Source organism: Desulfovibrio sp. SGI.230 (genome assembly GCF_050313065.1).
Classification (GTDB): Bacteria; Desulfobacterota; Desulfovibrionia; order Desulfovibrionales; family Desulfovibrionaceae; genus Desulfovibrio.
This window is the reverse complement of record NZ_JBNPKS010000009.1, coordinates 57,672-100,886: the sequence shown is the minus strand read 5'-3', so window position 1 is coordinate 100,886 and position 43,215 is coordinate 57,672. Positions and strand designations below refer to the sequence as shown.

General features: G+C 65.5%; 21 protein-coding genes and 1 riboswitch (1 of these 22 cut by a window edge). Of the genes, 5 read left to right on the top strand and 16 right to left on the bottom strand.

The genetic code is table 11. The features are described 5' to 3' along the window. Window positions 1-312 precede the first annotated feature (312 nt). The 4 genes from larA to nrdG all read left to right on the top strand — a co-directional run bounded on the left by larA (window position 313) and on the right by nrdG (window position 5,296). Complete coding sequence (larA, locus tag ACQRAG_RS08580; RefSeq protein WP_239463798.1) at window positions 313-1,614, top strand: nickel-dependent lactate racemase; 1,302 nt, start codon at window positions 313-315, stop codon at window positions 1,612-1,614. 355 nt (window positions 1,615-1,969) lie between these two features. After that, window positions 1,970-2,146: riboswitch (cobalamin riboswitch) on the top strand. Between the two features lie 197 nt (window positions 2,147-2,343). Beyond that, window positions 2,344-4,599, top strand: a complete 2,256-nt coding sequence (locus ACQRAG_RS08575; RefSeq protein WP_304028376.1) for an anaerobic ribonucleoside triphosphate reductase — start codon at window positions 2,344-2,346, stop codon at window positions 4,597-4,599. Window positions 4,600-4,638: 39 nt separating this feature from the next. Further along, window positions 4,639-4,806, top strand: coding sequence for an anaerobic ribonucleoside-triphosphate reductase (gene nrdD, locus ACQRAG_RS08570; protein WP_006003899.1), 168 nt, complete (start codon window positions 4,639-4,641; stop codon window positions 4,804-4,806). Continuing rightward, window positions 4,799-5,296, top strand: coding sequence for an anaerobic ribonucleoside-triphosphate reductase activating protein (gene nrdG / locus ACQRAG_RS08565; RefSeq protein ID WP_168934632.1), 498 nt, complete (start codon window positions 4,799-4,801; stop codon window positions 5,294-5,296). Before nrdD ends, nrdG begins: the two co-directional genes overlap by 8 nt. An 834-nt stretch (window positions 5,297-6,130) precedes the next feature. On the opposite strand, the gene nifS is transcribed toward nrdG, so the two are convergent. The 6 genes from nifS to ACQRAG_RS08535 form a co-directional block, all read right to left on the bottom strand. Continuing rightward, window positions 6,131-7,285 carry a cysteine desulfurase NifS gene (nifS, locus tag ACQRAG_RS08560; RefSeq protein ID WP_168934631.1) on the bottom strand — a complete coding sequence of 385 codons (1,155 nt, stop codon included), beginning with the start codon at window positions 7,283-7,285 and terminating at the stop codon, window positions 6,131-6,133. Window positions 7,286-7,287: 2 nt separating this feature from the next. Continuing rightward, window positions 7,288-8,130, bottom strand: coding sequence for a Fe-S cluster assembly protein NifU (nifU, locus tag ACQRAG_RS08555; RefSeq protein ID WP_040368928.1), 843 nt, complete (start codon window positions 8,128-8,130; stop codon window positions 7,288-7,290). Continuing rightward, on the bottom strand, window positions 8,114-8,563 hold the full coding sequence (locus ACQRAG_RS08550; RefSeq protein ID WP_006003905.1) for an RrF2 family transcriptional regulator: 450 nt from the start codon (window positions 8,561-8,563) through the stop codon (window positions 8,114-8,116). The genes nifU and ACQRAG_RS08550 overlap by 17 nt, the downstream gene beginning before the upstream one ends. Before the next feature lie 11 nt (window positions 8,564-8,574). Further along, window positions 8,575-9,501, bottom strand: a complete 927-nt coding sequence (gene metA / locus ACQRAG_RS08545) for a homoserine O-acetyltransferase MetA (RefSeq protein ID WP_204625620.1) — start codon at window positions 9,499-9,501, stop codon at window positions 8,575-8,577. Window positions 9,502-9,592: 91 nt separating this feature from the next. Beyond that, window positions 9,593-10,315: an ATP-binding protein gene (locus ACQRAG_RS08540; RefSeq protein ID WP_204674018.1), complete on the bottom strand. Its 723-nt coding sequence runs from the start codon at window positions 10,313-10,315 to the stop codon at window positions 9,593-9,595. Between the two features lie 6 nt (window positions 10,316-10,321). Then, complete coding sequence (locus ACQRAG_RS08535) at window positions 10,322-10,984, bottom strand: HAD family hydrolase (RefSeq protein WP_168934627.1); 663 nt, start codon at window positions 10,982-10,984, stop codon at window positions 10,322-10,324. A 197-nt stretch (window positions 10,985-11,181) separates the two neighbouring features. On the opposite strand from ACQRAG_RS08535, the gene ACQRAG_RS08530 reads away from it, so the two are divergent. Further along, window positions 11,182-12,078, top strand: a complete 897-nt coding sequence (locus ACQRAG_RS08530) for an ornithine carbamoyltransferase (RefSeq protein WP_168934626.1) — start codon at window positions 11,182-11,184, stop codon at window positions 12,076-12,078. A gap of 114 nt (window positions 12,079-12,192) precedes the next feature. Here ACQRAG_RS08530 and ACQRAG_RS08525 read toward each other — a convergent pair whose 3' ends face one another. The 10 genes from ACQRAG_RS08525 to ACQRAG_RS08480 all read right to left on the bottom strand — a co-directional run. Further along, complete coding sequence (locus ACQRAG_RS08525) at window positions 12,193-12,927, bottom strand: 4'-phosphopantetheinyl transferase family protein (protein WP_006003911.1); 735 nt, start codon at window positions 12,925-12,927, stop codon at window positions 12,193-12,195. After that, a complete protein-coding gene (locus ACQRAG_RS08520) occupies window positions 12,927-13,754 on the bottom strand; it encodes a class I SAM-dependent methyltransferase (protein WP_297137610.1) in 828 nt (275 codons plus the stop codon). Before ACQRAG_RS08520 ends, ACQRAG_RS08525 begins: the two co-directional genes overlap by 1 nt. 32 nt (window positions 13,755-13,786) lie before the next feature. Then, complete coding sequence (locus ACQRAG_RS08515) at window positions 13,787-15,121, bottom strand: DUF1302 family protein (RefSeq protein ID WP_204674015.1); 1,335 nt, start codon at window positions 15,119-15,121, stop codon at window positions 13,787-13,789. A 91-nt stretch (window positions 15,122-15,212) separates the two neighbouring features. After that, window positions 15,213-16,022: an outer membrane lipoprotein-sorting protein gene (locus ACQRAG_RS08510; RefSeq protein WP_204625581.1), complete on the bottom strand. Its 810-nt coding sequence runs from the start codon at window positions 16,020-16,022 to the stop codon at window positions 15,213-15,215. A 30-nt stretch (window positions 16,023-16,052) separates the two neighbouring features. Next, on the bottom strand, window positions 16,053-18,395 hold the full coding sequence (locus ACQRAG_RS08505) for an efflux RND transporter permease subunit (protein ID WP_427803619.1): 2,343 nt from the start codon (window positions 18,393-18,395) through the stop codon (window positions 16,053-16,055). Further along, window positions 18,392-19,162: a thioesterase II family protein gene (locus ACQRAG_RS08500; RefSeq protein WP_427803618.1), complete on the bottom strand. Its 771-nt coding sequence runs from the start codon at window positions 19,160-19,162 to the stop codon at window positions 18,392-18,394. Before ACQRAG_RS08500 ends, ACQRAG_RS08505 begins: the two co-directional genes overlap by 4 nt. A gap of 58 nt (window positions 19,163-19,220) precedes the next feature. Next, window positions 19,221-28,955 carry an amino acid adenylation domain-containing protein gene (locus ACQRAG_RS08495; protein ID WP_427803616.1) on the bottom strand — a complete coding sequence of 3,245 codons (9,735 nt, stop codon included), beginning with the start codon at window positions 28,953-28,955 and terminating at the stop codon, window positions 19,221-19,223. A gap of 19 nt (window positions 28,956-28,974) precedes the next feature. Next, the gene (locus ACQRAG_RS08490; RefSeq protein ID WP_427803615.1) at window positions 28,975-32,094 is read right to left on the bottom strand and encodes a type I polyketide synthase; all 3,120 of its coding nucleotides are present in this window, start codon (window positions 32,092-32,094) and stop codon (window positions 28,975-28,977) included. 45 nt (window positions 32,095-32,139) lie between these two features. Next, window positions 32,140-40,824, bottom strand: coding sequence for an amino acid adenylation domain-containing protein (locus tag ACQRAG_RS08485; protein ID WP_427803614.1), 8,685 nt, complete (start codon window positions 40,822-40,824; stop codon window positions 32,140-32,142). A gap of 33 nt (window positions 40,825-40,857) precedes the next feature. Beyond that, window positions 40,858-43,215, bottom strand: partial view of an amino acid adenylation domain-containing protein gene (locus ACQRAG_RS08480; RefSeq protein ID WP_427803613.1) — the end only. Its footprint extends 6,540 nt past the window's final position; 2,358 of the gene's 8,898 nt are visible here — the last part of the coding sequence; its start codon lies off the right edge, out of view — the gene reads right to left on this strand; the stop codon is at window positions 40,858-40,860.

Here is a 43,215-nt window from a genome sequence, read left to right as displayed (position 1 = left end):
AAAAAAACTTTTGCTCAGGTCTGTCTGCCGGTCCCCGCCGCTGTCTGGAGAGGGGCAGGCGTGGATGTTGCGGGCTGTTTGGTTCGATCCCGTTTACCAAGGGCGGGAGAGGAGGGGGAGCAATGGGCCGGGGCGCAGTCCGGCAGGCGGCACGGAATCAAAGCAAAGTGCTTGGTATGTGATATTTTATAAAATAAAATCGGATGGTTCCCCGGATTTTGGGCTTGCGGCCCGCGGGCGAGGGGCCTATAGTCGCGGACCTCTGCGGAGCTGTTCCGCTGTTTTCTGGCCTTAGAGGGAATGAGGTGCGTCATGTCAGAACATACGCTGCACTATGGTGATATTTCCTGGACCATGCCGGTGGCCGACAAGAACCTGGCGGCCGTGCTGGAGTCCAATCCTGTGTCCTTGCCGGTCATGGAACCGGATCAGGCCGTGCGTGAGGCCCTGCGCCATCCCATCGGCTCGCCCTGCCTGAAGGACATCGTCAACCCCGGCGAGAAGATCTGCCTGCTGGTGCCCGATGTGACCCGCTTGTGGCAGTCGCCCGCGGTCTACGTCCACGTGATGGTGGAAGAGCTCAACGCCTGCGGCATCCCCGACAGCGACATCCTCATCGTCACGGCCACGGGCACGCACCGTGCCCACATGGGCGACGAGCAGGCCCGTCTGCTGGGCGAGGACATCTGTCGCCGTATCCGCGTCATCGACCACGACTGCCGCGATACGGCCCATCTGGTGCACGTGGGCGATACCAGCCGCGGCACGCCGGTGTGGTTCAACAGCTACGCCATGGCCTGTGACAAGATCATCATCACCTGCGGCGTGGTCTACCACTTCCTGGCGGGCTTCGGTGGCGGCGGCAAGATGCTGCTGCCCGGCATCGCCGGTTACGAGACCATCCAGCGCCATCACAAGCAGGCCCTGAACCCCGGTTTCGGCAACGGCACCAACGCCGACGTGCGCAGCGCCAACATGGCGGACACCAACATTTTCCATGCCGACATCTTCGAGGCCGCGGCCATGGCCCGGCCCTGCTTCGGCCTCAATGTGGTGGTCAATGACGATTACCGCATCATCAAGGCCTTTGCCGGTGACTGGGTCCAGTCCCATGCGGCGGCCTGTCGTCTGGTGGACAGCATGGAAGGCGTGACCATCCCCGAGCGTACGCCCCTGGTGGTGGCCAGCGCGGGCGGCTACCCCAAGGACATCAACCTTTACCAGACCATCAAGCTGCTGAGCAACGCCCTGAGCGCCGTGCAGCCGGGCGGGACCATGATCCTGCTTTCCCGCTGCTCCGAAGGCTTCGGCAACCCCGATGTGGAGACGCAGATCTGCGCCTACAGCGACATGCAGGCCCGTGAAAAGGCCCTGCGCGATACTTTTTCCATCGGCAGCTATGTGGGCTTCCTCTTTGCCGAGGCGGCCGAGAAACACAACCTCATCCTGGTGACGGACATGGATGCCGCCCTGTTCGGCAAGACGAAGATGCATGTCTGCCATAGCCTGGACGAGGCCCTGGACAAGGCCCGCCATTTCCTGGGACAGGAGCTGGACGTGCGCACCATCATCATGCCGCACGGCGCCTCGACCCTGCCCAAGCTGGCGGTCTAGCGACCACAGGCTGGCGTGGGCACCTTCGGGTACCCGCGCCGGTTGAAACCGGGGCCCCGCCGGATGCGCGGTCCGTACGCGGGCTGTGTTATCCGGCAGGGGCGTCTGGCAGGGGACCCGCTTCCCGGAGGAGAGCCCTTTTTTTATGCGGAAAAGGGGGCTCCGGCAGGGCGGCAAGTTGTGAAAAACGACGCAGGCGGAGTGGTCTGCGGATTCAAAAATCCCGCCAGCCCAGAATTGGCGCGGACTTTGGCAAATTGCCTGTCTTGGCGCAGACTTGTGATTTTTTACAATTATTTCAAAGTGTTGTAAAATACTTACAAAAACTCTGTGTTGACAGTTGGGGCACCTTTTGCCATCTTGAGCGGGCAGAAGCGCTGCTACGAGCTTCATCGGGAATCCCGTGAGATCCGGGAGCGGACCCGCCGCCGTAAGTCGCAGAACCTGCTCCCCCCGTGTGCCACTGGCAACCGCCGGGAAGGCCGGGAGCAGGGTGACGAGCCGGAAGACCTGCTTCTGCCGCTTGTCCATGGGGACAGCCTCACGGCAACGGGTTTTTGCCGCTGGGAAGGGACGTCATGACACTCTGTCGACGGGCGTCCGTATCTTTTTTCCACCTTTTTTTCGCGATTTTTCAGGGCCTGAGACCTCCCCTACAGGGAGGGTCTTTTGTGTTGACCCTAAAACGGGTCAGGAAAACAAATATCTTTGGATCTGGAGCAGGAAAACATGCTTGCGAGCATCATCAAGCGGGACGGGACCGAGGTCGCCTTTGATTCCGTCAAGATTCTCAATGCCATTACCAAGGCCAACAAGGCGTCCGGCGAGGACATGTCCCCCACGGATCTCCTGTTCGTCACCGAAAAGGTCTGCCGCAAGCTCGAAGCCCAGAACCTCCGCCATGTGGAAGAGATCCAGGACGTGGTGGAAGAGACCCTGATCCAGTACGATTACGCCAAGACCGCCAAGGCCTACATCCTGTACCGCGCCGAGCACACCAAGCGCCGCAACGCGGAATCGTACCTGATGGAGATCTACAAGACCCTGACCTACGCGCCCGCCATCGAAGAAGACATCAAGCGCGAGAACGCCAACATCGACGGCGATACGGCCATGGGCACCATGCTCAAGTACGGTTCCGAAGGGGCCAAGTATTTCACCGACAACTATGTCCTGCCCAAGGACGCCTCGGCCGCGCACATCAACGGTGACATCCATATCCATGACAAGGATTTCTACATGCTCACCGAGACCTGTTGCCAGATCGACCTGATCCCGCTGTTCCGCAACGGGTTCTCCACCGGTCACGGCCATCTGCGCGAGCCCAATTCCATCGAGAGCTATTCCGCCCTGGCCTGTATCGCCATCCAGGCCAACCAGAACGAGATGCACGGCGGCCAGAGCGTGCCGCACTTCGATTACGCCATGGCCGGCGGCGTGGCCAAGACCTTCCGCAAGGAATACCGCCATGCCTTCACCGCCTTCGTGCGCATCAGGACCGGCATGGATGCCGCCCAGGCCGAGGAATTCAGCCAGCAGATCCTGCTGCCCGTGATGCCCGCCATCCGCATGGCCGATGTGGACGAACTGGGCAAGCGCATGGAAGGCCTGGTGGCCGAGAACGAGCGCGATCTGGTGCGTGCCGCCCATGCCTACGCCGCCGAGGAAGCCCTGCGCATCACCGACCGCCGCACCTACCAGGCCATGGAAGCCTTCGTGCACAACCTGAATACCATGAATTCCCGCGCCGGTGCGCAGGTGCCCTTCAGCTCCGTCAACTACGGCACCGACACCTCCGCCGAGGGCCGCATGGTGGTGCGCAACCTGCTGCTGGCCACCCAGGCCGGTCTGGGCAGCGGCGAGACCTCCATCTTCCCGGTGCAGATCTTCAAGGTCAAGGAAGGCGTCAACTACAACGAAGGCGACCCCAACTACGACCTGTTCAAGATGGCCATCAAGACCTCGGCCATGCGTCTGTTCCCCAATTTCAGCTTCCTGGATGCGCCGTTCAACCTGCAGTACTACAAGCCCGGTGACTACAACAGCGAAGTGGCCTACATGGGTTGCCGCACCCGCGTGCTGGGCAACGTGTACGACCCCGACCGCCAGGTGACCTGCGGCCGCGGCAACCTCAGCTTCACGTCCATCAACCTGCCCCGTCTGGGCATCGAGGCCAAGGGCGATCTGGACCGCTTCTTCCAGCTGCTGGACGATCAGATCGACCTGGTGTTCCGTCAGTTGCTGCACCGCTTCGACATCCAGTGCTCCAAGAAGGTGCGCAACTATCCCTTCCTGATGGGCAACGGCATCTGGCTGGATTCCGAAAAGCTGGACTGGGACGAGAGCGTGGCCGAAGTGCTCAAGCACGGCACCCTGACCGTGGGCTTCATCGGTCTGGCCGAGACCCTGGTGGCCCTGACCGGCAAGCATCACGGCGAGAGCGAAGAGTCCCAGAAGCTGGGCCTGCGCATCGTGGAACACATGCGCAAGCGCTGCGATGACGAAGCCGTCAAGACGCATCTCAACTTTACCCTGATCGCTACGCCTGCCGAAGGTCTGAGCGGCCGCTTCGTGGCCCTGGACCGCAAGAAGTACGGCGTCATCAAGGGAGTTACGGACCGGGAGTACTACACCAACTCCTTCCACGTGCCCGTGTATTTCCCCATCAAGGCCTTCCGCAAGATCGAGCTGGAAGCGCCCTACCACAGCTTCACCAATGCCGGTCATATCACCTATGTGGAGCTGGACGGCGATACCTGCAAGAACCTGGAAGCCTTTGAGACCATCATCCGTTTCATGCACGACAAGGGTGTGGGCTACGGATCCATCAACCATCCGCTGGACCGCGACCCTGTGTGCGGCTATGTGGGCGTCATCAACGGCCAGTGCCCCCGCTGCGGGCGCAAGGAGGGCGAGGCCGTGAGTCAGGAAACGCTCAAGATGCTGCGCCGCAAGTATCCGCACATGCCCAACTGCTGCCGTTAGTTTCCGTCACTTTTTACCCCAAGAGGAGGAGCCTGGACCATGCTGATGAAATCTGAACTGACCGAGACCAAAGCCGAAGTGAAAATGGTGGGCGAAGGCGTGGCTTTTGAACGCGTGCGCCGCATCACCGGCTATCTGGTGGGGACGCTTGACCGTTTCAACAACGCCAAGCGTGCCGAAGAACGCGACCGCGTCAAGCATGCCTAGGCTCCGCATCAGCGGTATTGTGGAAGAGTCCATCGTAGACGGTCCCGGACTGCGCTACGTGGTCTTCACCCAGGGCTGTCCCCATCATTGCCCGGGCTGCCACAATCCGCAGACCCATGACTTCGACGGCGGAGAGTTCCGGGATACGGACGACATCCTGCGTCAGTTCATGGAAAACCCCCTGTTGTCGGGCATCACGTTCTCCGGCGGGGAGCCTTTCGTCCAGGCCGAGCCCCTGTGCCACCTGGCCGATGCCGTGCACGCCGCCGGCAAGAACGTCTACGCCTACAGCGGTTACACCTGCGAGGAACTCTACAGCCTTGCCCAAAAGATCCCGGCCGTGGGCCGGTTGCTGGACAAGGTGGACGTGCTGGTGGACGGTCCCTATGTGGAAGCCCTGCGCGATCTGGAGCTGGATTTCCGCGGCAGCTCCAACCAGCGTGTCCTGGACAGGGCCGCCATCGAAGCCCTGCGCCCCGTGGAGGCGTGATTTTTACCGGGGTTTCAGCTGGGGGAAGGAAGGGGCGTTTTTTGTAAAAACTGCCCCTTCCTTCCCCCAGGCCCCCATCCAACCCCGAAAAAACTTTTTTCAGGTCTGCATGCCGGTCCCCGTCGTTGTGTGGTGGTAGCTGGCGTCGCAGCCCGTATGTCAAAAGCCTGCCTTGCGCAGGCTTTTTTGTTTTGGGCGTTCACACCGGGGATACTAGGAATGCAGGAGCGCAAGGACAGCTCGCGCCATGATGCAAGCCCGGATCAGGCATCCGCAGGAGAAGAGGAGGTGTCCCTGTGATGCGCTCTCCGGAGGCTTGGGGCGAACAGCTCCGACATCCGAAAACGTTATGGCGCCGTTCGTCGTCATATGCATGAAGGCCGGATGACGATCTGCCGTCAAAATGGGGATGTGAATTTTGTCGGAGTGCTGGCTGCGGGAAAGAAAAGGGCGTTTTTGTAAGAGCTGGCCTTCTTTCTCCCAGTCCCCCGTCCAATCCCGAAAACATTTTTCTCGGAGCTGTGTACCGGTCCCCCTCGTTGTGCGACGGTGACCGACTTCACAGCCCGTACGTCAAACGCCTGCCTTGCGCAGGCGTTTGTTTTTTGGCGCAGGCTGGGCTTGCAGGGGACTTGCCGAAAGAAAAAAGCCCGGATGCGACATCACAGACAGCGTGGGGCAGCATGCGCCTTCCACAAGAAAGCCCTCCGGGCCTGCAGGCCAGGAGGGCTTTCTTGTGGAAGTATGAGCGGTTTTTGAAGGAGGGAGGGGTGCAGGGGAGGGAGGGAACTTTTTTCCGCAAGGAAAAGTTCCCTCCCTCCCCGCATATCCTCGTTAGTTCTTGAAGGGCGAGATGGCGCGCAGGGTCTTGATGACCTGGGGCATGTTCTCGACCACGAAGTCGATCTCTTCTTCCGTGGTGTAACGGGAGAGGGAGAGACGGACGGAGCCGTGGGCGTAGGTGAAGGGCACGCCCATGGCGCGCAGCACATGGGAGGGTTCCAGGCTGCCGGAGGTACAGGCGGAACCGGAGCTGGCACAGATGCCCAGCTGGTCCAGCATCAGCAGGATGGCTTCGCCTTCCACGTTCTTGAACGCGATGTTGGTGGTGTTGGGCAGGCGGTTCTCGGGATCGCCGTTGACCATGCAGTCAGGGATGGCGGCCAGCAGGCCCTGTTCCAGCTTGTCGCGCAGGCGGGCCACCTGGGTACGTTCTTCCTGCATGTGCTGCCCGGCCAGCTGGGCGGCCATGCCCAGACCGACGATGTAGGGCACGTTCTCGGTACCGGCACGGCGACCGCGTTCCTGGTGCCCGCCGCGCAGGAAGGGACGGAAGCGCACGCCCTTGCGCACATAGAGCACGCCGATGCCCTTGGGCGCGTGCAGTTTGTGGCCGGACAGGGAGAGCATGGAGATGGGCTGCTTGCCAAGGTCGATGGCTTCCTTGCCCACGGCCTGCACGGCGTCGGTATGGAAGAGCACGCCCTTTTCGGCGGCCATCTCCGCCATGCGGCTGATGGGGAAGACGTTGCCCACTTCGTTGTTGGCGTACATGATGGAGACCAGCGCCGTGTCGTCGGACAGGGCGGCGGCGTATTCGTCCAGATCCAGACGGCCCTTGTTGTCCACGCCGAGCAGGGTCACGCGGTAGCCCTGGCGTTCCCAGTACTGGGCCACGTTGAGGATGGCGGGATGCTCCACGCGGGTGGTGATGAGGTGGCGCTTTTCGGGCTGGGTCTGCAGGGCGGACCAGATGGCGGCGTTGTCGCTTTCGGAACCACAGGACGTGAAGATGATCTCGTCGGGATGGGCGCCCAGCAGGGCGGCCATGCGTTCGCGGGCTTCTTCCACGGCGCGGCCCACCTGGCCGCCGAAGGTGTGCATGCTGGACGGGTTGCCGTACAGATCCGTGAGGTAGGGCAGCATGGCTTCCCGGACTTCGGGAGCCACGGCAGTGGTCGCGTTGTTATCGAGATAGATGGTCTTCATGGCTAGGCTTCCTCGACGACGATATCGGCTTCCACATGTTCACGCAGGACACGTTCCACCAGGTTGCGGATGGTCACTTCGCTGGAGCGGCACTGGGCGCAGCGGCCGCGCAGGGACACGACCACGCGCTTGCCGTCCACGTCCACCAGCTCGATGTCGCCGCCGTCGGCGGCCAGCTGGGGACGGATCTCTTCTTCGATGGTCTTCATGACCAGCTGCATGCGCTGCACGTTGGTCATGCGGGGCTTGCTGACCGGGCGCAGTTCGGTAAGGGGCTTCTGCTTGAGCTCGGCGGCCAGGATCTCGGCGATCTGGTCCTGGCAGTCACCGCAGGCGCCGCCGGCCTTGGTGTAGTTGGTGATCTCTTCCACGGTCTTGAGGCCGTTCTCGCGGATGGCGCGGATGATCTGGGCATCGGTGATGCCGAAGCACTTGCAGACCAGGCGGCCTTCCTCATGGGCGTGGGGCACGGGCGTCTCGCCCTTCCACTGGCGGATGGCGGCTTCCAGAGCTTCCTGGCCCATGACGGAGCAGTGCATCTTTTCCTTGGGCAGGCCGCCCAGGGCTTCGGCGATCTCCTTGTTGGTGAGCTTGAGGGCGTCTTCGGCCTTCATGCCCTTGACCATGTCGGTCAGCACGGAGCTGGAAGCGATGGCGCTGGCACAGCCGAAGGTCTCGAAGCTGGCCTTTTCGATGATGCCTTCATCGTTGATCTTCAGATAGAGCTTGAGGGCGTCGCCACAGGCCAGGCTGCCCACTTCGCCGATGGCGTTGGCATCTTCCATGGGGCCGGCGTTATGCGGACGGAGAAAATGTTCATGGACGGCGTTAGTGTAGTTCCACATGATGTTCTCCCGGATCCTGGCAACAGGATCTTTCTGATTCGATGATGTTTTGCAGGGTCTGGTGGCGCAGGAAGTCGCGGACGTGTTCGTCCAGCTGATGCCAGAAGGCCCTGGTGGAGCAAAGCCCCTCGCGCTGGCAGACTTTGCCGCGTCCGAGGCAGGAAACGGGGGATATCTCGCCTTCCAGATGCAGGAAGACATCCTCCATATTGATTTCTGACGGTGGTTTGGACAGGGCATAGCCCCCGCCGGAACCGCGTACGGCACGCAGGATGCCCAGCGGCTTGAGGGCGCGCACGATCTGTTCCAGATAGCCGGGGGAGATGGATTCCTCCTGGGCTACCTGCCCCAGCTGGAGCAGGGAGTTGTCGGGCTGGGCCGCCAGGCGCAGCAGGAAACGGAGACCGTAGCGGGTTCTGGTGGAAAACTTCATAGCAGCCTCGCTCAGGAGTTTTGACCCTGCATGACGAAGTCGTAGGGGGTTTCCTGATAAACGTAGTAGTTGAGCCAGTTGTTGTAGAACAGGTGGGCATGGGCCCGCCAGTTCATGCGCGGCAGCTGGCTGGGATCGTCATTGGGATAATAGTGGCTGGGCACATGGGGGTTCATGCCGCGGGCCAGGTCCCGGCGGTATTCCGCGTCCAGGGTCCCGCGGTCGTATTCCAGATGACCGGTCATGAAGACCTGGGAGTGATCCAGGCTCTCCACCAGGGTCAGGCCCGCCTCGTCGGATTCGGCCAGGATGCGCAGGTTGGGCGTCCGGCGCACGTCTTCGGCGCGGACTTCGGTGTGGCGCGAATGCGGCGCCGGGAAGTCGTCGTCGAAGCCGCGGAACAGGCGGCAGTCTGGGTGCAGGACCTGGTGGCGGAAGATGCCCGAACGCTTTTCAGGCAGTTCGTACTTGGGCACACCGTAAAAGTGGTACAGGGCGGCCTGGGCGGCCCAGCAGATGTAGAGCGTGGAGAAGACATGCCCGTTGGCGTAGGTCATGATGTCCAGCAGTTCCTGCCAGTAGTCCACCTGCTCGAAGGGCAGATGCTCCACGGGAGCCCCGGTGACGATCATGCCGTCGAAGCTGCGGTGGCGGATCTCGCTGAAGGTCTTGTAGAAACGCTCCAGATGCTGCAGGGGCGTATTCTTGGACTGATGCTCCGCCGTGCGCAGCAGGGTGATGTTGACCTGCAGGGGCGAGTTGCCCAGCAGGCGCAGCAGCTGTGTCTCGGTGGCGATCTTGGTGGGCATGAGGTTGACGATCACGATGTCCAGCGGACGGATGTCCTGGCGGACGGCGCGTTCGTCGGTCATGACAAAGATGTTTTCACTTTCCAGAGCGCTGCGTGCAGGCAGGTCGGCGGGAATCTGGATGGGCATGGCTTCCTCGTTGGTCAAGATGTGTTCCGGAATAAAACATAGTTATCTGCTATGTTTTTGTCAAGGCTATTCCGGGGATTTTTGTAAGGATTTACCGGGGCAGGCGGACGGTGTGGCAATGCAGGGCGGCGTGGCTGCCGGCGGCTTCCTGCGCCTGGCGGGCCAGATGCTCCAGCGCGGCGCAGCAGGGGACGCTCATGCGCAGCAGGGTGACGCTGGCAGGGCGCATGGCGAACAGGCGGGCCAGACGTTCGGCATAGTCACCGTTGTTGTCCAGCTTGGGGCAGGCGATGACGGGGATGCGGCCCTGCAGCCAGTCCGTATGCAGACCGGGCAGGACGAAGCCGGAGCACTGGGCGGCCAGCAGGACGTGGGCCCCGCTCAGGAAGGGAGCCTGGGGCGGCAGCAGACGCAGCTGGATGGGCCAGCTGGGGGTACGGGCACGCAGGCTGTCGGGGATGTCGTTGTCGGCAGCGGAAAGGAGAGGCGTCAGGGCGGGAGCGGCAGCGATGTTGCCGGGGGCGGCGAACGTGCGGGGCCGGCTGCCGGGGCAGCCTTGCGGACGGGCCTGGCCATCGCGGGCGGCCTTGGCCGCCAGGGCCGCCGCTTCGTCAAAGGCTTCGGCCTCGCGCATGACGATGCGCAGGGCTCCACGGGGACAGTTCAGGCAGGCGCCCAGGCCGTCGCAGTAACTGTCGCGGATCAGGCGGGCCTTGCCGTTTACGACGGCAAGGGCACCTTCGGCGCAGTCCAGCACGCACTGGCCGCAGCCGTCACATTTTTCTTCGTCGATCTCGATGATGGGACGTTCCATAACACCTCAGGCTTTCAAAAGGATATCTACAAGTTCTTCGGCATCGGCGGCCACCATGTCCGCTCCGGCGGCCTGTACCTCGGCCGCGCCGCGGAAGCCCCAGGCCACGCCTACGGCCGTCATGCCCGCATTGCGTGCCGTCATCATGTCCACGTCGCTGTCGCCCACATAGGCGCAGTCCTGCGGGGCCACGCCCATGGAGGCAGCCATCTGCAGAAGGACCGTGGGGTCGGGCTTGAGGGGGGCGTCATGACGGCCGCCGCGCACCGCGTCGAAACGGATGCCGGGAAAATGCAGCGGGACCAGGGCACAGGTAAGGTCTTCCGGCTTGTTGGAGAGCACGGCCAGCCGGAGCCCGGCATCCTGCAGGCGGCCAAGGGCCGCGACAAGACCGGGATAGGGCGTGGTGCGGATGCTGAGGTGGGCGGCATAGTAGCGGCGCCCTTCTTCGGTCAGGGCATCCAGACGTTCCTGCGGTCCCTGGGCCACCACGGATTCGGGCAGGGCCCGGCGCATGAGGATGGGGAAGCCGTTGCCGACCATCCGCCGGTAGGCGCTGACAGGATGGACAGGGTAGCCGTGGGCGGCAAGGACGGCATTGCAGGCGCCGCCGATGTCGGCAAGAGTGTCCAGCAGGGTTCCGTCCAGATCAAAAAAACAGGCTTTCATGTGACCTCCGAAAGATGGGCCGGGCAGGGTGGCCGTCAAGGCAGGACGCAGTATAGCCGCAAAATCATCCGGCGGCAAATGTCATGCCGTTTTCACAAGTCGTGGATAGCCTGCAAATTCTGGACATGGATACGGGCTGTTTGCTATTCTGGAGTCCGGTGGCGGATCTCGCTGCCGTCTGATTTGGGAGGTTATGTATGCCCCGACACGTTTTGACTCTCAACGATCTTGGTGAAGAAGGCTCCTGGCTGCTGGTCCAACAGGCACGCGGGATCCCTGATGCGAAGAGCCGTACCGACTTCATGACGGAACGCACGGCTGTGCTGCTGTTCGCGCAGGATTCGTTCGCCGAGCGGCTGTGCGTTTCGGCGGCTGTGCGGCAGATGGGCGGGTCCCTCGTCTTCCAGGGCGCCACGGGCGGCTGGAAGTCCGAGGTGGAGCGTTACCAGCGCCAGATGCTGGCCGTCATCGACTATTTTGTGGACTGCATGTACGTCTACGGCATCCCCGGTCTGGCCACCTCGGTGGACAGGGACCTGGTGCAGTTCCCCATCATCAATGCCGGCAGCCCTGATGCCCATCCGGCTCATGTGCTGGCCGACGTGGCCTGCATGCTGCGCTATACCCGGGACGATCTCAAGAAGGCCCGCGTAGGCTGGCTTGGTTGCACCAACGGCACCCTGTTCTCCCTCATCGAGGCCCTGCGCTATTTCCCCTTCAGCCTGCAGGTGGCCCTGCCGCCGCTGGAGGACCGTCCCACGCTGGAGACCTATGCCCGTCATTGCGGCGTGAAGGTGGACTTTGTGGATACGCCCCAGCAGGCCGTGGAAGGCTGCAACTTCGTCTATGCCGGTTGCCGTTCGGGACTGGATGACGAGCTGGCGCAGCAGTGGAAGGTGGATGATGCCCTGCTGTCCCATGCCGACCAGAAGGCCCGCGTCCTGCTGGGCACCAGCCCCATGCAGGCCATCGAGGTCGCCAGCGACATCCTTGCCAGCCCGGCATCGCTGCTGCTGTTGCAGTCGGAAAACCGCCTGCGCGTGCACAAGCGCCTGCTGCACTGGGTCTTTTTGGAAAACGAACGGGTCATCTAGCCCCCGATCATCCTTCAGATGTTCACGATGGCTGTCCGGTCTTGCCGGGCAGCCATCTTTCATTTTTTGGGGTCCTTTCCCCTTCCTGGGCGGGCAGCTCGTTCCCTGGGGCTTTCAGCGAAAGGGGATCTCCAGACGATGCCGGATGATGGGGCGGGGGGCTTCGTTCTCCGGGATGGCCAGAGCCACGGCATAACCATCCCGGCCGATGGCGCAGGGGGCCCACCAGTGTTCGCCTTCGTCCGGAAGGGCTTCCTGGATGCTGGCATGGTGCCCTCCGCTCTCAGCGGAGACGAGCACCCTGTCCAGACCGGTGCCCAGCCCCTTGCCGCATGCTTTCATCACCGCTTCCTTTCTGACCCACATGCGATAGAAGCCGCGGGCATAATCGTCCGGGGGCAGCGCATCGAGGGCCAGGCGTTCCCGGGGATGGAAAAAGTCCGCGATACCGTGTGCATCCACAGCGCTCCCCGTCCACTGGATGTCACAGCCGATGGGGCAGCCCTCACAGACGGCCAGCAGGGCTTCCGTACCGCTGTGGGAGATGCTGAAGGGAAGGTCGCGCCAGCAGGGTTTTCCCCACGGACCGTAGGAGAAAACGATGTCGCAAGCCCGGACATCCGGCCTGTGGGCGGCAAGGATGGTCTTTGCGCAGGCCCGGCAGAGAAGGAAGCGGCTGCCGTCGCGGGGCCTGCAGAAACGGGCCCCGCGTTCCAGCTCCTCGGGGGAAAGAAGGGGGCGCGCCCAGGAAATGCCGTTCTCCGCATGGGCCAGGCTGAACCGCCAGAGATGGATGGCGGCCGAGCGGTACACACGTTTGCGGCCGGAACAGAGGACACCAGTGGTCATCAGAGGAACTCCCGGAAGCGGATGGTGACATATTTGAGCATGCCGAAGAGCTGCACGATGGCGATGTTCACACGCGTAGACAGCGTCAGGCCGCTCAACGGCAGGCCGTGGAAGAAAGGAGTTTCGCTCACGGCGGCGAAACGGGGGGACAGGGAGGCCAGGGCCGGGACCTTGTCGATGCAGAACGTCATGGGCGCATTCCTGTTGCCGGAGCGGGCCACATAGCGGTTGCTGATGCGCATGCCGAGGGAGGACACCGCATCGAAAAAAAGCGTCCCCCCGGGAAAACGCCCGCTGAGGAAGGGCAACAGCGCCCCCATCAGGTCCGTGGGCTGATAGTGGAACACTCCGGCTGCCAGAAGGAGGACGCCCCGTTGCCCCGGGGCCTCCACGGCATCCGGCCAGAGGGGATCGAAAATGTCCCGTGCCAGGAGCCTGTGCCCTTTGGCAGGCGGCAGGAGCGCCTGCCGGGCCCGGATGACTTCCGGCAGGTCCACATCATACCAGACAGCCTCGGCAGGGGGCTTGCGGTAGACGGCGGTGCTGAGGCCGCAGCCCAGGTTGATGATGGTTCCTTCGGGGTGGCGGGCAAGGAAGTCCCGGACGGTGCGATCGATGTTCATCTCGCGGGCCAGGCAGCAGACCTGGCCGTATTCCTTGAAGGATCTCCTGATCTCCGAGAAATCGAAGTCCAGTTGTTTCAGAACGTCCACGGCGACGGGGTCGTAGGCGGCCCGCGGGTTGGCCCGGCAGGGAGTGGCGCAGCACCACAAGGGGATGAGGAGCGTTCTGGCGATATCGTCCGTGAGGCACGCTTCTATTTTCATGGCAGCTCCGTGGATCGGCATCCGTTTGGGGCTCAGAACGAGTACCGGACGCCGAGATAGAGATGGTCGTTCCTGTCATACTGGCCAAGGTCGTTGCGGCGGTCGCCGCCAAAAAGCATGTAGCCGGCCAGGAAGTGCAGGTCGTCGCTGTATTCGTATTCGGAAAAGATCTCCACGCAGTAATCCCCGTTGCTGGCGAAAAGCTCCCCGCGTATGCCGGCCGTCAGGCTCTCGTCCAGGAATTTGTCGGAGACGGACCAGCTGATGCCGTAGCGGTCCCTGTCCTTGCCGGGCACGGCATCGCCGTCGTGGCTGAAGAAGAAGGCCTGGAGGTTGACGTTCAGGTTTGTCAGAAAATTCCTGTCCCATCCGAGGATGGCCTCGTAGTCCGTGCGGCGCTCCACCGTGATCTCGTCGGACTGGAAGGGATAGCCCGCCTTGATGGTGAATTCGCCCCGGAAGGTGGAGTCCCACAGGGATACGGCGGTATTGATGCCGAACGCCGTATAGGGCTCGTAGATCTCCTTCACCAGGGCCTGCATGCGCTGCCTGTCCAGACTGGCCGTGTAGAGAGGCTTGTGCTCGTAGCCCCGGTAAAAAAGGAAAGCCACGTCATAGCCCGGGCGGAAAAATTTGAGCCGCGCTGCCGCTTCCGGCTCGAAAGGGCCGTCCTCACGCTGGCGGCGGACGAAACCCGCACGGGCGTACTGGCGCAGGGTTCGCAGCGAGCTGTCTTCCCAGGGCGAGCCGTATTCGGGCAAGCGGCTGAAACGGGGGAAGGGGATGAGCACAAGGTCGAGCAGGCCCGCGCCGTCGAGGTTGGCCCGCAGGTCGACGGCCCCCACCGAAAGCCTCTGGCTGCTGCGGGCTGTGGCGATGGGGTTGCGGAAGTCCACGGGATTGATGATGTCGAAGGTGCTCAGGCTGTCGGCTTCTCCCCAGCGTATCTGCTGCATGCCGATGATGAGGTCCAGATACCGGGAGTCCAGGGTCACATAGGCCTCGCCCAGTTCGGGCGTCACGATGTGTTCCTCGGAGTCCCGGCGCCCGGGCACGGAAAGGTCGGCATCCACATGCCCGCTGACGTAGCCCCGTATCCAGGAGTCCTGGTTGATATTGGCTTCGAGCCGGAAGCGCTGGGCCGCGGACAGGGGGGTCGCCTTGTAGGGCGACTGACGGTAGGTCGTTTGCAGACTGCCGGACAGTTTCAGCCAGTCCGGCATGAGGGGCCTGTCCCCGTCCGCTCGGGAAAGGGAGGGGAAGAGCAGCAGGGCGGCAGCCAGCAGCATGGCCGCGGTACGGAAGCGGACAGAGCGGCACAGGCGCATGCCTTCGGCTGCGGGGCGGGGAAAACTGGCAAAGGGCATGGTGGGCGATCCGACGGGAAAGGTTGTGGAGAAGGTCTGCCGGGGCGGGGAACCGGGAAGGGCCGTGGAGGCCCCTCCCGGAAGGACGGAACTAGCGCTGCAGGGCGCTGTGCTCGAAATAGGCGTCGCTCAGGCCGACGTCATAGCGCAGGTTGGACCAGTCGATGACGGTGAAGGAGCCTTCCCTGGGGCGTTCGACGCGCATCTGCGTCACGGTCCAGATCCCGTCGATTTTTTCCTGGCGGGAGAAGAAGAGTTTTTTCACCAGACGGTCTTTCTTGTCATAGTAGTCCGCCCGCAAACGCAGCAGGGTATCCTTGCGCACCCACTGCACCTGGCGGGAATACTGGGTCTCTTTCCCCTTTTTGGGGGTGCGCTCCAGGACATAGCAGTCGATGCCGTCCACGTTCTCCTCGCCTTGCAGCAGGTAGTCGTACTCGTCCACGTCATCGAGGTTCTGGATGTCTTCATTGGAGAGGTCACTGCGCATGAATGAGGCGAACTTGCTGGAACCGCTGATGCGGCGGACAAGGCTCTCGGCCGGCAGGTAGACCCACATGTCGTCATCCTGCTCCAGGCCGCGGTAACTCCAGACGAGATATTTGGTGCCGTTGACGTCGGCGGGCCTGTCGAACACGATCAGGCTGTATTCGTCTTTGCCGTCCTTGCCGAAATGCTTGGAATAGGTCTTGAAAGAGCGCGTCAGCACCTTGCCGCCGCGGTTGATGCTCATGACGGCTTCGCTGTAGGAGTCCTGGCTCGTGTCGACCTGGTCCATCCGGACGGCCAGATCGTAGCCCGCCTTGACGGGGTCTGTGATCGCGGGAGCGGCCTGGGCGCTGCCGGCAAGGAGCAGCGTGCAGAAGAAAAGGGCAAAGAGTCTGTGCGATGCGATGGTCATGGAGTTCTCCTTTCGGGATGATGGTGATGCTCAGGCACGGACCTGCGGCTCGTGTTCCTTGCCCAGGGGCTTGAGGAAGGAGAGCAGGGCCGGGGAAAGGGTGAGGTCGGCGAGGCAGCCCCAGAAAAAGGCCGCCGCCCCAAGGATGCCGAATTGCCCCGTGGTCCTGACGGCAGAAAGCGTGAAGACCAGGAATCCCAGCATGAGGGATATGGTCGTGAAGGTGACGGGCTGTCCTACCGTGCGCACGGTCGCCAGCAGGCTTTCACGATAGGTCCCCTTGCGGGCGAACATGCGCTGGAAGGTGACGTAGAAGTGGGTGGTGTCGTCCACGCATACGCCGATGATGACCGAGGAGAAGATCATCAGGACAAGGCTCAGGTCGATACCGGCAAGCCCCATGAGGCCCATGGGCATGAGGATGGGCACGATGTTGGGCAGCATGCTGATGCAGCCCAGCACCACGGAGCGCAGGCACAGGATCATCATGAGGCCGATGGTGATGACGGCGCTGGCAAGGCTGGCGGCCTGGCCGGAGCCCACATAATCGGCCACGGCGGTCAGCCAGGCCATCTGGCCCGTGTATTCCACGCGCAGCCGTCCGCCCAGCCGGTCGCGGACGAAGGCATCCATCTCCTGCATGAAGGCCCGTACTTCCTGGGTGCCCATATTCCGTGTCTGGATATGGATGCGCGCCACATCGCTGAGCAGGCTCAGCTCCCTGTCCAGGTTCTTCCCGCCCGACGTTTCGTAGAAGAACAGGTACTGGCCGGCCAGTTCCTGGGAATCCGGCAGGCGGTGGAAGGCCCCGTCATCCCCGTGCAGGACTTCATTGATGCGTTTGATGATGTCCACGATGCTGTGGGTCTTGACGGTGCCGGGCAGGCTTTCGGCGTGGCGCTGCAGGAGCTCCATGTCCTGCAGGAAACGGAGCTCGCGGGCGCCGTTGGCCTTGCCGCTGTCCACCATGATCTCCAGGGACATGGAGCCGCCCATGAAGGTATCGAAAAAGTCGGAGTCCCGGCGCAGTTTTTCCGAGGTGCTGATGTCCTTGACCGTGTTCGTTTCCACCACGACCCGCTGGTACAGGCAGGCCCCGGCCAGGGACGTCACGAGGAAAAAGACGATCACGAGACGCGCATGATCGATGGACCAGCGGGCCAGTCCTTGCAGGGCCGCATCGAGGCGGCAAAGCAGACGGTCATGGACGCCCCGCCGGATGGTCGCCTCCTGTTCCGGGCGGATCATGTAGGCGATGGGCGTCAGCGTGATGGCCAGGACGAAGGCGATGGCCACGCCGATGGCGGAGTAGATGCCGGCCATGCGTATGGGGATGATGTCCGTGGTGAGGAAGGAGAGGAAGCCCATCATGGTCGTCAGCGACGTGAACAGGCAGGGGATGAAGACCTCCCGCATGGTCTCGACCATGGCTTCATGATGGACGGTCCCCCGACTGCGGAGCAGGTGGTACCCGGCGATGATGTGCACCGTGTCCCCGATGCAGACGGAAAAGAGCATGGTGGGCAGCATGATGTCCATCATGGAAACGGTCCAGCCCGCCAGGCTGATGATGCCCATGGTCAGGATGATGCTGATGCAGATCACGGCCACGGGAGCGATGACGGCCCGGATGCCGTTGCCCATGCGGAACAGCAGCAGGGCCTGGAGCATCAGGCAGACCAGGGTCAGCTTGACGGTCTCCTTGCGGGTGATCTTGTCGCTTTCGTAGTCCTGGACGGGCGGCCCGGCCAGATGGGTTTCCAGAGAGGCGAATTCCGGCCGTTGCAGGACGCGGTACACTGCCGGGGCGATGTCTTTGCGCGGGTCGTCGGCCCCGTCGGGATAGCGTTCGCATTCGAGCACTATGGTGGCGATGGTGGCGTCGGGCGAGATCAGGACGTTCACGAAGTCGTCCAGGGCCAGAGCTTCTCTTTTGAATGCCCTGATGGCCTCGGGATCATCAGGGATCTCTTCGAGGCCGGGACCCACAATGACCTCGTCCCCGTGAGCGCGGATGTATTCCGCCGACCCCAGCCACTTGACCTCCCTGATGTGGGGCACGTCCTTTTCCAGGGCCAGCGCCAGGGAATCCAGGAGTCGCAGCGTGTCACGGTCGAAGATGTCCCCGCCGTTCCTGACGGCCACATAGACGAAGTCTTCATTGCCGAAGAGCTCCCGGAAGCGTTCGATGGCCACGACGGCGGGATCGTCGTCCGTGAAGAAGGATTCATCGGAGTTGTCGAAGCGGAGGTCACGCATCAGGAAAAGGGACCCGAACGTGAGCACGGCCACCAGCAGAAGGACGCCGTAGCGCCAGGTCTCCAGAAAGCCGACGAATGTGCGGGCGCGGGTCAGGGCGCGGGACTCCTTCATCGGGTCTGCTCCAGCATGCGGCCGAGTTCCTCACGCAGGAGCATCAGGAAGGTGTCCTCGTCCTTTTTGAGGAAAAAGTGGTCGCCCGGCAGGATGTGCGCGGCGAACGCCCCGCGGGTCTGTTCCCGCCAGGCCTCGAGGTCCTGCCGGCAGACTTCGTCATCGGCATCCCCGGAAAAGACGCACAGGGGCACATCCAGGCAGGCATCGCAGACATAGCTTTCGTCCATGGCGAAATCCGCCCGCAGCAGCGGCCGGAACATGCGCATGAGATCCGGCTCGCGCAGGATCTCTTCCGGGGTCCCTGCCAGCTGTCGCAGTTCCGCGTCGAAAGCCTCGTCGGGAAGGTCGCTGAGCAGTTTGCGGGGCGGCATGTGGACGGGGCGGCTCCCCGAGACCAGCAGCAGAGCGGGCGGACGGCCCTGGAGGACAAGGCGGCGCGCCACCTCGAAGGCGATCTTGGCCCCCATGCTGTGGCCGAAAAGGATGCAGGCACCGTCGAACCAGCCGCGGCCTTCCTCGGCTTCGAACAACGCATCGGCCAGGCGGTGGATGCTGTAGTAGCGCGGTTCGCGGAAGCGTTCCTCGCGACCGGGCAGCTGTACGGCCCGGACATCGGCCAGGCCCCGGAGGTTCCTTTCCCAGTTGCGGTAAAAAGAGGCGCCGCCTCCCGCATGGGGAAAACAGAACATCTTCGGCCGGGCGGGGGAGGCGCCGGCGTGCCCGGAAATCTCCTGCGGCCCCGCGAGCCATTTGCCAGTATCCATGGTTCCTCCTTGTCGTCATGCTGCCCGTGCCGGGTCGTCCCCGGCACGGGCAGACCGGTTAGGCGTGTTTTTTCAGTAGACGGGCCAGTCTGGCGGCGATGGCATCCACGCTGCCGGGATCATGGAGCAGGTTCCAGTGGTCGGCATCCACGGCCAGCTCCTCGAAGCCCGATCCCGCCAGTCCGCGCCAGTAGGCCGTGCGGGCGTCGTCCTCTTCCATGCTGTTGCTGCGGACGTAGAGCACGGGCAGGCCTTCCAGGGGCTGCGGCGCATAGGAGCGCAGGGCCCTGAGGTTGGCGTCGATGATCTCCATGACCCGTCCGGCCATTTCCAGGTCGTCCTTTTCCACGGCAAGCTGTCCGCTGCTGCGCAGGGCCTCGGCCAGGACGCGGGCCCGTGCGGGGGCGTCCAGTGCGGCCAGGTCCCCTTCGCTCATGCCCAGGGCCGCAAGGGCCTTTTGGGGCGCGGGGGCCACCAGCCCGAGCAGGGCGGCAGGATCATGGGCGCGGCTGTCATAGAGGCTGTCCCAGGCGGGCTTTGAAGGCGGATCGAGCAGGACCAGCGGCAGCAGGTGTTCTCCCTGGCCGCCGGCCAGCAGACGGCGGGCCGTTTCCCAGGCCAGGAAGGCCCCCATGGACCATCCGCCCAGCAGCAGGGGCCGCGGGAGCCCCTCCACGGCCTCCAGGGCCGCGGTGACCATGTCCGGGAAGGCGGTACGCAGGGGACCACCATCGAGGCCGGCGCTCTGGAGGGCATGGAAGGAGACCTCTCCGAGCTTGGCGGCCAGCGGGGCATAGGCGTTCACGAGGCCTTCCACGGGATGCATCATGCACACGGTCGCGGGGCCGTCAGCGTCATGCAGGCAGACCAGTTCGCCGGCAGAGGCACCCGGGGCCCTGTGGTCCACGAGGGCGGCCTGTGCGGCCACGGTGGGGGCCTGCAGCAGGTCACGCAGGGTCAGACGGCAACCGAACTCCCGCTCCAGCTGCCGGAGCAGCTGGAAAGCGGAGAGGGAGTCCCCACCGCTCAGGAAGAAGCTGTCCGTCACGCCCACGTCGTCCACCCTGAGGACGTTTTTCCAGATGGCGGCCACGGCCTGTTCCGTCCTGGTCCGGGCGGTGACGCCCGTACGGGGGCGCTGCCGTACGGCACCGCCTGACAGGCGTTTCCTGTCCACCTTGCCGTTGCGGGTCAGGGGCATCCTGTCCAGCAGCGTCCACGAGACGGGGATCATCCAGGCAGGCAGGTGCCCGCGCAGATGGTCTTCCAGAGGACGGGGCGTGAAGCGTGCCACGGACGACGGGCCTTCGCTGAGGATGACCTCCAGCCCCAGACGGCTTTCCAGGGAGGCGGGGGGCATCAGGAAGGACGGCCGGGAAAGGCCCGCCTCCGTCAGCGCCTTCGTCCACAGTTCACGGGTCAGCAGCGGCTGCTCGGGACGGAATTCCTCGTCCCGGGCGCTGTCGAAGCCCTGCTGGAGCCCCATGCTCAGGTCGAAGGGCAGCTGGAAGACGGTCTCCTCCTGCATGAGCAGGATCCCGGACGGCTTGAGCAGGCCCGCCAGGTACTTCAGGCTCCGCCTGATGTCTGCCGCGTCATGCAGGACATTGCCCGCAAGGATGAGGTCATAGCCATGCGGCTCGAAGCCCATGAGGCGGGGATCCTCATCAAGGTCCAGCAGACGGTAGTTGACGAAGGGATAACCGGCGAACTCCTCGCGGGCCCTGTTCAGGAAGAAGGGGGAGATATCCGTGAAGTCATAGGTCACGCCGTTGTCCGGCAGGCCGGGCAGGACGAAGCGCGTCACGGTGCCGTAGCCGCCGCCGACTTCGAGGATGCGGAAACCGTTCCCGGAAGCCGCCGCCAGCCCGGTCACCAGATCCGCCGTCAGCCGGTTGCTGGCGCCGAAGATCTTCTGGTAGAAGCCGGGCACTTCCGCGGACGTGTAGAATTCCGCCGAGTGCACGTCTTCCCTGAGGATGGCGGGGAGCTCGCGCACGGTGCGGGCCAGCAGGGCCATCTCCTGCGGGCTGTAGCCCAGTTCTCCGGCCCTGTCGGCGCAGAAGGCCAGGCAGGCTTCCCTGTCGGGAGCCGTGCCGCGACGCTGCCATACGCCGTCCCCGTCCCTGTCCGCGAGGCCCAAATCGTGCAGGGCCTTCACGGCCCGCGCCAGCCAGCGCCCGTAGCGGGGACTGATGCCGCTGTCGTGCAGGAAGGTCTCCGTGTCACGGTAGCCGTGCCCGAAAAAGCCGAGCTCTTCCAGGGCCGCGGTGACGGCAGCCGCATAGAGTTCCTTCATCTTGTCCCAGACAGGCAGGAAGCGTTCCTCGTCAAGGCCTTCCCGGCCGTCCGCCCGGAGCGGGAGCCCGTCCTCCAGACGGCTTGCGGCGCGTTCTTCCCGCACGATCTCGCCCCGGTGTCCGGGATCGGCTTCCACATAGGCTGCCAGCGACAGCTCGCCTTCCGCGCCCTTGTGGAGCAGGACGGCCGCATTGTTCACCGCAGGATGGGCTTTGAGCACGGATTCGATCTCGCCCGGTTCCACGCGGTAGCCGTGGATCTTCACCTGCTCGTCCTTGCGGCCGAGGAATTCGAGGGTGCCGTCGTCGTGGTAGCGTGCCGTGTCTCCCGTGCGGTAGAGGCGGGGATGCCCGTCCCCGGCCGGCAGGAAGGCCCCGGCCGTCTTTTCGGGATCGTTCCAGTAACCGAGGGCCAGGCCGTCTCCGCTGATGTAAAGGTCTCCGGCGACCCAGTCGGGACGCGGCTGGAGACGGTCATCCAGGACGGCGAAGGCCTGGTTGGCCAGCGGTCTTCCGTAAGGCACGGAGGCCCAGCGGGCATCGTCCGGGCCCGTCTCGTGGAAGTTGGACCAGATGGAGGCCTCGGTGGCGCCGCCCATGGCCATGACCCGGATGCCCGGGACGAGCTGCTTCAGGCGCGGCGGCAGGGACTGCGGGATCCAGTCGCCGCTGAAGATGGCCAGGCGAAGGGGCAGGGGCTGTCCTTCCCCTTCGGCCGCGGCATCCGCCAGCAGCTGGCCGAGGGCCGGGACGGAGTTCCACAGGCTGACCCGGTGCTCATGCAGCAGCCGGACCCAGGCCTGGGGCTGCAGGCTCTCTTCCTCGTCCGGGATGACGACGGCGCCGCCGGCTGCCAGCAGGCCGAAGATGTCGTACACGGAAAGGTCGAACGACAGCCGGGCGAGGGCGAGGATGCGGTCCCCGGCATCCACGCCGTACCGCCGGTTGACGTCAAGGATGGTGTTCATGGCCGCCCTGTGGGAGATCATGACCCCCTTGGGCGTCCCCGTGGAGCCCGAGGTGTAGATGATGTAGGCAAGATCGTCGGGGGCGATGTCCACCTGCGGCGGGAGCTCGTCCTCGCCCGCTTCGGCCAGCAGGTCTGCCGCCACGAGGCGGATGCCTTCAGGCAGGGGCGCGGCGTCCGAACGGCCCACGACGACACGCACGCCGGCATCGGCCAGGATGGTGGCGATACGGGCATCGGGCTGGCCGGTGTCCAGCGGCAGATAGGCGGCCCCGGCGCGCTGGATGCCCAGGACGGCCACGACCTGTTCCCAGCCTCTGGGCAGGAGGACGGCGACCCGGTCGCCATGCCGTACCCCGGCCGCGTCCAGTTCCCGGGCCAGGGAGCGGCTCAGGCGTTCGGTCTCGCCGTAGGAGAGGGTCCTGTCCGCACTGATGACGGCGGTGGCATCAGGCCGGGACCCCGCCATGCGCAGGAAGGGGGCGAACATGGGCTCGCCGGGCATGTCCAGGGCCGTATCGTTGACCGCCGCGCGTACGGCAAGCTGCGATGCCGGGAGGCGTACCGGCACGGCATCGCCCCAGGCCGCGTCGTCACGGGAAAGGCGGCGCAGGGCCTCGGCGTAGGCTTCGAACATGGCATCGATCATCCCGTCAGGGAAGAGATCGCGTACATAGTCGAAGACGATGCGCAGCTCGCCGTCCACTTCGAACAGCTGATGGTCGAGCCAGACCTGCGGGGTCTGGGAGATGCTGTAGACCTCGTGCCCCATCTGCCCGAGGGCAAAGGTGCCGGAAGAGGCTTCCATGGACAGGGCGCTGGTGAAGATCACGGGCATGATGCCCGCCGCCGTGCCGCGTCTGCGGCCCAGTTCGCGCAGGACGCGGATGCCGCTGAAGGAACGGTGTTCCATGTCGTCCCACAGGCGGCTCCACAGCCGTCCAGCCCGGGTCTCGAAGCTCCCGCCCTGCGTCAGGTCCACCGCCAGGAGGCTGTTGGAGGTGAATTCGCCGACCAGGGCATTGACCTGGCGATGCAGGGGCAGGCGGTTGAACAGGGTCAGATTGATGCAGAAGCGCTTTTCTTCGCTCCAGCACCCCAGAACTTCGGCGAAGGTCGCCAGGGCCACGGCCGTGGGGGCCAGGCCGCGGGCGTCGCCGCGCTGTTTGATGCGCTGCCAGGTCTCCTTGTCGAGGGTCGTCATCCTGCGGCTGAAGACGGGGCGGTCGATGGCGGCAGGGCTGGTGGCCAGCGGCAGCCGCGGCGCGGCGGGCAGGTCATCCAGACGGGCGAGCCAGTAGTCGCGGTCCCTGGCATAGATCCCGGTGGCCCTGTAGCGTTCCTCGGCCAGACGGTAGTCCCGGAAGGTGATGTCCAGCACAGGGAGCTTGTCCTCCTGGCCATTGTAGATGAGCGAGAGCTCGGCGAGCATCTGGCTGATGCCGTGGAAATCGCTCAGGATAAGGTCGAAGCTGAGGTGGATGCGCAAGGCATCATCGGGCAGCAGGGAAACCTCCACCCGGAAGTTGGGCCAGCGGCCCACGTCCAGGACTTCGTGGGACATCTCCATGCGGATGCGCTCGAAGTGGGCCGCGGCTTCCTCCGGGGAGCTCTGGCGCAGGTCATGCCGCCGGATGGTGTAGTGCGGGACTTTCTCCAGCACCTGCTGGCGTTCGCCGTCGAGGATGATCGTACGCAGCATGGGCTGGCGGAGGATGAGACGGTTCCAGGCCTCTTCATAGCGGTCGGCGTCCAGGCCCCGTGCCTGGGCTTCGAAGTAGAAGTGGCAGCTGACGCCGCCGAGGGCCAGGCCGGACTGGTCGCGGCCTATCCAGTAGGCCTGCTGCATGTCCGAGAGAGGGAAGGGCTCGAAAGCCTCTTCCGGCGCGGGGACGAGCAGGGCCGAAAGGCCGGTGCCTTCCTCCTTCGTGGCGGGGGGGCCGGACTGCACGGCCGGTGCCGTTTCCTCTTCGCCGGAGGCCGGGCCGAGGTCACGGGCGAACCTGGCCGCCATGGCCTGCACCGTAGGCGTGGCGGAGACTTCGTGCGGCGCGATGCGGATCTTCAGATCCCGGCTGATACGCTGGAACAGGTCGAGACTGATGAGCGAATCCATGCCCAGGCTGGTCAGGTTGACATCCTCGGGGATGGCATCCTCTTCGAGGCGCAGGAAACCGGCGATCTCTTTCTTGAGATAGGCGCGCAACCGTTCTTCCCTTCCGCTCATGGGAAGGGCGCGCAGTTCCGCGGCAAGCCTGCTGTTGCCCGCGGTCTCGGCCGGGCGGGCGGCAGCGGCGGCGGGGCTGTGCCGGAGCTCTTCGTACATGGCGGCGCCGGCAGTGGCCTGCAGGATGGGCAGCATCCGGTTCCAGTCCATGCGGGTGACGACCTTGCTCCCCTCGCCGGACGCCATGAGCCTGTCGAGGACGGCAAGTCCTGTGGCCGTATCGAAGCCCTCTACGCCCTGCTGGCGGATGCGGTCGAGGATGCCCAGACGCACCACGGTCCCCAGCTCGCCCCAGGCTCCCCAGTTGATGCTGAGGCCGGGGAGGAAGTCAGCGCGGCGGGCAGCCACGAGGGCGTCCATGAACGTGTTGGCGGCCACGTGGTTGGCCTGGCCGTGCGTACCGAAGACCGAGGCGATGGAGGAGAAGACCACGAAGTGGTCGAGCGCCAGATCGCGTGTCAGTTCATGCAGGAACCAGCTGCCGTCCACCTTGGGGGAGAGGACGGTATTGAAGCGGGCCCAGTCGAGACGGGACAGGGGCGCGTCGTCCAGCAGGCCGGCCAGATGGAAGACGCCCGCCAGCGGCATGGCAGAGGGCAGCAGATGCGTGCCGAACGCCTCGGCCAGGGCGGCCCTGTCCGTCACGTCCACTTGCAGGAGGCGGACATCGCATCCTGTTGCGGCTATCTTTTCCACCGCGGCCGCGCCGGCGGAACCGGCCTCAGGCAGGCGGCGTCCCAGCAGCCATACCTGTCCGGCACCGCGGGCAGCCAGGTGGGCGGCCAGCGCCAGGCCCAGGTCGCTCAGGCCACCAGTGACGAGATAGGCCGCCTCCCGGCGGATGCCTTCGTGCCTGGGGGCAAAGTCGTTGCGTACGACGACCTTGCCGATATGGCGTCCTTCGAGCATGTAGCGGAAGGCGTCCCTGGCGGCATCCATGGTGAAGACGCGCCGGGCTATGGGGGTGTAGTGCCCGGCGGCAAAACCTTCCATGACGGCGGCGAAGATGCCGCGCATCTGCGCCTCGTCCTCCTTGCCCAGTTTTTCAAGGTCGACGATGTGGTATTCGATATCGTTCCGGATGGCCGCCACCTGTGCGGGCGTGCGCAGATCGGTCTTGCCGATCTCGATGAAACGGCCGCCTTCCGTCAGGCAGCGCATGCTGCTGTCGGCCAGCTCGCCGGTAAGGAAGTTGAGGACCACGTGCACGCCCTGTCCGCCCGTGGCCTTGAGGACCCGGGATTCGAAGGCCGTGGAGCGCGAGGAGAAGACGTGCTCTATACCCATGGAGCGCAGCAGGGCGCGTTTGCGCTCCGTGCCCGCCGTGGCAAGGATGACCGCGCCGCGTGCCCTGGCGATCTGGATGGCGGCAAGGCCCACGCCCCCTGTGGCCGAGTGCAGCAACACCCGTTCGCCGGGCTGGAGGCGTGCCGCATGGACGAGCGCCTGCCAGGCGGTCATGAAGACGGTGGGGATCACCGCAGCGTCGGTGAACGGCATGCCTTCCGGTATGGAGGCCGCAAAGGCTTCCCGGGCATAGACGTGGGAAGCGAAGGGGCCGTACACGGTGGTGAAGACCCGGTCGCCGGGGCTGAAGCGGGTCACGCCTTCACCAACGGCGGAGACCGTGCCCGCGCAGTCGAGCACCAGGGTCCTGATCTTGTCGGCCACGCCCATGGCTACCATGACGTTCTGGAAGTTCATGCCGTAGGCTTCGGCCGCGATCTCGATCTCGCCGGGCCCGGGAAGACGCCGCTGCAGCGGGGCGACCCGGATGTTCTCGATGCCCGCGCCGCCGAGATCCAGATGGTAGGCCTGCGTTTCGGGACGGGCCAGCGGGGCGTTGCGCACCTGGCGGGCGGCAGGCAGGCCGCGTACCAGACGGGGGGCCAGCAGGCTGCCGCCGCGCAGGGCCAGCTTGTCTTCCTTGTATCCGCGGGCGGTCAGCAGGCCGCACAGAGTGGGAAGCTGGGCCTCGGGAGCGGCCACGGGGTCCATGTCGATGATGACCGGCGCGATGTTGCCCAGTTCGTTGGCCACGGATTTTTCCAGGCCCCAGAGCAGGCTTTGAGCGGGGACGGGCTGATCCGAAGCGCGGGCGGCCTGTGCCTGGCAGGTCAGCACGGCCAGGCGCACGGACGGGCCGTCCTCCTGTGCCGCCAGAGCCTGGGCCAGATGCAGGAAGGCCTGGGCCGTATGGTTCTTGAAGGGAGCTTCGCCGCCGCTGCCCAGGAAGTCGGTCTCGTAGCAGTCCAGGCCCCAGAGGAACACGACGCCCCGGGGCGTACCGCCCTGCCGCCAGTCGCGGATCAGGCGGGCGAAGGCATCGGCATCGCCGGGATCGACGGCAGCCATGTCGTCAGGATGTCCCGTACCGGCGCAGGCCGCGAGCATGGCCGTAGCGCCCTGCTGTTCCAGCGAACGGGCGAGGGCACGGGCAAAATCCGTATCGCGACCGGCCAGGATGAGCCAGTGCCCGGCAGCGTCCCCGGCTTCCGGCATCAGGGCCTGGCGCCAGACCACGTCATAGCACAGGTCGGTATGCTGCCGCTGCCCGGCCTTGAGCAGTTCCAGCGTCTCCTTGTTGGTACGGCGCATGGTAAGGTTGACGATCTCGCAAACGGGCTCGCCTTCGGGGGTGAAGATGGTGAAACTGGCAGAGAACATCTCCTGCCGGAAGCTGTCGCCTTCCTTCATGACGGCCCGGCACCAGACCGTTTCGGGCGCACGCCCGTGGAAGATGACTTTTTCCACGCTGAACGGCATGAAACCGTCGCCCGTGAGGTCATCCTCGGTGGCGGCAAGAGCGGCGACCATGCTTTGCAGGCAACTGTCGAGCAGGGCCGGGTGGATGATGAAACCGCCTTTTTTGCCGCGTTCGGCGCTGTCCAGGGCCACTTCGGCCACAGCTCCGCCCCGGGTGCGCCACAGGCGCCGCAGGCTGCGGAAGGCCGGACCGTACTGCACGGCCCCGTAGGCATCGAATTTTTCGTAAAAGGCCTGTACGTCCACCTCGTCGCAACCTTCACGCAGGCGGTCCAGGTCGACGTTTTCGGCAGAGCGCTCGTGGGCGGGGGCGAGCTGGCCGGAGACATGCTGGTGCCATTCCCCCTGTCCTTGCCCGGCGCCCCGGCTGAAGATCTCGAAATCGGCCCCGTTTTCCGTGGGAGAGACAAGGACCTGTACGGTGCGTTCGCCTTCGTCGAGCATGAGGGCCTCGCGCAGCACCACATTCTCGAGCCGGATACGGTCCGTACCGAAATGATCCATGCCCGCGGCGGCGGCCAGGTCGAAATGCGCCGTGCCCGGAACGACCACGATGTCGAAAACGCGGTGCTGGGCCAGGAAGGGTTGCAGGGTGCCGCTCACCGCCGCCGTATACTGGCTCACGGCCAGGGGGGAGGAGAGGCGCCGTCCCAGCAGGATATGGCCCGTGTCGTCTTCGTCCGGTGCGTCCGTCCGGGCGGGCGCGATCCCGGTACTGAAGGCCTGGCGGCTGCCGTTGCCGTTGCGGGCGATGATGACATGTTCGTCAAGGTCGCCGTCGGCGGGGGCAGGGTAGCAGGCCGTCCTGTCGAATCCTTCCGTGTCCAGCAGGCGGGTCCAGCCCTCGGCGGTCAGGAAGGGATTGTCGCCGCGCAGTTCCCCGTCACGCAGTTTGTCGAGCAGGCAGCCAAAGGATATCTCGAAGCCCATGGCCGGCCGGGGCAGGGTGATCTCCCGCAGGAGGAGCAGGCCGTCCGCGGCCAGCACGGCGCTGATGTGGCGCAGGGCGGCGGTCAGGTCGGCAGTGGCGTGCAGGACATTGGCGCAGACGACGATATCGAACTCGTCGGCATGGAAGCCCTGAAGGAACGGGTCGCGGCTGATGTCCAGCGTGGCATATTCCACGAAGGGGAAGGCGGCGAAGCGGTCCCGGGCCCGGGCCGTGAACAGGGGGGAGACGTCCGTATAGACATAACGGGTGCGTCCTGCGGGCAGGACGGGCAGCAGGGCCGAGGTCGTCCCGCCCGTGCCGGCGCCGATCTCCAGGATGGAGAGGGCGCGGTCCATGGGCAGGGCATCGGCAAGAGCCTTCAGGCTCCTGGCCATGATCCCGTTATAATAACGGCTTTGCGGGGTATCCTGGTAGATGCTCTCCACGGCGTCAGGATTGCCGCCGGGGAACATGACCTGTCTGGGATCCTTGCGGCCTCCCAGTATCTCGCGGAAATTCTCGCCGCAGCGTTTCATGAACGAGAGCAGCGGGATGTTGTCCAGGACAAGGTCCTGACGTTTTTCATGGCATCCTTGTGGCATGGTCATTTCTCCATGTTTCCTATGATTGACGGTCAGAGAGGCCGGAGGCCTCCTGCCGGTCGAGCAGGCTGGTCACACGATCCCTGAGATCCCTGTCCGGAGCGGCCGGGCGGCCGTAAGAGCCGGCGGCGTCACGGGCCAGGAGGCCTTGTTCGGCCAGGTTCTCCAGCAGGCGCGGAAGAAGCTGGTCGTACCGTTCCGGCAGGCCTATGCGTGCGGCGATGTCCCGGGCGGTATGGAAGCCCTCATCCGGGAAGGCCCCCAGATCCGTCAGGGCCTCGAGGGCATAGCCGGAGCAGAAGGTCTCGATCATCCGGGCATGCTCCCGGTATTCGGTGCCGTCGGGGCGGTCGTCTTCAGCGCCGGAGGCGGATTCGGCAGCCCGGGTCAGGCGCTGCCAGATGTCGTCCTGCGAGGCGGCCGGGGCGGCGGTGCTTCCGCTGGCTATGCCGCGGAACGAGTCGTCCACCCAGTGGCGTTCCCCCTGGAAGGGGTAGAGGGGCAGGTGGAGGCGGCCCCAGTGCTGGTCCTGGGCAAATGCTGCCCAGTCCACATCCGCTCCACTGCGGTAGAGGGCGGCCAGGGCCTCGCATGTCTGGCGCCATTCCGGGGTCCCGGCATGCATGGCGGCGACCCAGACGCCGTCTTCCCCGCTGTTCTCCAGGGCCTGCTCGCGGCGGCAGAGGGCCGTCAGCACGCCGGACGGGCCCAGCTCCAGCCAGGCCGCGGGAGCCATGTCCCGCAGCGTGCGGAAGCCGTCGAAAAAGCGCACGGTGGAGCGGATATGCCGCACCCAGTAGTCGGCCCCGGAGATCTCGGCAGGCCCGACCAGCCGGCCGGTGACATTGCTGACCACGGGCAGGCCGGGGGCGTCATAGGCGATGCTTTCGGCCACACGGGCGAAGTCGTCGAGGATGGGATCCATCAGGGAAGAATGGAAGGCATGGGAGACCGGCAGGTGGCGGATGCTGATGCCCAGGCTCCCGGCCTTGTCGGCGATGCGGGCAAGGTCTTCCAGCGGGCCCGACAGGACGGTCTGCGTGGAGCCGTTGACGGCAGCGATGCCTGTCCGTTCCGGCGTGCCGCAGGCGGCGAGCAGGGCGAGGACGTCCTTTTCGGAGGCCAGCACGGCGCTCATGCCGCCCCCGGCGGGCAGGGAGGCGATGAGGCGCCCCCGTGCGGCCACAAGACGTGCGGCATCCTCCAGGCTGAACACGCCTGCCAGGGTCGCGGCCACATATTCACCGATGCTGTGCCCGGCAGCGGCCAGAGGCTGGATACCGAAGGACTGCCACATCCGGGCAAGGGCATATTCCAGACTGAACAGGGCCGGCTGGGTGAAGGCGGTGTTGTCGAGCAGCGCGGCCTTGTCGGCGTCCCACATGACGCGCAGCAGGGGCTCGGGCAGCAGAGGGTCGAAAAGGCGGGCGCAGCGGTCGAGCTCCGCACGGAAGCACGGCTGCGCCTGGTAGAGTTCCTTCCCCATGCCCGAACGTTGCGCCCCCTGACCGGTGAAGAGGAAAACGGGCCTGTGTTCGTCGCCCGTGTTCGTGGTGGTCCACTCCTCGTGCGTCATCGCCGCATCAAGGCCGGAGCGCAGTTCTTCCAGGCTCTCGCCTACCACGGCGAGACGGACGGCGTGATGTTCCCGGCCTTCCTGTGTGGTATGGCAGAAGTCGGCCAGATCGAGACCGTCGGCATCCTGTCCGGCCAGGAATTCCCCATAGCGTCCTGCCAGTTCCTTCAGGGCCTTTTCGCTCCTGGCGGAGACCACCATCAGAGGGTTGGCGGCAGCCCCCGCACTGCGGGAGCTTTCCCGCTGCGGCGCTTCCTCGAGGATCAGGTGGGCATTGGTCCCGCCCACACCGAAAGAGCTGACGGCGGCACGCCGGGGGGAGAAGCCCTGCGGCCAGTCGATGGCCGTCTTGTTGACGAAGAAGGGGGTGGACGCGAAATCGATACGGGGGTTGGGGCTGTTGAAATGGCAGGTAGGGGCAATCCGGGCGTGCTTGATGGAAAGGATGGCCTTGATGAGGCTGGCCACCCCCGCCGCCACTTCCAGATGGCCGACGTTGCTCTTGACCGATCCCAGAGCGCAATAACCGCGTGCGGGGTTGTTGCGGGAGTAGATGCGGTTCAGGGCCTCGACCTCCAGCGGGTCACCGAGATAGGTGCCGGTACCATGCCCTTCCACATAGGCGATGGTGGCGGGATCGACGCCGCTGACGCCCAGGGCCTCGGCGATGACTTCGCTCTGGCCTTCGAGGCTGGGCGCGGAATAGGCGACCTTGGAATTGCCGTCGTTGTTGATGGCCGTCCCCAGGATGACCGCGTGGATGTCGTCGCGGTCGCGCAGGGCGTCTTCCAGGCGTTTGAGTAGCACGACGCCCACGCCGTTGCCTGAGACGATGCCTTCCGCCTGGGCGTCATAGGGGCGGCAATGCCCGTCAGGCGAAAAGATCATGCCTTCCTGGTAAAAATGGCCGTGCTCCTGCGGGATGTCGATGCCGCTGGCGCCGGCAAGGGCCATGTCGCACTCGCCGTTGAGCAGGCTCTGGCAGGCCAGATGCACGCTGACGAGGGAAGTGGAGCAGGCGCATTGCAGGTTGAAGGCCGGGCCCCGCAGGTTGAGCTTGTAGGAGACGCGGGTGCACAGATGGTCGCGGTCCGTACCGATATGGCCCTGCATGAAGCGCGCCGTGCCGTAGTCCGCCAGGTCGGCGCACATATAGTTGACGTAGTAGGTGCTCAGGCGCGTGCCGCCGAAGACGGCGACGGCGCCGGGATAGGTATAGGGATTGTAACCGGCATCCTCCAGGGCGTGCCAGCAGGTCTGCAGGAACTGGCATTGCTGGGGGTCGATGCAGATGGCTTCTGTCGGGGTGTAGCCGAAGAAGGCGGCATCGAACAGTTCCGCATCTTCCATGATGCCCGCGGCCCTGACATAGGTGGGGTCGGCTATGGTCTCCGGATGGATGCCTGCCCCGCGCAATTCGTCGTCCGTGAAAAAGGTGATGGACTCGGTCCCGCTGACGAGGTTTTTCCAGAATTGCCGGGTATCATTGGCACCGGGGAACCGGCAGTCCATGCCGATGACGGCGATGGCGTTCTCCGGGACCTTGTTCGTTTGTGGATGCATGGCATGCCTCGTGCGCATGGCGCTTTTGAAGGGTTGGTGAAAGGATCAGCGTCCGGTCCGTTGCCTGGAGCGGGTGCGCATGCGCCGTTCGGCCCGGTCCATGCCGCGGTCGAAGGCGGAGGCGCTCCCGCCGCCTTCCGGCGCGGATATCTCTTGCGCGGTCGTGCGCGGCGTCCTGTTGTCCAGCCAGGCTGCCAGTGCACGGATGCTGGTGTGCTCGAGCAGGGTCATGAGCGGGATATCCGTGCCCAGGCGTTCCCCGAGGGCGGCCTGTACGGCGACAAGATCAAGGGAACTCAGGCCCATTTCGAAGAAGCGGCTGTCGATGCTTATGTCGTCGCGGCCCAGGACATGCGCGATGGCTCCGGCCACCAGCCGTTCCGTCTCAGATCCGGGCTGTGCCCCCTTCATCCGGGGGAGTTCCTGGTCGGGGTCGAGTACGAGGCTCTTCCTGTCGACTTTGCCGGAGCTGGTCAGGGGAAGGCTTTCCCGCATCAGGATCATGCCGGGGACCAGGAAGGAGGGCAGACGCTCCGCCAGCCATTGCTGGAGCTCTTCCGGCGCCGGAGACGTGCCGGGCCGGCAGGCCACGAAAGCGGCCAGCACCTGGCCCGCCTGCCTGCCCCTGACCGTCAGGGCGGCGGCCTGTTCCACGAAAGGATGCTCCATGAGGGTGTTCTCCACCTCGCCCAGCTCGACCCGGTAACCGTTGATCTTGACTTGATTGTCCTGACGGCCGAGGAATTCGATATTGCCGTCGGGCATGTAGCAGCCCAGGTCACCGGTGGCGTAGAGGTCTTCCCCTGTGCCGGGGTGGCGTATGAAGCGCTCGGCCGTGCGTTCGGGATCCTTGAGGTACCCGTCGGCAAGACCGTCACCGGCGATGTGCAATTCGCCGGGGACCCAGTCCGGGCAGTCGCTACCGTGGCGGTCGAGGATGAAGAACCTCTGGTTGGCCAGCGGTTTGCCGTAAGGGATGCTCTTCCATTGCGGCAGGACGTCTTCCACGGGGAAGAAATTGGACCAGATGGAAGCTTCTGTGGCGCCGCCGAGGCTGAAGAGCCGCAGCTCCGGCCAGAAGGCCCTGATGCGTCCGGGCAGGCCCAGGGGGATCCAGTCCCCGCTGAGCAGGGCGCAGCGCAAGGGCGGCAGGGCAGCGGGATGATGCTCCAGATGGGCGGCAAGGATCTGGAGGAAGGGGGGGACGCTGTTCCAGATGCTCACCTGATGCCGGTGCATCAGCTCCAGCCAGTGGGCTGCTTCCAGACGTCTGGCGGGATCCGGCAGGACCAGGGCCCCGCCCGCGCCGAGCAGGCCGAACATGTCCCAGACGGACAGGTCGAAGGTGAAGCGCGAAAGGGCAAGGACCCTGTCCGAAGACCGCAGCCCGGTCAGTTCGTTGACGGCCCTGATGGTGTTGACGGCGCGTTCGTGGCGGATCATGACCCCCTTGGGAGCGCCCGTGGAGCCCGAAGTGTGGATGACGTAGGCCAGCGCGTCAGGACGGCTGACGCATCTTTCGAAATCAAATTCGGAATTCGATTTCAATAAATCCTCATCCATGACCATGACGGGCAGGCCCGCGGGCCAGGGCAGGGACGCATGGCGGCGCTGCACCAGGACGGCCCCGGCCCCGGAATATTCGAGCAGATGCTTGAGGCGGGCAGGGGGGACAGCGGCATCCACGGGCATGTAGGCGGCTCCGGCACTGCTCACGGCCAGGGCCGCGACCGCTTCTTCCCAGCCGCCGTTGCTGACGACGGCCACAAGGCTGCCCTGGCCGCAGCCCCGGGCCATGAGCCTGCCGCAAAGGGCCTCGGCAGCCCTGCCCAGATCCCGGTAGCTCAGGCAAAGATCGCCGTCCGCCAGGGCCAGGGCCCCGGGGGCATCTCGCAGGGAACGGGCAAAAAGGCTGTCCAGCGTCCCGCGGCCCGCATGGGGGAACTCCCGGGTCGTGGCGTTGGCCGTGCGGCGGCGTCCCAGCTGTTCCTGCGGCAGCAGGGGCAAATGGGTCTGGTGCCAGATCCTGTCGTCCCGGGCCAGCATCCGGAGCAGGCGACAATAGGCGGAAAACATGCTGTCCACGAGCCCTTCGGGGAAGAGTTCGTCCACGGCATCCCAGTTGAACTCAAGGCAATCGTCCACCTCGCGGACCTGATGGTCGATCCAGACTTGCGGCGTCTGCGTGATGTTGTAGACCATGCGCCCGAACGTGCGCAGGGCCGGATGGGTGCCGTGCTCGTCGCCGAAGCCGATGGTACTGGTGAAGACGATGGGGATGATGTCGGCGCTGGAACGGCCCGTGCATCTGCTCCATTCGCGGATGACCTCCACGCCGGAGAAGGTGCTGTGATCCATGTCGGCCCACAGCTGGGCCTGCAGGGTCCGTGCGCGCCGGAGGAAGGATGCCGTGCCGTCGAAAGAGCAGGCAAGCAGGCTCACGGACGTGAAGTCGCCCACGATCTCCCCGACTTCGGGATGCAGGGGCAGCCGGTTGAAAAGCGTGACATTGAGAGTGAACTCGTCCCGGCTGCTCCAGCGGGCCAGCACCTCGGCATAGCAGGCCAGCAGCAGGCCGGAGACCGTCAGCTCGTGCGCGGCGGCCTTTTGGCGCAGGTCCGCCCAGGTCTTCCGGTCGAGCTGCGCCGCATGGCGGACGAAGCGCGGGCGCTCCACCTGCGCGGGCGTGACGGCCAGGGGCAGGTCCGGCGCGGGCGGCAGGGCGGCGACACGCTCCAGCCAGTATTCTTTGTCCTTCCGGTAGCGCGGGCTCTTCCTGAAGGCTTCCAGTGCCAGCACATAGTCCCGGAACGAAAGGTCCAGGGGGGCCGGTTCCCGTTCAGGATACCGGTAGAGGCTTTCGAGCCCGTTCATCATCAGGTTCATGCTGTGCAGGTCGGCTACCAGCAGGTCCAGGCTGATGTGCAGGCGGATGGGACCGCCCGGCATCCGGGTGGCGGCCACACGGAACAGGGGCCATTCCTTCGCGGAGAGCACTTCATGCCCCATGCGTTCCCGGCATTCCAGCACCATTTGTTCGGCAGCCCCGGCATCCAGGCCCGTCGCGTCCTGTACCGTGACGGTGAAGGGCGGCACCTCGGGCAGGATGCGTTGCCGTCCGTCCTCCATGATGACGCAGCGCAGCATGTCGTGATGCCGGATCAGTCTGTTCCAGCAGGCCTCCCAGCGGGGAAGGTCCAGATCCTCCGTTTCCAGCTCGAGATAGACGTGGCAGGAGACATTGCCCAGCACGAGGGCGCCTGTCCGGCCCACCCAGTAGGCCTGTTGCATGTCCATGAGCGGGAAGGGCTCATGACGGGCGGCGCTGTCGGGAAGGATGACGGGCAGGTCCCCGTCCTGAGCCCTTTTCCCGGCGTCGAGCAGGGAGGCGATCCGGGAGGCCAGGGCATCGATGGTAGGCTCCTTGAACAGCAGGCTGCGGTCCACCCGGATGCGGAACTGCTTTTCCAGCGACTGGAACAGGTCCAGGGCCAGCAGGCTGTCCACGCCCAGCTCGATAAGGTTGGCATCGCCGGGCAGGCTCGCGGCGTCGGTCCGCAGGATGGTCGCCACCTTGGCACGGACGGCCCGCATGACGGCATCCCGGCTGTCCCGGCCCGCGCTGTCCGCTTCGGGCGATACGGAGGCTTCGCTGTCGTCCGCTGTGGCGGGGCAGAGCGATCGCAGCAGGGGCGGCAAACGGTCGCTGTCGTAGCCTGCGGCATAGCGGGGCCAGTCCATATGCAGCACGGCGGCCCTGCACACGTCGCGGGAGAGGAGGCGTTCCATGACGGCAAAGCCTTCCTCGGGCGCAACGGTATGGATGCCTAAACGGGAAAGGGTGCGGAGGTCGGCCTGACGTGCGGCCATGCCGGCATCACGGAAGGCGCCCCAGTTGATGCTGAGGGCGGGCAGGCCCAGATGGCGGCGGTACAGCGCGAGCTCGTCAAGGAAGGCATTGGCCGCCGCGTAGTTGCCCATGCCCATGGGGCCGAGGAAGGAGGCCGTGGAGGAGAACAGGACGAAGGCTTCCAGCTGGTGGTCCAGCGAGAGCCGGTGCAGGTTCCAGGCGCCCTCCGCCTTGGGGGCGAGGACCCGTTTGAAGCGCGACGCATCGAGGCGGAGGAGCCTGTCGTCATCCAGCGTCCCGGCCAGGTGCCAGATGCGCTTCAGAGGCGGCATGTCTTTCAGGGCGGAGTCCACGGCATGTCGCAGGGCGCTGCTGTCGGACACGTCGGCCAGGGCCAGACGGACAGTGCAGCCCTGTTGCCGCAGGTCTTCCAGCAGGGCCGCTTCCTCCGCCGCAGGCTGGCGGCGGGCCAGCAACAGCAGGTGACGGCAGCCCCGGCGTACGCGGTCGGCGCACAGGCGCAGGGCTATCCCGCCCAGGCCGCCGCTCACCAGTTCCGTGCCGGAGCATGCGGGATGCCCGGTTTGGACGGCGGCGGGCCAGCGCAGGATGATCTTGCCCGTGTGGCGCGCCTGCATCATGTGCCGGAAAGCAGCGTCATGGCGGTCGGCGGCAAAGACCGTGACCGGCAGCAGGGCCAGCTCTCCCCGGGCGCATCCCCGCATGGCACGCCGGAAGATCCCGGCCATCAGGTCGGGCCGGTCGCGTCCCAGCTCCACTAGATCCAAAGGACGGTAGCGCATGAGGCCGCGTCCGGTCCGGTAGTCGCCCGCCTGGCGCAGACCGCTCTTGCCCAGCTCCACGAAGCAGCCATTGTCCGCCACCAGCGTGAAGGAGGCTTCCTGCGTCTCGCCGGCCAGGGAGTTGAGGATGATGTCCACCCCCCTGCCGCCGGTGGCATCCAGGACTTCCTGGGCGAAGGCGGTGGAACGGGAATCCATGACCAGTTCCGCCCCGAGCGATCGGACCAGCTCCCGTTTGGCCGGGGTGCCTGCCGTGGCGAAGATGCGGGCACCGGCCCTGCGGCACACTGCCATGGCGGCGAGTCCCACACCGCCGGAGGCCGCGTGGATGAGGACGGTCTGTCCGGCGCGGATGCCGGCAAGCTCCTCAAGGCCGTAGCAGGCCGTGATGTAGGCGACGGGCAGCGCGGCGGCCTGTTCGAACGAGATGTCCGCGGGCAGGGGGCAGGTCATGGCGGCAGGCAGGGTGATGTGGGTCCGCAGGCAACCATAGGCGCTGACCGCCACGCGATCCCCTACCTGGATACCGGAGACGCCGTCACCCACAGCGGTGACGATGCCGGCCCCGTCACTGCCCACGGCGGTCTCTTCGCCGGGGTAGATGCCCATGACCATCATGACGTCACGGAAGTTGAGGCTGGAGGCCGCAAGGGCCACTTCCACCTCGCCCGCTTCCGGGGAGCGGCGTTCCAGCGGCTGCCAGCGCAGGTTGTCGAGACCGGGACCTTCCATGACGAGGGCCCGGGGGCCTGTCGCTCCGTCGTCCCGGCCGTCGTCCGCCCTTTCAAGGCGGGGCAGGAGGCGGCGGCCGTCACGCAAGGCCTGACGGTCTTCCCCGTCTTCGCAGGCAAGGGCCCGGAACAGGGTATCGTCGGCCTCCGGGTGCTGGAGATCCATGAGGCGCACGCGCAGGGCGGGATGCTCCATGCACACTACCGGGCCGAGGCCCCAGACGAGGGACTGGCCGGGCAACGGCCGCTCATGGGCGTCGGCCGCAATGTCGGGGCCGAAAGTCCCGCTTGTGAGGGTCACGAGATCGAGGCGGGCCTCCATGTCCCGTGCCCGCGCCTGCCGGACGATCTCCAGCAGGGGCAGCACGCTGCGGTCATAGGTCCCGTCAGGATCAGCCATGCCCGGGACGCCCAGGGGCCAGGCATCCACCACATGCAGGCGGCCCTGTCCGTCAGCAAGGGCATCCAGAGCCGCAGGAAGGCCGTCCCGTTCCGCATGGGAAAGGACGCGGCAGTGGCAGCCGTCAGATTCCAGGCGCGCCGCAAGTGCCTCGGCCAGGGGGCCGGGATCTGCCAGTACGAGCCAGCGCCCGTCCAGCCGGGCCCGGCCGGGGAGCTGTTCCCCCTCGATCCAGCGGACAGCGTAACGGGCGGCCTCCGGGGAACCGGCCTCTTCCTCGACGCTTTCAGACGGCAGGGCACTCATGCGCAGGCCTTCCATGCGACCGACGGCTTCGCCGTTGCCGTCGAAAAGGCTGACGTCCAGCAGGAACGTGCCCGTATCGCCGGGATCCCCGGCCGGGCTTTCCCGCAGCTCCAGCATGACCTGCACATCAGCGGGGCACTGTTCCGGCAGGTCCAGATGCCGGCAACCCGCCGGGACGAAGATCCTGTCCGTATCCCTGTCCTGCTGGGGGATGCAGGAGAGCACACCCTGCAGGCAGGCGTCCAGCAGGGCGGGATCCCAGCCCCAACCGTCGTTGGAGTTGCCGGAGGAGACACGGGTCCAGGCCCTGCCCCGGCCGCTGCGGATCTCCCGCAACAGGCGGAAGGAAGGCCCGTACGAGACGCCAAGGCCCTGCATGGCGGCATAATAGGCCGCTATGTCCTCGGGCATGTCCTCGTCGCTTGCCGGTGCCGCCGCAGGCATGGAGCATGCCGGGCCTTCGATGCCGGCTCGCGCGGTCCTGTGCCAGGCCCCGGGCGCTTCGGGGGCGGTAGAGGTGAAGAGCTCCATGACGCCCCGTTCCCTGTCGCCTTCCAGGATGAGCTGGAAAAAGACGTCCCGGTCCCCGTCCAGCGGCAGGGGACGAAGCAGGGCCACATGACCGAGACCGCAGTCCGCGCCGTATTCCCGGGCGGCGGCCGCGCGCAGGAGCTCGAGGAGCAGGCTGCCCGGGGCGATGCTCCTGCCCGCTACCCGGTGTTCCCGCATGCGTTCCAGTTCCTTGCCGCCAAGGCGGCCCCCGTAAAGGATCTTTCCTTCCGCAGTTGTGAAGCGTTCGCGCCACACGGGATGGGAGAGGGCTTCACGGCCGGTGCCATCCGTGCCGGTGCTGTCTTCTTCAGGCCAGAAGCGGCGGCGCTGGAAGGGAGTCAGGGGAAGCCGGACGCGACGGGCGCCCAGAAGCAGGGCTTTTTCCTGGAGGGCGTCCAATGCCTTGTCGTCACCGGCCATGTAGGCCAGGGCCACCCGCTGGAGTCCGTCATCCATGAGGTCGCCGGGCACGTCCCGCGCCTCCGTATGTCCGGAAAGCAGCATCCCCTCGGGCATCCCGCCCCGGGCAAAGGCGTGCAAAGCCTCCCGGAGCGCGCCGGTCGAGGTGGCGCGGACGGCCAGCCGGACCTTGTCCTGGCTGCGTGAGGCCCTGGCCGTGAAGCAGATGTCGGCAAGGGAGGCGGACGGGGCCTCCAGCGCTCGGGCCATGCGTCCGGCAAGGGCACGCAGCATGGTCCCGGTGCGCGACGAAAGGACGAAAAGATCCGGCGTGCCGTCAGGCAGGTGGCGGGAATTCACCGGCTCTTCAGGAGCCTGCATGATGACGGCATGGGCGTTGGACCCGCCGATGCCGAAGGAGCTGATCCCGGCGGCGCGTGGTCTTTCCGCATCCTTCCAGTCCGCAAGGGCCGTGTTGATGTAGAAAGGGCTGGCGTCGAGGTCCAGGGCCGGATTGGCTTCCTCGAACAGGGGGTGGGGCGGAATGTGGCCGGTATGGACGGCCATGACGGCCTTGATGAAACTGGCGATGCCCGACGCGGCATCGGCATGGCCGATGTTGGCCTTGACCGCGCCGAGGGCGCAGAAGCCCCTGTCCTGCGTGAAATGGCCAAAGGCCTTGCCCAGGGCGGCGAATTCGATGGGGTCGCCGAGGGCCGTCCCGGTGCCGTGGCTTTCGACAAGGCCGATATCACGCGCGGAAAGTCCCGAGAGGGAGATCGCCTCGCCGATGACGGCGGTCTGGCCGAATTCGCCGGGCGCGGTATAGCCCACCCGCCGGGAACCGTCATTGTTGACTACGGAGGCCAGCACCACGGCATAGATGTGGTCGCGGTCGCGCAGGGCATCTGCCAGCCGTTTCAGGACGACGACGCCCGCCCCGCCGGAAAAGACCGTGCCCGAGGCATTTTTGTCAAAGGGGCGGCAGTAGCCGTCACGGGAGAAGATCATGCCTTCCTGGAACAAGTAACCTTTCTCCTGGGGCACATCGATGGCCACCCCTCCGGCCAGGGCCATGTCGCACGCGCCGCTGCGCAGGTTCTCGCAGGCCACGTGCACGGCGGAAAGCGAGCTGGAGCAGGCCGTCTGCACGCACAGGCTGGGCCCGTTCAGGTTCAGCTTGTAGGAGACGCGCGAGCACAGGTAATCCTTGTCGTTGCCCACCAGGCACTGGAAGGCTTCGGCACCGTTCCCGGCTTTCAGGCCGCGGCACGCATGTTCCAGATAGGCACTGATGCGGCTGCCTGCAAAAACGCCGACGCTCTTGCCTTCCAGACCGCCGCCGGGCAGGGGCGTATATCCGGCATCCTCCAGCGATTCCCAGGCGCATTCCAGGAAGGTGCGCTGCTGCGGGTCGATCTTTTCCGCCTCGCTGCCGGCATAGCCGAAAAAGGCTGCGTCGAATTTGTCGATGTCCCCCAGGCTGTAGGTCGCCGGGACGTAGTTCGGGTCGCGCAGCAGGCCGTGATCCACGCCCGCTGCGGCAAGGTCTTTCCGGTCCAGGAAGGTCACGCTGACCTTGCCTTCGCAAAGGTTGCGCCAGTATCCGTCGAGGTCGGGAGCACCGGGAAAACGGCAGCTCATGCCGATGACGGCGATCGCTTCGTCAGTGATGTTCATGCTGTCCATGACTTTCTGTCCTGCGGCATCTTTCGCTGCCGGTTACGAATTGCTTTCCGTGCCGGGAAGGCTGTCCTGCGGGCCGAAGTTCCGGGGCGTGACGGCATGTGCCGGGCCGGGCCTGCGCATCTGCCTGCGCAGCCGGGCACGCCGTCCGGCCATGGACATGGCGTCCTCTGCGCTGTCCTCCCCGCCCTGCGGGGCCAGGAAGGCGGCAAGATCCCTGATATTGGGATGGGCGAAGATGTCCGTGATGGCCACCTGCCTGTGGAGGAGTTCGCTGATGCGCCGCTGGAAAAGGACCAGCTGCAGCGACGTGGCGCCGAGATCGAAGAAGTTGTCCAGCACGCTGACCGTCTCCTTGCCGAGCATGTCCCGGATGATGGCGGTGAGCTGTTCTTCGGTCTCGCCCTCGGGATGCACGCATGCCGGTCCCGCAGCGGGGCCGGCCCCCAGCGCGGCCAGCTGCCTGCGATCGACCTTGCCGTTGGCGGTGAGCGGTATGGCATCGATGACCGTCAGGGTCTGGGGCACCATGTAATCGGGCAGCCACTGCCGCAAAAGACCTTGCAGGTCTTCGGGCGAGAGCCCCCCGGCCGCGGCCTGGTGGGGAAGGGATTCCGCTAGGGCACGGGTGAAGTCCCAGCCCGGTTCGCGGGTCACCGCCCCCCCTGTCAGGCAGTGCAGGTAGCGGTGCCCGGCTCCCAGGGAGAAGCTGCCGCGCAGCCTGTCGAAATCCAGCGCGCCTATCTGGCACAGACCGGCCCGCTGTTCCATGGCGGTCTCTTCCAGCAGCTGGCTCATGAGTCCGGCTTCGATGAGGACGAACTCTTCGGACCTGTCCCCGTAGAGCGGACGGATGGCCTCCATGTCGGCCACGAGGAACAGGGCGAAGGCACTGTGGGAGAAGATGTCGGCATTGTGGCCGGGGAAGACGGTGGCCGCATCTTCAGGGGCATCGGCCATGCGGACGAGGGCGTTTTCCAGCGGATGATAATAATAGCAGCCGCCATCCAGCTCCCGGATCCTGCCGGGCCTGACCAGGACATAGACCTGTACGGCATAGGTCCAGCCCGCGGAACCGTAGCGGTGCCTGACTACCGGCCACTGGGGGATGTCCAGGCCGCGCAGGCAGCCCAGCAATCTTTCGAACGCTTCCCGTTCCATGGGGGCTTCGGTGAAGCGGCGCGACGAGATGCGGCGGGAGAACAGGGACAGGCTGGTGGCCTCGTCCTCCGTGGCGAGACCGATGCGGGGCAGGCTGTCGAGGTCCTTGCGGAGGTTGTGCCCCGCCTGTTTGTAGGCCAGGCGTTCCACGTCATCCACAAGGGTGATGCCGGCGTCCCTCATGCTCCGGTACCGGGCTTCGCGGGCTTCCGGGCTTTCATCGGACGGTGCCGGCATGACTGCCTGCGGTGCGGGAGACACGAAGCCGGCGAGCCTGTCGCCCTTGTCGCTCCTGAGGGCGATGACGGCGGCATTGCCCACGCCGGGGAGGGCGTTCAGGGCCCGTTCCACCTCGCCCAGCTCGATGCGGAAACCGTTGATCTTGACCTGGCTGTCTTTGCGGCCGAGGAATTCCAAAGTGCCGTCAGGCCAGTAGCGGCCCAGGTCGCCCGTGCGGTACAGGGCCTGCCCGCTGCGGGGATGGCGGAAAAAGGCCGCGGCCGTTTTGGAGGGATCGTTGAGGTAGCCGCGGGCCAGGCCCGCCCCGGTGATGTACAGGTCACCGGCCACAAGATCCGGGCAGGGGCACAGGTCCTGGTCGAGGACAAGATATCCCTGGTTGGCCAGCGGACGGCCGTAGGGGATGCTGTGCCATTCTGCCGGGATACGGTCCACGATCTGGATGTTGGACCAGATGGCGGCTTCGGTGGCCCCTCCGAGGGCGGCAACGGTCATGTCCGGCCACAGTGCGTGCATGCGGTCCGGCATGGCAAGGGGGATCCAGTCGCCACTGAGCAGGGCCAGGCGCAGTCGTTCCGGCCTGTCTTCGGGGTGGTCGTCCAGATAGTCGAGCAGCAGCTGCATGAGCGAAGGGGTGCTGTTCCAGACGGTCACGCCCTGTTCCCGCATCAGGCGGCACCAGGCCGCGGGATCCCTCTCCTGTCCGGGAGCGGGGATGACGACGGCGCCGCCCGCTCCCGTGACGCCGAAAAGGTCGAACACGGAAAGGTCGAAGGACAGGCTGGCAAGGGCGATGACGCGGTCACGGGGCCCAAGGCCCAGACGCTGCCCCAGGTCCGCCAGGGTATTGTGGGCTGCGGCATGGCTGACCATCACCCCCTTGGGCAGGCCTGTGGAGCCGGAGGTATAGATGACATAGGCCAGGCCCTCCGGCGATACGTCCGTATCCGGAAGGGGCGCCGCGGCGGGGGCCGCTTGTTCCGGGAAGGCGCG

Coding starts and splice junctions, on each gene's coding strand:
- ACQRAG_RS08510 (WP_204625581.1), bottom strand. CDS start 16,022: ATGACCATCGCATCGCACAGACTCTTTGCCCTTTTCTTCTGCACGCTG.
- ACQRAG_RS08550 (WP_006003905.1), bottom strand. CDS start 8,563: ATGAAGTTTTCCACCAGAACCCGCTACGGTCTCCGTTTCCTGCTGCGC.
- larA (WP_239463798.1), top strand. CDS start 313: ATGTCAGAACATACGCTGCACTATGGTGATATTTCCTGGACCATGCCG.
- ACQRAG_RS08535 (WP_168934627.1), bottom strand. CDS start 10,984: ATGAAAGCCTGTTTTTTTGATCTGGACGGAACCCTGCTGGACACTCTT.
- nifU (WP_040368928.1), bottom strand. CDS start 8,130: ATGTGGAACTACACTAACGCCGTCCATGAACATTTTCTCCGTCCGCAT.
- ACQRAG_RS08495 (WP_427803616.1), bottom strand. CDS start 28,955: ATGCCACAAGGATGCCATGAAAAACGTCAGGACCTTGTCCTGGACAAC.
- ACQRAG_RS08530 (WP_168934626.1), top strand. CDS start 11,182: ATGCCCCGACACGTTTTGACTCTCAACGATCTTGGTGAAGAAGGCTCC.
- metA (WP_204625620.1), bottom strand. CDS start 9,501: ATGCCCATCCAGATTCCCGCCGACCTGCCTGCACGCAGCGCTCTGGAA.
- ACQRAG_RS08575 (WP_304028376.1), top strand. CDS start 2,344: ATGCTTGCGAGCATCATCAAGCGGGACGGGACCGAGGTCGCCTTTGAT.
- ACQRAG_RS08515 (WP_204674015.1), bottom strand. CDS start 15,121: ATGCCCTTTGCCAGTTTTCCCCGCCCCGCAGCCGAAGGCATGCGCCTG.
- ACQRAG_RS08520 (WP_297137610.1), bottom strand. CDS start 13,754: ATGAAAATAGAAGCGTGCCTCACGGACGATATCGCCAGAACGCTCCTC.
- nrdG (WP_168934632.1), top strand. CDS start 4,799: ATGCCTAGGCTCCGCATCAGCGGTATTGTGGAAGAGTCCATCGTAGAC.
- ACQRAG_RS08485 (WP_427803614.1), bottom strand. CDS start 40,824: ATGGACAGCATGAACATCACTGACGAAGCGATCGCCGTCATCGGCATG.
- ACQRAG_RS08505 (WP_427803619.1), bottom strand. CDS start 18,395: ATGAAGGAGTCCCGCGCCCTGACCCGCGCCCGCACATTCGTCGGCTTT.
- nifS (WP_168934631.1), bottom strand. CDS start 7,285: ATGAAGACCATCTATCTCGATAACAACGCGACCACTGCCGTGGCTCCC.
- ACQRAG_RS08500 (WP_427803618.1), bottom strand. CDS start 19,162: ATGGATACTGGCAAATGGCTCGCGGGGCCGCAGGAGATTTCCGGGCAC.
- ACQRAG_RS08540 (WP_204674018.1), bottom strand. CDS start 10,315: ATGGAACGTCCCATCATCGAGATCGACGAAGAAAAATGTGACGGCTGC.
- ACQRAG_RS08490 (WP_427803615.1), bottom strand. CDS start 32,094: ATGCATCCACAAACGAACAAGGTCCCGGAGAACGCCATCGCCGTCATC.
- nrdD (WP_006003899.1), top strand. CDS start 4,639: ATGCTGATGAAATCTGAACTGACCGAGACCAAAGCCGAAGTGAAAATG.
- ACQRAG_RS08525 (WP_006003911.1), bottom strand. CDS start 12,927: ATGACCACTGGTGTCCTCTGTTCCGGCCGCAAACGTGTGTACCGCTCG.